The 57,671-nt window shown below is 54.9% G+C and carries 54 protein-coding genes and 1 pseudogene (2 of these 55 cut by a window edge); 26 read left to right on the top strand and 29 right to left on the bottom strand.

Going from position 1 to position 57,671, the window contains the following annotated elements; translation table 11 throughout:
- The 9 genes from thpR to panD form a co-directional block, all read left to right on the top strand.
- A protein-coding gene (gene thpR, locus ACK13D_RS18615) for an RNA 2',3'-cyclic phosphodiesterase (RefSeq protein WP_010671851.1) crosses the window boundary here: on the top strand, positions 1-25 show its 3' portion. 533 nt of this gene lie to the left of the window's left edge; only the last 25 of its 558 coding nucleotides appear in the window; its start codon lies beyond the left edge, outside the window; the stop codon is at positions 23-25.
- A complete protein-coding gene (gene sfsA, locus ACK13D_RS18620) occupies positions 3-707 on the top strand; it encodes a DNA/RNA nuclease SfsA (protein ID WP_022625441.1) in 705 nt (234 codons plus the stop codon). The genes thpR and sfsA overlap by 23 nt, the downstream gene beginning before the upstream one ends.
- A gap of 247 nt (positions 708-954) precedes the next feature.
- Entirely contained in the window at positions 955-1,410 is a 456-nt protein-coding gene (dksA, locus tag ACK13D_RS18625; protein ID WP_010254035.1) for an RNA polymerase-binding protein DksA, read from the top strand.
- Positions 1,411-1,483: 73 nt separating this feature from the next.
- The gene (gene gluQRS / locus ACK13D_RS18630) at positions 1,484-2,362 is read left to right on the top strand and encodes a tRNA glutamyl-Q(34) synthetase GluQRS (RefSeq protein ID WP_179256897.1); all 879 of its coding nucleotides are present in this window, start codon (positions 1,484-1,486) and stop codon (positions 2,360-2,362) included.
- Between the two features lie 86 nt (positions 2,363-2,448).
- The gene (gene pcnB, locus ACK13D_RS18635; RefSeq protein ID WP_203583884.1) at positions 2,449-3,867 is read left to right on the top strand and encodes a polynucleotide adenylyltransferase PcnB; all 1,419 of its coding nucleotides are present in this window, start codon (positions 2,449-2,451) and stop codon (positions 3,865-3,867) included.
- Positions 3,864-4,349: a 2-amino-4-hydroxy-6-hydroxymethyldihydropteridine diphosphokinase gene (folK, locus tag ACK13D_RS18640; RefSeq protein ID WP_158131992.1), complete on the top strand. Its 486-nt coding sequence runs from the start codon at positions 3,864-3,866 to the stop codon at positions 4,347-4,349. The genes pcnB and folK overlap by 4 nt, the downstream gene beginning before the upstream one ends.
- A gap of 83 nt (positions 4,350-4,432) precedes the next feature.
- Entirely contained in the window at positions 4,433-5,227 is a 795-nt protein-coding gene (gene panB, locus ACK13D_RS18645; protein WP_010254026.1) for a 3-methyl-2-oxobutanoate hydroxymethyltransferase, read from the top strand.
- A 15-nt stretch (positions 5,228-5,242) separates the two neighbouring features.
- A complete protein-coding gene (gene panC, locus ACK13D_RS18650) occupies positions 5,243-6,097 on the top strand; it encodes a pantoate--beta-alanine ligase (protein ID WP_045140767.1) in 855 nt (284 codons plus the stop codon).
- A 47-nt stretch (positions 6,098-6,144) separates the two neighbouring features.
- Complete coding sequence (gene panD, locus ACK13D_RS18655) at positions 6,145-6,525, top strand: aspartate 1-decarboxylase (RefSeq protein ID WP_010254022.1); 381 nt, start codon at positions 6,145-6,147, stop codon at positions 6,523-6,525.
- A 65-nt stretch (positions 6,526-6,590) separates the two neighbouring features.
- Here panD and ACK13D_RS18660 read toward each other — a convergent pair whose 3' ends face one another.
- From ACK13D_RS18660 to ACK13D_RS18670, 3 genes are all read right to left on the bottom strand, one after another.
- Positions 6,591-7,604: an acyltransferase family protein gene (locus tag ACK13D_RS18660; RefSeq protein ID WP_010671846.1), complete on the bottom strand. Its 1,014-nt coding sequence runs from the start codon at positions 7,602-7,604 to the stop codon at positions 6,591-6,593.
- Positions 7,605-8,029: 425 nt separating this feature from the next.
- Positions 8,030-8,800 carry an ABC transporter permease gene (locus tag ACK13D_RS18665; protein ID WP_010254018.1) on the bottom strand — a complete coding sequence of 257 codons (771 nt, stop codon included), beginning with the start codon at positions 8,798-8,800 and terminating at the stop codon, positions 8,030-8,032.
- A complete protein-coding gene (locus tag ACK13D_RS18670) occupies positions 8,797-9,726 on the bottom strand; it encodes an ABC transporter ATP-binding protein (RefSeq protein WP_010254017.1) in 930 nt (309 codons plus the stop codon). Before ACK13D_RS18670 ends, ACK13D_RS18665 begins: the two co-directional genes overlap by 4 nt.
- A gap of 108 nt (positions 9,727-9,834) precedes the next feature.
- On the opposite strand from ACK13D_RS18670, the gene can reads away from it, so the two are divergent.
- The gene (can, locus tag ACK13D_RS18675; RefSeq protein WP_029519477.1) at positions 9,835-10,491 is read left to right on the top strand and encodes a carbonate dehydratase; all 657 of its coding nucleotides are present in this window, start codon (positions 9,835-9,837) and stop codon (positions 10,489-10,491) included.
- A gap of 80 nt (positions 10,492-10,571) precedes the next feature.
- On the opposite strand, the gene hpt is transcribed toward can, so the two are convergent.
- A complete protein-coding gene (hpt, locus tag ACK13D_RS18680; RefSeq protein WP_346551288.1) occupies positions 10,572-11,108 on the bottom strand; it encodes a hypoxanthine phosphoribosyltransferase in 537 nt (178 codons plus the stop codon).
- 235 nt (positions 11,109-11,343) lie between these two features.
- Between hpt and ACK13D_RS18685 the strand changes: the two genes are divergently transcribed.
- Positions 11,344-12,627, top strand: a complete 1,284-nt coding sequence (locus tag ACK13D_RS18685) for a cystathionine gamma-synthase family protein (RefSeq protein ID WP_022625436.1) — start codon at positions 11,344-11,346, stop codon at positions 12,625-12,627.
- On the opposite strand, the gene cueO is transcribed toward ACK13D_RS18685, so the two are convergent.
- The gene (gene cueO / locus ACK13D_RS18690; RefSeq protein WP_346551290.1) at positions 12,628-14,214 is read right to left on the bottom strand and encodes a multicopper oxidase CueO; all 1,587 of its coding nucleotides are present in this window, start codon (positions 14,212-14,214) and stop codon (positions 12,628-12,630) included.
- A 181-nt stretch (positions 14,215-14,395) separates the two neighbouring features.
- On the opposite strand from cueO, the gene ACK13D_RS18695 reads away from it, so the two are divergent.
- The 4 genes from ACK13D_RS18695 to ACK13D_RS18710 all read left to right on the top strand — a co-directional run bounded on the left by ACK13D_RS18695 (position 14,396) and on the right by ACK13D_RS18710 (position 18,017).
- Positions 14,396-14,743: a YacC family pilotin-like protein gene (locus ACK13D_RS18695; RefSeq protein ID WP_003854673.1), complete on the top strand. Its 348-nt coding sequence runs from the start codon at positions 14,396-14,398 to the stop codon at positions 14,741-14,743.
- 102 nt (positions 14,744-14,845) lie between these two features.
- Positions 14,846-15,709: a polyamine aminopropyltransferase gene (gene speE / locus ACK13D_RS18700; protein ID WP_010253980.1), complete on the top strand. Its 864-nt coding sequence runs from the start codon at positions 14,846-14,848 to the stop codon at positions 15,707-15,709.
- Between the two features lie 28 nt (positions 15,710-15,737).
- A complete protein-coding gene (speD, locus tag ACK13D_RS18705; RefSeq protein WP_010253978.1) occupies positions 15,738-16,547 on the top strand; it encodes an adenosylmethionine decarboxylase in 810 nt (269 codons plus the stop codon).
- Positions 16,548-16,724: 177 nt separating this feature from the next.
- Positions 16,725-18,017, top strand: a complete 1,293-nt coding sequence (locus ACK13D_RS18710) for a glycoside hydrolase family 28 protein (protein WP_397322661.1) — start codon at positions 16,725-16,727, stop codon at positions 18,015-18,017.
- 355 nt (positions 18,018-18,372) lie between these two features.
- On the opposite strand, the gene yacL is transcribed toward ACK13D_RS18710, so the two are convergent.
- The 3 genes from yacL to ACK13D_RS18725 form a co-directional block, all read right to left on the bottom strand.
- A complete protein-coding gene (yacL, locus tag ACK13D_RS18715; protein ID WP_010253973.1) occupies positions 18,373-18,750 on the bottom strand; it encodes a protein YacL in 378 nt (125 codons plus the stop codon).
- A gap of 190 nt (positions 18,751-18,940) precedes the next feature.
- Positions 18,941-21,538 (bottom strand): bifunctional aconitate hydratase 2/2-methylisocitrate dehydratase, encoded by a 2,598-nt coding sequence (gene acnB, locus ACK13D_RS18720; RefSeq protein WP_031593569.1) that lies wholly within the window; start codon positions 21,536-21,538, stop codon positions 18,941-18,943.
- A gap of 553 nt (positions 21,539-22,091) precedes the next feature.
- Positions 22,092-22,601, bottom strand: a complete 510-nt coding sequence (locus ACK13D_RS18725; protein WP_010253965.1) for a phenolic acid decarboxylase — start codon at positions 22,599-22,601, stop codon at positions 22,092-22,094.
- A 105-nt stretch (positions 22,602-22,706) separates the two neighbouring features.
- Between ACK13D_RS18725 and ACK13D_RS18730 the strand changes: the two genes are divergently transcribed.
- The gene (locus tag ACK13D_RS18730; protein WP_050679554.1) at positions 22,707-23,606 is read left to right on the top strand and encodes a LysR family transcriptional regulator; all 900 of its coding nucleotides are present in this window, start codon (positions 22,707-22,709) and stop codon (positions 23,604-23,606) included.
- Between the two features lie 436 nt (positions 23,607-24,042).
- On the opposite strand, the gene ACK13D_RS18735 is transcribed toward ACK13D_RS18730, so the two are convergent.
- From ACK13D_RS18735 to pdhR, 8 genes and pseudogenes are all read right to left on the bottom strand, one after another.
- Positions 24,043-24,972 (bottom strand): Rpn family recombination-promoting nuclease/putative transposase, encoded by a 930-nt coding sequence (locus tag ACK13D_RS18735; protein WP_033770970.1) that lies wholly within the window; start codon positions 24,970-24,972, stop codon positions 24,043-24,045.
- A 236-nt stretch (positions 24,973-25,208) separates the two neighbouring features.
- Positions 25,209-25,298: pseudogene (locus ACK13D_RS18740) on the bottom strand (CRISPR-associated protein Cas1); the annotation flags it as partial.
- Positions 25,299-25,379: 81 nt separating this feature from the next.
- The gene (locus tag ACK13D_RS18745; RefSeq protein WP_033756573.1) at positions 25,380-25,805 is read right to left on the bottom strand and encodes a type II toxin-antitoxin system HicB family antitoxin; all 426 of its coding nucleotides are present in this window, start codon (positions 25,803-25,805) and stop codon (positions 25,380-25,382) included.
- Positions 25,806-25,831: 26 nt separating this feature from the next.
- On the bottom strand, positions 25,832-26,011 hold the full coding sequence (locus ACK13D_RS18750) for a type II toxin-antitoxin system HicA family toxin (RefSeq protein WP_010253953.1): 180 nt from the start codon (positions 26,009-26,011) through the stop codon (positions 25,832-25,834).
- Between the two features lie 182 nt (positions 26,012-26,193).
- A complete protein-coding gene (lpdA, locus tag ACK13D_RS18755) occupies positions 26,194-27,618 on the bottom strand; it encodes a dihydrolipoyl dehydrogenase (protein WP_418796980.1) in 1,425 nt (474 codons plus the stop codon).
- A gap of 160 nt (positions 27,619-27,778) precedes the next feature.
- On the bottom strand, positions 27,779-29,680 hold the full coding sequence (aceF, locus tag ACK13D_RS18760) for a pyruvate dehydrogenase complex dihydrolipoyllysine-residue acetyltransferase (protein ID WP_418796981.1): 1,902 nt from the start codon (positions 29,678-29,680) through the stop codon (positions 27,779-27,781).
- A 14-nt stretch (positions 29,681-29,694) separates the two neighbouring features.
- Positions 29,695-32,361, bottom strand: coding sequence for a pyruvate dehydrogenase (acetyl-transferring), homodimeric type (aceE, locus tag ACK13D_RS18765; protein WP_010253944.1), 2,667 nt, complete (start codon positions 32,359-32,361; stop codon positions 29,695-29,697).
- A 101-nt stretch (positions 32,362-32,462) separates the two neighbouring features.
- On the bottom strand, positions 32,463-33,227 hold the full coding sequence (pdhR, locus tag ACK13D_RS18770) for a pyruvate dehydrogenase complex transcriptional repressor PdhR (RefSeq protein WP_010253942.1): 765 nt from the start codon (positions 33,225-33,227) through the stop codon (positions 32,463-32,465).
- 515 nt (positions 33,228-33,742) lie between these two features.
- On the opposite strand from pdhR, the gene aroP reads away from it, so the two are divergent.
- From aroP to ACK13D_RS18785, 3 genes are all read left to right on the top strand, one after another.
- Positions 33,743-35,098, top strand: a complete 1,356-nt coding sequence (gene aroP, locus ACK13D_RS18775) for an aromatic amino acid transporter AroP (protein ID WP_010253939.1) — start codon at positions 33,743-33,745, stop codon at positions 35,096-35,098.
- A 198-nt stretch (positions 35,099-35,296) separates the two neighbouring features.
- A complete protein-coding gene (locus ACK13D_RS18780) occupies positions 35,297-36,709 on the top strand; it encodes a glycoside-pentoside-hexuronide (GPH):cation symporter (protein WP_022625418.1) in 1,413 nt (470 codons plus the stop codon).
- Positions 36,706-37,665 (top strand): glycoside hydrolase family 43 protein, encoded by a 960-nt coding sequence (locus tag ACK13D_RS18785; protein WP_033767925.1) that lies wholly within the window; start codon positions 36,706-36,708, stop codon positions 37,663-37,665. Before ACK13D_RS18780 ends, ACK13D_RS18785 begins: the two co-directional genes overlap by 4 nt.
- Here ACK13D_RS18785 and ampE read toward each other — a convergent pair.
- Together ampE and ampD are read right to left on the bottom strand one after the other, a co-directional pair.
- Entirely contained in the window at positions 37,647-38,501 is an 855-nt protein-coding gene (ampE, locus tag ACK13D_RS18790; protein WP_187501521.1) for a beta-lactamase regulator AmpE, read from the bottom strand. The two genes, ACK13D_RS18785 and ampE, sit on opposite strands and share 19 nt — an antisense overlap.
- A 16-nt stretch (positions 38,502-38,517) precedes the next feature.
- Positions 38,518-39,069, bottom strand: a complete 552-nt coding sequence (gene ampD / locus ACK13D_RS18795) for a 1,6-anhydro-N-acetylmuramyl-L-alanine amidase AmpD (protein WP_033770964.1) — start codon at positions 39,067-39,069, stop codon at positions 38,518-38,520.
- Positions 39,070-39,266: 197 nt separating this feature from the next.
- On the opposite strand from ampD, the gene nadC reads away from it, so the two are divergent.
- From nadC to hofC, 4 genes are all read left to right on the top strand, one after another.
- Positions 39,267-40,163, top strand: coding sequence for a carboxylating nicotinate-nucleotide diphosphorylase (gene nadC / locus ACK13D_RS18800; RefSeq protein ID WP_010253926.1), 897 nt, complete (start codon positions 39,267-39,269; stop codon positions 40,161-40,163).
- Positions 40,164-40,337: 174 nt separating this feature from the next.
- Positions 40,338-40,793 (top strand): prepilin peptidase-dependent pilin, encoded by a 456-nt coding sequence (ppdD, locus tag ACK13D_RS18805; RefSeq protein ID WP_010253922.1) that lies wholly within the window; start codon positions 40,338-40,340, stop codon positions 40,791-40,793.
- Positions 40,780-42,165 (top strand): type II secretion system protein GspE, encoded by a 1,386-nt coding sequence (gene gspE, locus ACK13D_RS18810; RefSeq protein ID WP_010253919.1) that lies wholly within the window; start codon positions 40,780-40,782, stop codon positions 42,163-42,165. Before ppdD ends, gspE begins: the two co-directional genes overlap by 14 nt.
- A complete protein-coding gene (hofC, locus tag ACK13D_RS18815) occupies positions 42,158-43,357 on the top strand; it encodes a protein transport protein HofC (RefSeq protein WP_039386512.1) in 1,200 nt (399 codons plus the stop codon). The genes gspE and hofC overlap by 8 nt, the downstream gene beginning before the upstream one ends.
- Positions 43,358-43,382: 25 nt before the next feature.
- Here the strand turns inward: hofC and ACK13D_RS18820 are convergent, their stop codons facing one another.
- Entirely contained in the window at positions 43,383-44,423 is a 1,041-nt protein-coding gene (locus ACK13D_RS18820; protein WP_010671832.1) for a GMP reductase, read from the bottom strand.
- A gap of 234 nt (positions 44,424-44,657) precedes the next feature.
- Between ACK13D_RS18820 and coaE the strand changes: the two genes are divergently transcribed.
- From coaE to yacG, 3 genes are read left to right on the top strand one after another with little or no spacing between them, the layout of a single operon-like run.
- Entirely contained in the window at positions 44,658-45,266 is a 609-nt protein-coding gene (gene coaE, locus ACK13D_RS18825) for a dephospho-CoA kinase (RefSeq protein ID WP_187494539.1), read from the top strand.
- 4 nt (positions 45,267-45,270) lie between these two features.
- Positions 45,271-46,014 (top strand): cell division protein ZapD, encoded by a 744-nt coding sequence (gene zapD, locus ACK13D_RS18830; RefSeq protein WP_010253906.1) that lies wholly within the window; start codon positions 45,271-45,273, stop codon positions 46,012-46,014.
- Between the two features lie 8 nt (positions 46,015-46,022).
- Positions 46,023-46,220, top strand: a complete 198-nt coding sequence (gene yacG, locus ACK13D_RS18835) for a DNA gyrase inhibitor YacG (RefSeq protein WP_010253903.1) — start codon at positions 46,023-46,025, stop codon at positions 46,218-46,220.
- Between the two features lie 35 nt (positions 46,221-46,255).
- On the opposite strand, the gene mutT is transcribed toward yacG, so the two are convergent.
- The 10 genes from mutT to murG form a co-directional block, all read right to left on the bottom strand.
- On the bottom strand, positions 46,256-46,651 hold the full coding sequence (gene mutT / locus ACK13D_RS18840; protein ID WP_010253900.1) for an 8-oxo-dGTP diphosphatase MutT: 396 nt from the start codon (positions 46,649-46,651) through the stop codon (positions 46,256-46,258).
- 154 nt (positions 46,652-46,805) lie between these two features.
- The gene (secA, locus tag ACK13D_RS18845) at positions 46,806-49,514 is read right to left on the bottom strand and encodes a preprotein translocase subunit SecA (RefSeq protein ID WP_010671827.1); all 2,709 of its coding nucleotides are present in this window, start codon (positions 49,512-49,514) and stop codon (positions 46,806-46,808) included.
- A gap of 74 nt (positions 49,515-49,588) precedes the next feature.
- Entirely contained in the window at positions 49,589-50,095 is a 507-nt protein-coding gene (secM, locus tag ACK13D_RS18850) for a secA translation cis-regulator SecM (RefSeq protein WP_418796982.1), read from the bottom strand.
- Positions 50,096-50,395: 300 nt separating this feature from the next.
- Positions 50,396-51,313, bottom strand: a complete 918-nt coding sequence (lpxC, locus tag ACK13D_RS18855; protein ID WP_010253894.1) for a UDP-3-O-acyl-N-acetylglucosamine deacetylase — start codon at positions 51,311-51,313, stop codon at positions 50,396-50,398.
- Positions 51,314-51,414: 101 nt separating this feature from the next.
- On the bottom strand, positions 51,415-52,569 hold the full coding sequence (gene ftsZ / locus ACK13D_RS18860) for a cell division protein FtsZ (protein ID WP_010253892.1): 1,155 nt from the start codon (positions 52,567-52,569) through the stop codon (positions 51,415-51,417).
- A 71-nt stretch (positions 52,570-52,640) separates the two neighbouring features.
- The gene (gene ftsA, locus ACK13D_RS18865) at positions 52,641-53,897 is read right to left on the bottom strand and encodes a cell division protein FtsA (RefSeq protein WP_010253890.1); all 1,257 of its coding nucleotides are present in this window, start codon (positions 53,895-53,897) and stop codon (positions 52,641-52,643) included.
- On the bottom strand, positions 53,894-54,733 hold the full coding sequence (gene ftsQ, locus ACK13D_RS18870; RefSeq protein WP_010253887.1) for a cell division protein FtsQ: 840 nt from the start codon (positions 54,731-54,733) through the stop codon (positions 53,894-53,896). Before ftsQ ends, ftsA begins: the two co-directional genes overlap by 4 nt.
- Position 54,734: 1 nt before the next feature.
- A complete protein-coding gene (locus ACK13D_RS18875) occupies positions 54,735-55,655 on the bottom strand; it encodes a D-alanine--D-alanine ligase (RefSeq protein ID WP_418796983.1) in 921 nt (306 codons plus the stop codon).
- Complete coding sequence (murC, locus tag ACK13D_RS18880) at positions 55,645-57,123, bottom strand: UDP-N-acetylmuramate--L-alanine ligase (RefSeq protein WP_010253883.1); 1,479 nt, start codon at positions 57,121-57,123, stop codon at positions 55,645-55,647. The genes ACK13D_RS18875 and murC overlap by 11 nt, the downstream gene beginning before the upstream one ends.
- Positions 57,124-57,193: 70 nt before the next feature.
- A protein-coding gene (gene murG / locus ACK13D_RS18885; RefSeq protein WP_192072986.1) for an undecaprenyldiphospho-muramoylpentapeptide beta-N-acetylglucosaminyltransferase crosses the window boundary here: on the bottom strand, positions 57,194-57,671 show its 3' end. Its footprint extends 581 nt past the window's final position; 478 of the gene's 1,059 nt are visible here — the last part of the coding sequence; the start codon falls outside the window, past its right edge; the stop codon is at positions 57,194-57,196.

Genomic DNA, 57,671 nt, shown 5'->3' on the forward strand with positions numbered 1-57,671 from the left:
ACATGCACTTCTCTCCGCCCCTTAAACCCGCCCGTCTGATCGTCCGTTACAAACGTTTTTTGGCCGATGTGGTGACGCCAGAGGGCGACGTTCTGACAATTCACTGCGCCAATACCGGCGCCATGACCGGCTGCGCCACGCCGGGCGATCGGGTCTGGTACTCGACGTCCGACAGCCTGACGCGCAAATACCCCCACAGCTGGGAACTGACCGAAACACAACAGGGCCACTGGATCTGCGTGAATACGCTGCGCGCCAACCAGCTGGTGGCTGAGGCGCTGGAGCAGGATCGGCTGCCGGCGCTGGCCGGTTATACGCATCGTCAGGCGGAAGTGAGATATGGCACTGAAAAAAGCAGAATTGATTTCCTGCTCAAAGCAGAGGCCCGGCGCAACTGCTATATTGAGGTGAAATCCGTAACCCTTCTACATGAAGGAAAAGGGTATTTTCCGGATGCGGTGACGATTCGAGGACAGAAACACCTGCGTGAACTGGCGACAGTTGCGGCAGAGGGTCATCGGGCCGTTTTGTTGTTTGCCGTTTTGCACTCGGGGATTGAGGACGTTTCTCCGGCACGTCACATTGATGTGGCGTATGCAGAACAACTGGCTCAGGCGCAGCAGGAGGGCGTAGAGGTTTTAGCGTATCAGGCAGACTTATCGGCGGAGGGAATGTTTCTTAAATCGCCGATCAACGTAACCTTGTAATATCTTTTGCAATTTTATGTGTTAAGAATGTTCTGAGCTAAGGGCCAATTACGCTGTTCCTCACAGGCTTGTCAAGGTGTGTTCATGAAGAATTGCCAACCCTGACTGCTTCTGTTATTTATAGCGGCCTGTTTTTTTCCCCAATGGGGGATCGATGTACCCCGCAGACGTCAAATGCAGGCTGGCAGCAAGGCCCCTGCGAGACGAAATTCGAAGGGTATAGTGCGTGTTATCCAGGAGAAGCAACATGCAAGAAGGTCAAAACCGTAAAACATCGTCCCTGAGTATTCTCTCTATTGCTGGCGTCGAACCTTATCAGGTGAAGCCTGGCGAAGAGTATATGAATGATGCGCAGCTGACCCATTTTCGCAAGATTCTGGAAGCCTGGCGTAATCAATTACGGGACGAAGTCGATCGTACCGTTTCTCATATGCAGGATGAAGCCGCTAACTTCCCGGACCCGGTTGACCGTGCCGCGCAGGAAGAGGAGTTCAGCCTGGAGCTGCGTAACCGCGATCGCGAACGTAAACTGATCAAAAAGATCGAGAAGACGCTGAAGAAAGTTGAAGATGACGACTTCGGCTATTGCGATTCCTGTGGCGTTGAGATTGGTATCCGCCGTCTCGAAGCCCGTCCTACTGCCGATCTCTGCATCGACTGTAAGACGTTAGCAGAAATTCGTGAGAAACAAATGGCCGGCTGATGCCGCGTCCAGCCTGTTACCACGCAGTGGAACAACTGCTGTTTTGTCCGCTGCGTGGTCACTTCTGAAACCTATGTCATCCTCCTGTATCGGTCGCTTCGCCCCTTCTCCCTCTGGTGAACTCCACTTCGGATCGCTGATTGCTGCCCTGGGCAGTTACCTGAGCGCGCGTGCGCAAAACGGCGTCTGGCGGGTGAGAATTGAAGATATCGATCCGCCACGGGAAGTACCGGGTGCCGCCAGCCGTATCCTGCATCAGCTGGAGCACTACGGTTTAGAGTGGGATGGCGAGGTTCTGTGGCAGTCACAACGTCATGAGGCCTACCGTGACGCGCTGGCCTGGCTGCAGCAGCATCGTCAGAGCTATTACTGCACCTGCCCCCGGCGTCGCATTCAGCAGATTGGCGGTTTCTATGATGGTTACTGCCGTGAACGGCAACGCGGACCGGAGAATGCCGCGCTGCGTTTACGCCAGCATGCGCCGGTCTTTGCGTTTGACGATCGTCTGCGTGGCCGTGTGGAGGCGGACAGGCGTCTGGCACAGGAAGATTTTATTATTCACCGCCGTGATGGTCTGTTTGCCTATAACCTGGCGGTCGTTGTCGATGATCATTTTCAGGGCATTACCGAAGTGGTTCGCGGCGCAGATTTGATTGAGCCGACGGTGCGACAGATTGCGCTCTGCCAGCAATTTGGCTGGCCGGTGCCTGAATGGCTGCATCTGCCGCTGGCGCTTAACCACGATGGCCATAAGTTGTCGAAGCAGAATCATGCACCTGCGCTGCCGGATGGCGATGCCAGACCCCTGTTGGTGGCGGCGTTACGCTTCCTCGGACAGCCGGTTTCAGGCGGCTGGCAGGACTTAACGCAGGACAAACTGCTGTCTGATGCGGTGTCGCAGTGGAATATCGCTTTGATGCCGCAAGAGAACGCCCTGAAACCGGATGCATAGACAACAGCATTCTCAAACGGTTCTCAACAGGCTATGATTAGCCGCTGATTTTACCTACACCCTAATTGCCACTGTCGAGGTGTCCCATTTTTACCCGAGTAGCTAATTTTTGCCGGAAAGTCCTGAAGCGTGATGAAGAGGAAGCCCCAGCAGAGGTTGAACCAGAGCGTCTGATGACCATCATTCCTCGTGAAAGCCATACCATCTCACGTAAAGACATCAGCGAAAATGCCCTCAAAGTGCTCTATCGCCTGAACAAAGCCGGTTATGAAGCCTATCTGGTAGGCGGTGGCGTGCGCGATTTGCTACTGGGGCAAAAACCCAAAGATTTCGACGTGACCACCAATGCCACGCCTGAGCAGATGCGTAAGCTGTTCCGCAACTGTCGCCTGGTTGGCCGTCGTTTCCGTCTGGCGCACGTGATGTTTGGCCCGGAAGTGATCGAAGTCGCCACCTTCCGTGGACACCATCAGGCGGAAGAGCCGGAAGAGGATCGCAACAGCTCGCAGCGTGCCCAGAGCGGCATGCTGCTGCGCGACAACATCTTCGGCTCAATCGAAGATGATGCCCAGCGACGCGATCTCACCATCAACAGCCTCTACTACAGCGTGGCTGATTTCAGCGTGCGTGACTATGTCGGCGGCATCAGCGATCTCGAACAGGGCATCATTCGCCTGATTGGCGATCCGGAAACCCGCTACCGCGAAGATCCGGTCCGCATGCTGCGCGTCGCACGCTTTGCCGCCAAACTCAATATGAGCATTGCGCCGGAAACCGCCGAGCCGATTCCACGTCTGGCCTCGCTGTTGCGTGATATTCCGCCTGCTCGCCTGTTTGAAGAGTCGCTGAAGATGTTGCAGGCTGGCTACGGCTACAGCACATATCTCAAGCTGTGTGAATATCAGCTGTTCCAGCCCCTGTTCCCGACGCTGGCGCGCAACTTCACCGAAAACAGCGACAGTCACATGGAGCGGATGCTGGCGCAGGTGCTGAAAAACACCGATAACCGCATTCACAACGACATGCGCGTTAACCCGGCGTTCCTGTTTGCCGCGATGTTCTGGTATCCGCAGCTTGAAACGGCAGAACGCATTGCGCAGGAGAGTGGCCTGACCTACTTCGAAGCTTTTGCGATGGCGATGAACGATACGCTGGACGAAGCCTGCCGTGCGCTGGCGATTCCGAAACGTATTACGTCGCTAATCCGCGATATCTGGCTGCTGCAGTTACGCATGTCCCGCCGTCACGGTAAACGCGCCTGGAAACTGATGGAGCATCCGAAATTCCGCGCCGCTTACGATCTGCTGGCGCTGCGGGCGGAAGTGGAAAATAACCCGGAACTGCTGCGCCTGAGCCAGTGGTGGGGTGAATTCCAGGTGGCTGCGCCGCCGCATCAGAAAAACATGCTCAATAACCTGGGTGACGATCCGGTGCCGCGTAATAAATCGCGTCGTCCGCGCCGCCGTCCTTCCGCACCACGTCGTGACAACCAGAACGTCTCATGACACGGGTTTACCTCGCGTTAGGCAGTAATCTGGCCGATCCGCTGCATCAGGTTGATGCAGCGCTGACCGCACTGGATGCGTTGCCGCAGACGCAACGCATCGCTACCTCGCCATTCTACCGAACGCCGCCTTATGGCCCGCCCGATCAGCCCGATTTTCTCAATGCCGCCGTGGCGCTGGAGACCGATCTCAGTGCCGAAGCGCTGCTTGACCATACCCAGCGGATCGAGCGGGAGCATGGCCGGGTGCGCAAGGCAGAACGCTGGGGTCCGCGCACGCTGGATATCGATCTGATGCTGTTTGGCGAGGCGCACATCAACACGGAGCGGCTGATTGTGCCGCACTATGATCTGCTGAATCGTGCGTTTATGCTGGTGCCCCTGCTGGCGATTGCGCCAGACGCCCGCCTGCCCGACGGCCGCGCACTCAGCACAATCCTGGCTAACCTCGACAGCAGCAGCATCGTGCTGTGGCACGGCTGAGCAGACAAACGCACATCTCTGATTCCGCTCTTTCACGCTATCCAGTAAACTGCGCCCATCAGAATTCCTGAGTTGAGAGCGCCATGAAACCCACCACGATTTCACATCTGCGTCAGGCGAAAGCCAGCGGTAAAAAATTCGCGACCCTGACCGCCTACGATTTCAGTTTCGCCCGCTTGTTTGCCGATGAAGGCATTCAGGTGCTGCTGGTTGGTGATTCTTTAGGGATGACGGTGCAGGGGCATGATTCCACCCTGCCGGTCACGGTCAGCGACATCGCCTATCACACCGCCGCCGTGCGCCGTGGCGCACCACAGGCACTGCTGCTCGCCGACCTGCCGTTTATGAGTTATGCCACGCCACAGCAGACCTTTGACAACGCCGCGCAGCTGATGCGTGCGGGTGCTAACATGGTGAAGCTGGAAGGCGGCAGCTGGCTGGCTGAGACCGTGCAGATGCTGACCGAGCGGGCCGTTCCGGTATGTGGTCATCTGGGCCTGACACCGCAGTCGGTCAATATCTTTGGCGGCTATAAAGTACAGGGCCGGGATGAAGCCGGTGCAGAGCAGTTGCTGGCCGATGCGCTGGCGCTGGAAGCCGCAGGTGCACAGCTGATGGTGCTGGAGTGTGTGCCGGTGTCGGTAGCGCAGCGGATTACCGACGCGCTCACCATCCCGGTGATCGGTATCGGTGCCGGCAATGTCACCGATGGTCAGATTCTGGTGATGCATGACGCGCTGGGCGTGACCGGCGGCCACATTCCCAAATTTGCCAAAAATTTCCTGGCGGAGACCGGCGATGTTCGCGCGGCGATTCGCCACTATATCGCCGAAGTCGAGGCCGGAACCTATCCGGCGGCAGAGCACAGTTTCCAGTAATCCAGGAGAGTCACCGTGTTGATCATTGAAACGCTGCTGATGCTGCGCCAGGAAGTCCGACGCTGGCGCCAGCAGGGTAAACGCATTGCGCTGGTGCCGACCATGGGCAACCTGCATGAAGGTCACCTGACGCTGGTGGATGAAGCACGGGCGCGCGGCGACATCGTGATTGTCTCGATCTTTGTCAATCCGATGCAGTTCGATCGCGCCGATGATTTAGCGCGCTACCCGCGCACGCTGCAGGAAGATTGTGAAAAGCTGAATCGCCACCAGGTTGACGTGGTCTTCGCCCCCTCACCTGCTGAAGTCTATCCGCAGGGCGCGCAGAATCAGACCTTTGTTGAGGTGCCGGTGCTCTCTTCCCTGCTGGAAGGGGCCACACGTCCAGGTCATTTTCGCGGTGTGGCCACTATCGTCAGCAAACTGTTTAATCTGGTACAGCCCGATATTGCCTGTTTCGGTGAAAAGGATTTTCAGCAGCTGGCTATCATTCGTAAGATGGTGGCCGATATGGGCTTCGACATTGAGATTGTTGGTGTGCCTACGGTGCGCGCTAAAGATGGCCTGGCGCTGAGTTCGCGCAACGGCTACCTGACGGCAGATGAGCGTAAGCTGGCACCGGTCCTGAGCCAGGTGATGCATCAGATGGCGACGCAGCTGGAGAATGGCGAGCGTCATATTGACGAGATCATTGAGGCAGCCAGTGAGGCACTGCTGGCGCAGGGATTACGCCCTGATGGCCTGGCGATCTGTGATGCGGAAACGCTGCAACCGCTGACGGTGGACAGCCAGCGCGCGGTGGTGCTGATGGCCGCCTGGCTGGGCAAGGCCCGCCTGATTGATAATCAAACCGTTGACCTGACGCAGTAATCAATCCCGCTGCAGGTTATTTTATTTCTCTGACAAGGTTTCTGGCTATGATTCGCACAGTTCTGCAAGGCAAATTGCACCGCGTGAAGGTGACGCAGGCGGACCTCAATTATGAAGGTTCCTGCGCTATCGATCAGGATTTCCTGGATGCTTCCGGCATTCTGCAATATGAAGCGATCGATATTTATAACGTCACCAACGGTCAGCGCTTTTCCACCTACGCTATCGCGGCTGAGCGTGGCTCGAAAATCATCTCGGTCAACGGTGCGGCCGCCCGCTGTGCCTGCGAAGGCGATATTTTAATTATCTGCTCCTATGTGCAGGTAGACGATGCCGAAGCGCGTCAGTGGCAGCCTAAGGTCGCCTATTTTGAAGGTGACAACCAGATGAAGCGTCTGGCGAAAGCGCTGCCGGTGCAGATTGCCTGATTACAACCTGATTAAAAAAGGGCCGCCGGTAAAACGGGCGGCCCTTTTTATTTCTGCTGCAGTAATTAAACCGGTTTGGTTGTCATCGGCTTCGATGACTTTTTCATCGTAAAGAGGAAATTAAACCAGCCGCGTTTTCTCATCAGACATAATGTCCACGGTAACGCCAGCGCCACCAGGAACGCCGAAATAAACTTCAGGTCATTTACCCAGGCTGACGGGCTTTCAAACTTCACAATCTTACTGAAGAACTGAATCGCCAGATAATGCGACAGATAGAAGACGATAGAATTGACGCCTATGTAGTAGACCAGTTCAGACTTCAGTTTCAGCGCAATCCAGACAAAGAACGGAACCGATAATAGTGCCAGCGGTGACAATAACGCCTGGGAATGACGCTCCAGTACAAAGATATTCAGGCAGGAGAGCAGCACAAAACTAATTACCGAGATAAACAGCGTCGGGCCATGCTGCACTTTCTCTGCGATATCCACCTGCTTCCTCACGACGTAATCGCCGAGATAGAAGAATACAAACAGATAAAGCGATTTATTGATGTGGGTATTGTCGAAGCTGGCAAACACCCCATCCGCCTCAATCGCTGGCAGCGCCCAGCTCAGCGTCATACAGATGGCAAACACCAGCAGGAACGGCAAGTGACGGGCAAAGATAATCACAATAAAGAAGATAAAAAGCGAATGCAGGAACCAGGTCATATCACCGCCACCGGTCAGGTGGGAAAGAATAATATTCATCGGTGATTGCGGCGTATTAGCCATCGAGCTGAACAGGATTTTCAACCCGCCGTAGACTGCAACCCAGACCACAAATGGATAGAGAATACTGCGCACCTTGTTATTAAAAAAAGGACCCAGGCCTTTTCTTAACCCGGCATCGACAAATAAACCTGAAACAAAGAACATCAGCCCCAGCCTTACCGGTGCCAGCATCTCATTTAACAGGCCGCTGAAGGCGGTAAAATGTCCGGCGTTATTATGTACGGCAATAGTGCTGTGCAAAAAAATGATTGCGAGAATACTCAATCCCCGCAGATTATCGATCCACGTTATACGATTCATCTTTTCCTGCCTTTGATTAAAAACTGGCCCTGATTCGGTTGCCATTTTTCTTATTAAGAAGACTCTTAGCCTACTCATTCGTCCCTGAGCAGAGGAATAACCTTATTCCGGCGCTATTCTGATAATTCATAATCAAATAAACAACAGCCAGACTTTAAGGCTATTCTTAAAAAATATTTAATAGTTAAGAATCATTCAGATAGCGAAAGATGTCAGAGTATTATCAGATAATACTTAGGGTTATTTTTTGTGAGTAAGGGTGTAAGCGAGGCGTCAGGCGGCTTCAGAGGCAAAATATAACGAATGAGGCGGGTTTTAAGGTGATTTTTAAGGCCAGGCAGAACCGTAGTCAGCGTGATTTGCTCTCCACCCAAAAAAAAGCCACGCCCTTATCGCAGCGTGGCCCTTACCATTCAGCTTAACAGTCAGGTGCGTAATCCGCGTCCGCGCTGTATCAGCGCATAGACCAGCCAGTAGAACACCAGAATAAAGGCCACCAGCACCGAGAGGGTAAACACCAGCGGCACATCATTAATGCCGAGGAAGCCATAACGGAATCCGCTAATCATATAAACGATTGGATTGAGTTTAGAGACAGCCTGCCAGATCGGCGGCAGCAAACTCAGTGAATAGAATACGCCGCCCAGATAAGTCAGTGGCGTCAGCACAAAGGTCGGGATCAGGCTGATATCGTCAAAGGTGCGCGCAAAAACAGCGTTCAGCAGACCTGCCAGTGAAAACAGAATCGCGGTCAGCAGCAGCGTGACCGCCACCATCGTCCAGGAATGCACGTGGAACGGCACAAAGAACAGCGAGATGGCCGTCACCAGAATACCCACGCAGACACCACGCGCCACGCCGCCGCCAACATAGCCGGCAATAATGATGTGGGTCGGCACCGGCGCGACCAGCAGCTCTTCAATATTGCGCTGGAACTTGGCGCTGAAGAACGACGACGCCACGTTGGCATAGGCGTTAGTGATGACCGCCATCATGATCAATCCCGGCACGATGAACTGCATATAGCTGAAGCCGTGCATTTCACCGATGCGCGACCCGATCAGGTTGCCAAAAATGATGAAATAGAGCGTCATGGTGATGACCGGCGGTACCAGCGTCTGGATCCAGATGCGGGCGAAACGGTTAACCTCTTTGGCCCAGATGCTCTTCAGCGCCACCCAGTAGAGATGTGTCATGCTTTTGCTCCTGTTTTTCCCTGCGTCGTCAGTCCCACAAACAGCTCTTCAAGACGGTTGGCTTTATTGCGCATACTCAGCACCTGCACACCCTGCGCGCTAAGCTGGCTGAAGACGCTGTTGAGCCCCTGCTCACGCAGCACTTCCACTTCGAGCGTTGAGGTATCGGTCAGCCGGTACTGGAACCCTTCCAGCGTGGGCAGCGGACTGCGGGGTGCCAGATCCAGGATAAAGGTTTCTGATTTGAGCTTGGAGAGCAGCCCTTTCATTGAGGTGTTCTCCACCAGCTCACCGCTCTGGATGATGCCGATGTTGCGGCACAGCATCTCCGCCTCTTCCAGATAGTGGGTAGTGAGAATAATGGTCGTGCCTTTGGCATTGAGATCTTTCAGGAACACCCACATTGAGCGTCGCAGTTCGATATCCACGCCAGCGGTGGGTTCATCCAGAATCAGCAGCTTAGGCTCATGCATCAGCGCACGGGCGATCATCAGGCGACGCTTCATCCCGCCGGAAAGCATGCGTGCACGTTCAGCGCGTTTTCCCCACAGATCGAGCTGCTTCAGATACTTTTCTGCCCGCTCATTGGCTTCACGACGCTCAACGCCGTAGTAACCCGCCTGATTAACAACGATTTGCATCACCGTCTCAAACGGGTTGAAGTTAAACTCCTGCGGCACCAGGCCGAGCTGGCGCTTGGCATTCACCACATCTTTTTCGAGATCGTAGCCAAACACCCGCACGCTGCCCTCGGATTTGTTAACCAGCGAACTGATAATTCCGATGGTGGTCGATTTACCGGCACCGTTTGGCCCCAGCAGCGCATAAAAGTCACCCGCTTCAACGTTAAGATCGATGCCCTTCAGCGCCTGCACGCCGCCGGGATAGGTCTTGGTCAGCCGGGAAAGTTCCAGTGCATAAGTCATTCTGCATCCATACCCTGTTTTGATGGCATTGCAATGCCGTTTAAATTTATCAGGCCCTGTCATATAGTACGCGCGCGCACTCTGCGCAGTAACCGGTCGCTCTACACCATGACAGACATCAACACCCTGATCAGAAACAACCGCGAATGGTCAAAATTACTGGTTGAAGAAGATCCCAGCTTTTTTGAGCGGCTCGCCCAGGCACAAAAACCGCGCTTCCTGTGGATTGGCTGTTCTGACAGCCGGGTTCCTGCCGAACGTCTGACCGGGCTCGAACCCGGCGAACTCTTCGTTCACCGCAACGTGGCCAATCTGGTAATCCACACCGACCTGAACTGTCTGTCCGTGGTGCAGTACGCTATCGAAGTGCTGGAAGTGGAACACGTTATCGTCTGCGGCCATTACGGCTGCGGCGGCGTGCAGGCGGCGATGGATAACCCGGAACTGGGATTAATCGACAACTGGCTGCTGCACATCCGCGACCTCTGGTACAAGCATAGCGTGTTGCTGGGGGAACTCCCGCCGGATAAGCGCCTGGACAAACTGTGCGAAATCAACGTTATTGAACAAGTCTATAACCTGGGGCACTCCACCGTACTGCAATCTGCCTGGAAACGCGGAAAGGATGTCTCCCTGCACGGCTGGGTATACGGCATTCAGGACGGCTGTCTGCGTAACCTTGATGTGACGGCAAACAGCCGGGAGATCCTCGAACAGCGCTACCGCCACGGCATTGCTAATCTGCGGAAGAACGGCGAGGCCTGAGCCGATCGCAGCGTAAAGCGCGGCATAGCCTACACCAGGCAACCGGTGCAGGCCTTGGAAGAATGTGCGGTAGAGCGGTATCAGGATTCCAGCGGCACCACTTTGCCAATATAAGGCAGATGGCGATAGTGCTGAGCATAGTCGATACCAAAGCCCACCACGAACTCGTCCGGAATCGCAAAGCCGACATATTCGACGTTCACTTCGACTTCACGGCGCTCTGGCTTATCCAGCAGGGTACAGATCGCCAGAGATTTTGGCTGACGCAGTTGCAGAATCTCACGCACTTTGCTCAGGGTGTTGCCGGAGTCGATGATATCTTCGACGATCAGCACATCCTTGCCACGGATGTCTTCATCCAGATCTTTCAGGATTTTCACATCACGCGTGCTGGACATCCCGCTGCCGTAACTGGAAGCCGTCATAAAGTCGACTTCATGCGGCACATCGATGGCGCGACAGAGATCAGCCATGAACATAAAGGAGCCGCGCAGCAGCCCCACCAGCACCATATCGCTGCCGCTGTCGCGGTAGTGGTCGTTAATCTCTTTGCCCAGTTCAGCGATGCGCGTGGCGATTGCCTCTTCAGGGATCATCACTTCAACAGTGTGTTTCATTGCGTTCAGCCCGGTTACGTCAGAAAAGCCCCGGAGTCTATCACAGACGCAGCAGCGACGGCTGCGCGGCCCCATAAGCAAACGATTACGTCGCGAAAATTATTACCCGCCGCCTGCGGCTCGCTGAAATGCGCATTACCTTAGAACATTCTGGCATTTACCAGCATGATTCGCTGCATGGTAGCCTTTATCCAACAGATCGTTACCCTACTCGCGCCGCTGGCCGGAGATCACAATGACTTCATCTTCAAGCAAAAAAACGCATATCGGCGACAGGCCGCTGCACCCTGAAACCCAGATGCTGAACTATGGCTATGATCCCCGCCTCTCTGAGGGTGCGGTGAAGCCGCCGGTGTTTCTGACATCAACCTTTGTCTTTGACAGCGCCGAAGAGGGACGGGATTTCTTTGATTACGTCTCTGGCCGACGTGAGCCGCCGGAAGGCAAATCGGGTGGGCTGGTCTATTCCCGCTTTAACCACCCTAACAGCGAAATTGTAGAAGATCGGCTGGCGGTCTATGAGCAGGCGGAGAGCTGTTCGCTCTTCTCTTCCGGTATGGCCGCCATCTCCACTGCCCTGCTGACGTTTGCCCGTCCGGGCGAGGTGATCCTGCATTCCCAGCCGCTGTATGGCGGCACCGAAACCCTGCTTAGCAAGACGCTGCACAATCTGGACATCAAAGCGGTGGGTTTCAGCGACGGCAATGATGAAGTCAAAGTGCGTGAAGCCGCTCAGCAGGCGATGGCCCAGGGCCGGGTAGCGGTGATCCTGATTGAAACGCCAGCGAATCCCACCAACAGCCTGGTTAATATCCGTCTGATGGCGCGTATCGCTGATGAGATTGATCAGCAGCAGGGTTCACGACCGATTATCGCCTGTGACAACACGCTGCTCGGCCCGCTGTTCCAGCAGCCGCTGACGCTGGGCGCTGACCTGTCGCTCTACTCGCTGACCAAGTATGTTGGCGGTCACTCTGACCTGATTGCAGGCGCGGCGATGGGCAGTAAAGCGCTGATGGCGAAAGTGCGCGCCCTGCGCAGCGCTATCGGCACGCAGCTGGATCCACACTCAAGCTGGATGCTCAGCCGCTCGCTGGAAACGCTGTCGCTACGCATGGAGAAAGCCTGGCAGAATGCGGAAGCGGTCGCGGCGTTTCTGCGCGATCACCCTAAAGTGGCGAAGCTGCACTGGCTGCCCTATCTGGATGCGGAGAGCGCCGAAGGGAAAACTTATCGCGAGCAGTGCAGCGGTGCCGGTTCGACCTTCTCATTTGATATCGTCGGCGATCAGCCCGCTGCGTTCCGTTTTCTTAATGCGCTGTCGCTGTTTAAGCAGGCGGTAAGCCTGGGCGGGACCGAGTCGCTGGCCAGCCATCCTGGCAGCACCACCCACTCCGGCGTGCCGCAGGCGGTGCGTCAGCGTATTGGGATCACTGACGCCACGGTGCGGCTGTCGATTGGCATCGAAAACGCCGGCGACCTGATTGAAGATGTGAAGCTGGCGCTGGATCAGGCGTAATCAACTGACGGTAAAGCCCAGCATCATGCCGGTGTCTTCATGCTCCAGCAGATGGCAGTGGGCCATGTAAGCGTGTTCTGCGGCGGCGACATAGTTGAAGCGTACCAGCACTTCACTGCGCCAGCCGTCGACATTCACCATATCTTTCCAGCCCTGCCGGTGTGGGGCTGGCGGTTTGCCGTTTTCTGAAAGAATACGGAACTGGGTGCCGTGAATGTGGAACGGGTGCAGCATCGCGTCGCCTTCACCTGAAATCGTCCACTTCTCGTAATCACCCAGCTTCACCGCAAACGACGGCTTCGTCATATCAAAGGCCTGGCCATTAATCTTATTGCCGTTGCGGAAATCGTAACCGGCGGGCGGCTTATTGCCGTGCATGCTGTGATCCATATTTTCCATTGGTGGCATCGGCTCGGCAGCCGTTTTTTCCGGCATCGTGTGATGACCGCCCTTGCCCATCGCTTTCTCGCCGTAGCGCTGCATCAGCGCCTGCATGCCCTGCTGGTCCAGCTGCGGGTCCATCATCAGCTGCAGCCAGCGTGTCGTCAGGCCGTCTGTTGAGGGTAGCGCTGGCAGCGTCGCCAGCTGATCCGGCAGCGTGGCGCTGGCCATCACCCGCAGCGGCAGGATCTGCACCAGCGGCAGCGGCTGGTCAAACGGCGGCAGCGTCATGCCCATCTGCTCTGTCGGCAGCGTCACCAGATCGAAGCTCTTACCATCAGAAGTATCGATCATCACCTCAAAACGCTCGCCCGACAGGATCGGCAGCGAGTCGAGCTTTACCGGCTCGGCCAGCAGGCCACCATCGCTGGCGATCACGTAGAGAGGACGTTTATCACTGGCGGCAACATGCAGCGAACGGGCATTGCAGCCGTTGAGCAGGCGCAGACGCAGCCAGCCGCGCGGCACCGCATGCTGCGGATAGTGCACGCCGTTGGTCAGCATCATATCGCCAAACCAGCCCACCGCGGCGCGCATCACGTCGAGCTGATAATCAATGCGGCTGCCATCTTTGGTCAGTTGCTTATCCTGAAAAATCAGCGGCACATCATCCACACCCCACTGCGAGGGCAAACGCAGCGTTCCGCTCTCTTTATCTTCCAGCAGGATCAGTCCCGCCAGCCCCTGAGCCACCTGATGCCCGGTCTTGCCATGCAGATGCGGGTGATACCAGCAGGTTGCAGCGGGCTGATCGGGCGTAAAAGAGACCTGACGCGAGCCGCCAGGCGCAATCACCGCCTGCGGGCCGCCATCCACTGCGCCGGGGATTTCCAGCCCGTGCCAGTGCAGGGTGGTCGCTTCGCTGAGCCGGTTATGGATGTTCACCGTCACCGGTTTACCACTCTGCATCTTCAGCACCGGCCCCAGCAGGCTGCCGTTATAGCCCCAGGTCGGCACCGCTTTGCCGTTCCACTGGGTGGTACCCTGCATCGCGGTGAGGCTGTAGCTGCCCCTGGCATCGGGTTCCAGCAGAGACGGAATCGGCAGCAGCGGACGGGTGGCTGCCATCAGCGAACGGCTCCAGAGCGGCAATGCTCCGGCTGCACTCAGTGCGGCAGTGAGTTTCAGGAAATGGCGACGTTGCATGGTGATCATCCTTGTGGCATCAGAGCGCACAGCCTAAACCCTGACCTTATGGGAAGGTCAAGTCCTGACCGTGCGAATCTGACGAAAAAAGGCGGTGCAGCAGCCCACAGCGGCAAATTAATCGAAAACCTGAGAGCAACTGTGCTAACGTCATTAGCAATATCCATTGAAGAGAACGACTATGAAGCAAAGTATCAGGATCCTGCTGCTGACGGGACTCCTTGGCTTCTCCTCCACCAGTTTTGCCCTGAGCGAATCCGAAGCGGAAGATCTGGCCGATCTGACGGCGGTTTTCGTCTATCTGAAAAATGATTGTGGCTATCAGGATTTACCGGACGCGCAGATTCGCAAAGCGCTGGTCTTTTTTGCTCAGCAGAACCGCTGGGATTTAAGCAACTACAGCAACTACAACATGAAAGCGCTGGGTGAAGATAGCTATCGCGATCTCAGCGGCATCGCCATCACCAACGATAAAAAGTGCAAGTCACTGGCCCGCGATTCGCTGAGCCTGCTGGCCTACGTCAGGTAACGATTCTTCCCTCTGCAGCCGGACATTGACCGTGCAACCACGGTCAGTGTTAGCTATCATATGCCGCCCATCTTCATGGCGATGTCATCAGAGGAGAGCACCATGGCCCACAATGAAACGTGGTATGAAACCCTTCATGCCGGTTTTGGCCAGTATTTCACGGTTGATAAAGAGCTGTACCGTGAGAAGACTGCGCATCAGGATTTAATCATTTTCGAAAATGCCGCGATGGGCCGCGTAATGGCGCTGGACGGCGTCGTTCAGACCACCGAACGCGACGAATTTATCTACCATGAAATGATGACCCACGTTCCGCTGCTGGCGCACGGCGCGGCGAAGAGCGTTCTGATTATCGGCGGCGGTGACGGCGCAATGCTGCGTGAAGTGTCACGTCATCCCGGGATCGAAAAGATTACCATGGTGGAGATCGATGCAGGCGTGGTGACCTTTTGTCGCCAGTATCTGCCGAACCACAGCGCGGGTGCCTATGACGATCCGCGCTTTACGCTGGTGATTGATGACGGGGTGAACTTCGTTAATCAGACGCAGGAAAAGTTTGATGTCATTATCTCCGACTGCACCGATCCGATTGGTCCGGGCGAGAGTCTGTTTACCTCGGAATTTTATGCCGGGTGCAAAGCGGCCCTTAATGAAAATGGCATCTTTGTGGCGCAGAATGGCGTCTGCTTCCTGCAGCAGGATGAGGCCGTTAACAGCCATCGCAAGCTGGGACATTACTTTGCGGACGTCAGTTTCTATCAGGCGGCGATTCCGACCTACTACGGCGGCATTATGACCTTTGCCTGGGCGAGTGATAATCCGGCGCTGCGCCAGCTCGACACCGCGACCTTAAAGGCGCGTTTCGAGGCCGCTGGCCTGACCTGCCGTTATTACACGCCAGCAATCCATACCGGCAGCTTTGCCCTGCCGCAATATCTGTTGAATGCGTTATCTGCCGCGTGCTGATAGTGCATTTCTAAGGGGGTGAACGAAATTGCAAAAGCTAAAACTACATGGCTTCAACAACCTGACGAAAAGCCTGAGTTTTTGTATTTACGATATTTGCTATGCGAATACTGAAGCTGAACGCGATGGTTACATCGCCTACATTGACGAACAATATAACGCTAACCGTCTGACGGAAATCCTGACTGAGACCTGCTCCATTATCGGGGCTAACGTGCTCAACATTGCGCGCCAGGATTATGAACCGCAGGGGGCCAGCGTCACGATTCTGGTCAGCGAAGAGCCGATCGATCCGAAAGATATCGATAACTCAGAGCACCCCGGTCCGCTGCCCAACTCGGTGGTGGCTCATCTCGATAAAAGTCATATCTGCGTGCACACCTATCCGGAGAGCCATCCGGCAGGCGGCCTGTGCACCTTCCGTGCGGACATTGAAGTCTCAACCTGTGGCGTCATTTCGCCACTGAAAGCGCTGAACTATCTGATCCACCAGCTGGAGTCAGATATTGTCACCGTCGATTACCGGGTGCGCGGTTTTACCCGTGACGTGAAAGGGATGAAGCACTTCATCGATCACGAGATCAATTCGATTCAGAACTTCATGTCTGAAGATATGAAAGCGATGTATGACATGGTGGATGTGAATGTCTATCAGGAAAACATCTTCCATACCAAGATGTTGCTGAAAGAGTTCGACCTTAAACACTACCTGTTTAACACCCGCCCGGAAGATCTCACTCCGCAGGAGCACAAGCGCATTACCGATCTGCTCTGGAAAGAGATGCGCGAGATCTACTACGGCAGAAATATCCCCTCAGTGGGCCTGAAGACCCTCTGATTATCAGGCGCGCAGCGTTATAGATCATAACCTGCGCGTCTCCTTCCCTCTTGTTACTTCTGCTTTTTCATCACGGCAACCGCCGGAATTCCCTGATCGCCAGCAATAATTTTCCTGTCCGGGCGTGCTACTTTCAGCGCTGAACGCTTATTTCTTAATCCACGACAGGCAAAAAAAATGGCAAGAATTAACATCATTGATTTCGATGCCGTCCCGGACGCCACTTCACTTTCCACTCAGGCGATACAGCACGCGATCGACAGCGCAGCAGAAGGCGACACGTTGCTGATCCCGGCAGGCCGCTTTCTGACTGGTGCGCTGTTTTTGAAAAGTGAGATGACGCTGGAGCTGGCAAAAGATGCCGTATTACTCGGCAGCCAGCGGCTGGAGGATTACCCGGAAATCGCTACCCGCGTGGCGGGGATTGATATGGTCTGGCCCACAGCAATGCTTAACATCAATCAGTGTCGCAATGTCACCGTCTGCGGCAGCGGCACTCTCGATGGCCAGGGCGCGGTCTGGTGGCATAAGTTCTGGGGCGACGATGAAAACAGCGGAATGCTGGCGGACTATACCCGCCGCGGGCTGCGCTGGGTGGTGGATTACGACTGCAGGCGCCCGCGTAATCTGGTGGTTTATCAGAGCGAATGCGTGACGCTACAGGACTTTACCTCAAAGGATTCCGGCTTCTGGAACCTGCACGTCTGTTACTCGAAACAGGTGAATTTGCAGAGACTCAATGTGATGAACGCCACCGGCCCCAGCACTGACGGTATTGATATCGACTCCAGTCAGTTAGTTCGCGTTGAGGGCTGTACGGTCTCCTGTAATGACGACAATATCTGCGTAAAATCGGGGCGCGGCGCAGAAGCGCAACAGCTGGCCAGAACCGCGCGCGATATTATTATTCGCGACTGCACATTGCTGAAAGGCTCGGGCATCACCCTGGGCAGCGAAACCTCTGGCGGTATCGAAAATGTCATCATCGAACATAACCGCTTCTCCGGCACCGGCGTCGGCTTCCGCATCAAGTCAGCCCGCAATCGCGGCGGCTGGATTAAAAACATCATTGTTCGCCATCTGATAATGGAAGATGTCGGCTATCCGTTTATGCTGCAGCTGAACTGGTTCCCGCAATACAGCTACAGCGAGCAGCCTGCCGACACAGAACAGCCATCGTACTGGCGTAAGCTGGCCGCGGGCGTCACGGGCGATGCCGGGCTGACGAGAGTAGAGAATATCCGCATCAGCCATATCAGCAGCAGCCTGACTCAGCCCACGACCTTTTCCCGCGCCTTCTTTATTGAAGGCACGCCGGAAAATCCGATTGAGCAGCTGAGTTTCAGCGATATCACGCTGCAGGCGCAGGAGTTTGGCAAAATAGCGGGCGTAAATAATCTGAGGTTTGAACGGGTTACGGTGGACGCACCCGCGATTACGCGTGAAGAAAATGATACCTACGCGCGTTAACGGCGCGTTTTAACGGCGAGAGATAAAAATAAACGCGCGGTGCTGCTCTCGTCCTGCTGATCAGGTCAGAGCAACACGGCGCGTTCTGTTCAGGCGGAGGTCAGCGCCAGCGTAATCCCGCGCTGCTGGGGAAGCTGGTTCTGAACGCCCGCACACGCTTATGGCAACTGCATGTGGCCGCTGTAAATTATTTTACGCCCCGGTGGGGCTGGCGACAGTATTGGGCTTCTGGGCAGCCGAACGGCTATGGGACGCATTCAGTATGTAGCCACCACATCGGCGATGATCGGCATGATGCGCAGCCGGGCTGCTGAGTTCGCCCGGCCTTATAACCGTAAAGGATTGCCTTACTGTCTTACCGTACGGGTTTGCCGTACTGGTTCATAAACTGGCGATAAGCAGCGATCACCAGCTGAAAATCTTCAATGCCGCAGAATGAGAGGCTCTCTTCGTCATAGTAGTTCATCCCCTCTTCCATACCGTCATCTTCCAGAGCCAGCAGGTTGGCGCGGATCATCACCTCCTCTTCATCCAGCAGAATGGTGTACTCGCTGCCGATCCGCTGCCACTGACGTACGCTGCCTTTGACATCTTCAATGGCGGCTTCAACTTCATCCAGCAATCCCGGATCGTTTTTGACCTCTTCGTTGAACCAGTGGCCGACCGCTTCATGATCCATCGACATGCGAACCTTAATCTGTCCGGTCACATCGCGTAAAAATTCATATTCCATCGCCCGTTCCTCTCAACGTCGTCGTCTCACCTGGTAAGTGTCCGTGCTGCTCTCGCGGCAAAGTGTGACACGTCGCGCATTATTACAGGCTGTCTGCCGAAAGCCAGCTTTTGATCGTCTCTCTACCCCATGCTGAGACGAAAAAAAGGGGCGAATCATCGCCCCTTATTCATGCCTGCAAGGTGAAGAATCAGACCGCGGTCTGGAAAATCACACCATCAGCTTTGTCGGTGTACTGCGTCAGCTGGTCGAAGTTGAGATAGCGATACGTGTCGCTGGCCGTTTTATCGACCTGCGCCATGAATTGCTGATACTCATCCGGCGTTGGCAGTTTGCCAAGCAGAGACGCGACCGCAGCCAGCTCCGCTGACGCCAGGTAGACGTTAGCGCCGTTACCCAGACGGTTCGGGAAGTTACGGGTCGAAGTCGAAACCACCGTCGAACCATCTGCAACACGTGCCTGGTTACCCATGCAGAGTGAACAGCCCGGGATCTCGATACGCGCACCGCTTTTGCCGAATACGCTGTAGTAGCCTTCTTCGGTCAGCTGTGCCGCATCCATCTTGGTTGGCGGTGCCACCCACAGACGGGTTGGCAGCTGGCCTTTGTGGCTATCCAGCAGTTTACCCGCAGCACGGAAGTGACCAATGTTGGTCATGCATGAGCCGATAAACACTTCGTCGATCTTCTCACCCTGAACGTCAGAGAGCAGACGTGCATCGTCCGGATCGTTTGGCGCACAGAGGATTGGCTCTTTGATTTCAGCCAGATCGATTTCGATCACGGCGGCATATTCAGCATCGGCATCCGGCTCAAGCAACTGAGGATCGGCCAGCCATTTCTCCATACCTTCAATGCGACGCTCCAGCGTACGACGATCGCCGTAGCCTTCTGCGATCATCCACTTCAGCAGCACGATGTTGGAGCTGAGGTATTCGATAATCGGCGCTTTATCCAGCTTGATGGTACAGCCCGCAGCGGAACGTTCTGCTGACGCATCGGACAGCTCAAACGCCTGCTCGACTTTCAGATCCGGCAGACCTTCAATCTCCAGGATGCGACCAGAGAAGATGTTTTTCTTACCTTTCTTCTCAACGGTCAGCAGACCCTGTTTGATGGCATACAGCGGAATGGCGTGAACCAGATCGCGCAGGGTAATGCCTGGCTCCATCTTACCTTTGAAGCGCACCAGAACCGATTCCGGCATGTCGAGCGGCATTACGCCAGTCGCGGCGGCAAACGCCACCAGGCCTGAACCCGCCGGGAAAGAGATGCCGATAGGGAAACGGGTGTGCGAGTCACCACCGGTACCGACGGTATCCGGCAGCAGCATACGGTTCAGCCAGCTGTGGATAATGCCGTCACCCGGACGCAGTGACACACCACCGCGGTTCATAATGAAGTCTGGCAGCGTATGGTGCGTGCTCACATCCACCGGCTTCGGATACGCGGCGGTGTGACAGAACGACTGCATCACCAGATCGGTCGAAAAGCCCAGGCAAGCCAGATCTTTCAGCTCGTCACGGGTCATCGGGCCGGTGGTATCCTGCGAGCCAACCGAGGTCATCTTAGGTTCGCAATAGGCACCCGGACGAACGCCGGTCACGCCACAGGCGCGGCCAACCATTTTCTGCGCTAGTGAGAAACCACGGGTGCTCTCCGCGACATCTTTCGCCTGACGGAATACGGTGCTGTGCGGCAGACCCAGCGACTCGCGCGCTTTGGTGGTCAGGCCGCGACCGATGATCAGCGGAATACGGCCACCGGCGCGCACTTCGTCAATCACTACTTCGGTTTTGAGCTCGAAGCTGGCCAGCAGCTCATTGGTTTCGTGGTTGCGGACTTCGCCTTTGAATGGATAGATGTCGATCACATCGCCCATGTTCAGGTTATTTACGTCCACTTCAATGGGCAGTGCGCCCGCATCTTCCATGGTGTTGAAGAAGATGGGTGCAATTTTGCTGCCCAGCACCACGCCGCCGCCTTTTTTATTTGGCACGTTCGGGATGTCGTCGCCCATAAACCACAGCACCGAGTTGGTGGCGGATTTACGTGAAGAACCGGTTCCGACAACATCACCGACATACGCCAGCGGGAAACCTTTGGTCTTCAGAGCTTCGATCTGTTTGATCGGGCCGATATTGCCCGCGTCATCAGGCTCAATGCCTTCACGGGCATTTTTCAGCATCGCCAGGGCGTGCAGAGGAATGTCTGGACGTGACCAGGCATCCTGGGCCGGAGAGAGATCGTCGGTGTTGGTTTCGCCAGTGACTTTAAACACGGTAACCGTGATCTTCTCTGCCAGTTCAGGCCGTGACAGATACCATTCCGCATCTGCCCAGGATTGCATCACCTGCTTCGCGTATTCATTACCCGCTTTCGCTTTCTCTTCGACATCATAGAAGTTGTCGAACATCAGCAGCGTGTGTGAAAGGGCTTTCGCGGCAATCGGAGCCAGTTTGCTATCGTCCAGCGCCTCAATCAGCGGATGAATATTGTAACCGCCCTGCATGGTGCCAAGCAGTTCAACCGCTTTTTCAGAAGATATCAGAGGAGAGGTTGCTTCGCCTTTGGCGACAGCCGCCAGGAAACCGGCTTTGACATACGCCGCTTCATCGACGCCAGGTGGGACGCGGTTGACCAATAAATCGATCAAAAATTCTTCTTCACCCGCAGGTGGATTTTTTAGCAGTTCAACCAGCGCGGCCATTTGGGAAGCCTCTAAAGGCTTAGGTACAATTCCCTGGGCAGCACGCTCGGCAACGTGCTTACGGTATTCTTCTAGCACGACGTTATCCTCGCTCTCATTATGTAGGGCTTTCCGACCACCTTGCTCACTTATGGAGAACAATCTTCCCTTTCTCGTCCAGGTTGAGGTGCCCGGTTTCGCGGAGGGCAGAATAGCAGTATTTCGTCTGTTTGTTAATCTGTTTACAAAAATACAACATAATCCACTACGGCCATTCTGCCCGCTTAACTCCCTGCATCAGCCAGCTGAGTCGGCTGAATGGGTCTCTCTGCAGCGTACCGCATTCCACACAAATGGCTGCAGGTTTATGTCAGTTTTGCCGTGGCTTTAGCGAAGTGATTCAGGGAAATAGATAACTGGCAGGAATAGAAGCCGGCGTGTTTATGGGGTACAGCGGAGTTGAGCTCAGGAGGATAACAACACCAGGCCGGAAATCAGCCTGATGCAACTGACACCGAATCTGTCCTGCTGATTACTACTGATAAAACCCTGGTCGGTAAATCTCTTTTCCATCCTCGCAAGTTACACGTCAGAAGCTACAAGACAGAAACTGCTATTCAGAAGAGGTCGTCATGACCTCTTCTGTGCATGCTTAATTTTTCAGATTTTCCGGAAAATTGGCGGGCAACTGGTCAGGCGGACAGTCGATCACGCTTTCGTTATTTTCACCCACATCACGGATTACGGTCAGCGTTGCGAACTCATCAATCACTTCGGTTGGATAAGCCGGACCCGCTTCGCGGAATTTTGCCATCTCTTCCAGATGATCATTCTGGAAGCAGACGGTTTTCTCCGGATTATTCATTACCCAGCGCGGGAAGAAGATGGTGCCGTGGAAAATTTTATCAGCCAGATTAACGGCCAGGCTGACATCGGTTCCGGTTGGTTCAGTCCAGGAAACTTTATAGACATCCTGCGCCAGACGAACGACATAGACATGCTGATTTTTAACCCAGCGATTACCGACCATACCGCTGTGAATGCGATAGTCGATGGTGCTGGCATTTTTAATGTAGAGCTCGTAATTCCAGCCGTTGTCATAGGTGTAAACCAGATGTTTGCCGACGATGCCAGACAGGTCATGTTTATCGAAAGTGCTCATGGTTAATTCCTCATTTGTTTTCCTTGAGGAGATTATTGCGCGTTACAAAACAGATGAATAACGCTATTTTTAGCACTAAATAATTTAATTTTTAGATGAGTGAGCATGTACAAGACAACACTCGAACAGTGGTATCTGCTCGACGCAGTAGTGAATGAGGGGAGTTTTGCGCTGGCAGCGGAGAAGAACAATCGCAGCCAGTCCTCACTGAGTTATCAGCTGAGCCTGTTACAGCAGCGGCTGGGTTTGACCCTGCTTCAGCAGGAGGGCCGCCGCGCTGTCCTGAGTGCAGAGGGACATCAGTTGCTCGCGCAGGTGCGTCCGCTGCTGGAGGGATTCGGCGCGCTTGAGGCGCAGGCCAGTGCACTGCAACGCGGCGAGCGTTCGCGCATCGATCTGATGGTCGATGCGACTCTACCCAAACCCTTGCTATTCGATGTGCTTCAGACCTTTCAGCAACGCTATCCGCATGTCCGCATCTGGTTTAGCGAAATCGTCCGAAGCGAAACGCCTGACAGACTGGCGGAAAATCAGGCTGATCTCTGGCTGGTGGCACAATATGGCGACACGCCGTTAGCAGGCGAAAGCCTGATGAGTGTCGATTTCGTCGCCGTCGCCCATCGCGACCACCCGCTGCACCGCGAACCCGCCCCGCTTAATGCTGCTACGCTGGCACGCTGGCCCTGCATTACCATTCTGGATCGTCAGCAACAGCAGCAGTCGGAGGTCAATGGCGATCAGGCGGAGAACTGGTCATTCACGACGCTGTCGGCAGCCATTGAAGCGGTCCAGCATCAGTTAGGTTATGGCTGGCTGCCGGAACAGAATATCACCGCGCAGTTAGAAAGCGGTGAGCTCCGTCCCCTGCCGCTGTTACAGGGCCGCCGACGCAGTAGTTCGCTGGTGATGTATATCAATGAAGAAAGACTGCCCGGCAACAGCGCCATTACTGCCCTGGCACAGATGTTTATTGAACGAGTGGCTGCATGGGAGATGCGTGGTTAGATGAAGGTTAGCTTGCTGCCTAATCTTCTGAGAATTCGACTGCCCCTGTGCCACAGTGCCACAGTCCAGCATCCCATATTCTGTTTGACCGGGTTTACTGGAAACAGTGAAAGGGATAAGCCAGACCTTAGCCGGCCCCTGAATTTTAGCATCCAGGAAGGTTATGCCCTGCTGATCTGCAGCCCTCTTCGCTACCTCCCAGGAACTCCACCTATCCTGATGTTTAAGCCAGGAGCCCCGGTAATTTTGTCATAACAGTCGAATTGCTTTGTGATGAGTTTCGGGAATGGCAGAAAAGCACGCTCGAACTTATAGTCAGTCAACCCGGGAGACTGCTTCAGCGCACTGTCTGATGAGCAGCGCCTGCGTTCCATTAAATTTGCTAAGCCCTGTAGTGCAGGGCTTAACGTTGCCGAGCCGTTTTCTGACATCAAAATCAGTGACGAATCTGTGAAAGTTCATCTTCTGAGAGACCGGTCATTTTCATGACGGTGTTACGGTCGATGCCGTTCTGCAGCATAGTGCGGGCAACCTCGAGTTTGCCTTCATTTCGGCCTTTCTCGATTCCACGCTGTTCACCAAGCTGAATACCTTTCTCGATGCCCTTCTGCTCCAGCTGCTGTGCGATGGTCATAAGTGCGTCTCCGTGTTGCGGCACTCGCTGTGCCAGTTCGCGCACGAAGGCTTCGGAGTCAGCCGACTCGCCTGCCTGCAGTAAATAGTGTATCAGCGCTGTTACCTGGGGTGAAGAAAGATAATCAGCCATCAGTAACGTGGCCAGCCGATCGGTGAGAGTCGCGATGTCACGCTGATGAATGTGCTTCTGTAACAGCGTCAGCGCCGCCATGCTGCGGTGCCCCATGATTTCCTCATCCGGGATCACCGTGACATCCACCAGTGGAAAGGCGCTGCCATAGAGGTTTTCCGCCAGCGAAGGGTCTTCAAATTCGTCGAGCCAGCGTGTTGAATACGGATAAGGGCTGCGTTTGCCGGTATAGAACAGTACCGGTATAACCAGCGGCAGCTGCTTATGGCCCGCTTCAAGGTGGCGGTGCATAGCCGCCACAGCGTATCGCATCAGCCTGAATGCCATATGCCTGTCCGGCGTAGACTGATGCTCAACCAGGACGTGTATGTACCCATCCCCGTTACTGGTCTTCAGGCTGTAGAGGATATCGCTGAAATACTGGCGAAGATCGTCTTCAACGAACGAACCGGATTCAAGTTTCAGGGTGCTGAGGTCGCATATAGCGCGCAGTTCGGCGGGCAGATGCAGTTCCATGAAGTCGCGGGCAATGTCCGGCTGTGAGAGAAACTGGCGGAAAGTGGCATCGTGAGGTGTGGGAGTGCTGTTCTTTTTTTTCATCGGGCCTGACTCTGATATTCACATTCGTAGGGGATCACAGGCCAGATGTCTGGCCACCTCCATCATCAATGCGGTTTATCCCCGCTTGAGCGGGGAACACTCTTAATGTATGTAGCTGTAAAATATGATGATTTTACCTTCATAAAAAAATCACCACTAAATTCACGTATTTAAAGATCAGTAACTCACTGATTTATAAGAGTCAGGAAGAGAATCAGCAGCAGTCCATCCAGATTCACCGGAATATGCATTCTTACGCCGGTTTTATCAATCTGGATAAAAGCATCATCAAAGACATCAACCTGACCATACGGGAGAAAGATCATAGCAATGGCTTAAGGGGTAAAAACTCATAAACGGTGCCTTTTGATTCCTCTGCCACCAATAAATTTAGCTATCGCTCAGACTTACTTTTGAGGCCTGTTAATTGGAGCAGTAATACGCTCAAGCGCTACCTGAGCCAGAAAGCCCGAGCGACTTTTGTATTCCGGGTGTGAAGCCACACAACGATCAATCCGATCAATTAACGACCTGGGTAAAGTGACATTGATTTTTTCAGAGCCGCCCAGCAAACGAATGACATCTACATCAACCAATGCCCAGATATAACCCTGATATTCAGGATTCGTGGCCAGAGTCTCAATGGTGGACACGGCAGGGATCTCATGACCGAGTTCTACACATAATTCGATATGCCCTGTGATAGCCTCTTTGGCGTTTTTAATGGCTTCATCAAGAGTATCCCCGGCAGAGAAACACCCTGGTAAATCGGGAACGATTACGCCGTATGCGTGTTCGTGATCACCCGCTTCAATCGCGATTGGATAAAACATATTCATACCTCTACGGGCAAGCGGGATTAAATTCTCGCTTGTTTCCTGATGCTCTTTACCGTACCGATCGGTAAGTCTTTTTTAGGATGGGGTACTGTAACCAGCCCCGGTTTTGTCGGATGTGTGAAATGGTGATGGCTACCGTTTATCCCTGTCAGAACCCAGCCATCAGCCTTCATTTCGGAAATTAACGTGCTGCTATCCATCCCTGTGTCCTGTCGCGTCCCGATGAAAGCACGATAACTCTAATAACTCTCACAGGCAACGTTTTCAGGGTTATTGGGGTTACCTTTAGTCTTAACCTAAATCGATTCTTGCCATACAGCACCAGAGTCCAGGCGAAAAAAAAGCCCCCAAAACGGGAGCTTTTTTCTTTAGTAGCAGAAACTTATTTCTTCTTCGCTTTCGCGTTAGGCAGATCGGTGATGCTGCCTTCGAAGATTTCTGCCGCCAGACCGACTGACTCATGCAGGGTCGGGTGAGCGTGGATGGTCAGCGCAATATCTTCCGCATCACAACCCATCTCAATCGCCAGACCGATTTCGCCTAACAGCTCGCCGCCGTTAGTACCGACAATCGCGCCACCAATAATCCGGTGCGTCTCTTTGTCGAAAATCAGTTTGGTCATACCGTCTGCACAATCAGAAGCGATAGCACGGCCTGAGGCTGCCCACGGGAAGGTGGAGGTCTCGTAGCTGATGCCCTTCTCTTTCGCTTCTTTCTCGGTCAGACCGACCCAGGCAACTTCTGGCTCAGTATAGGCAATTGAAGGGATCACTTTCGGATCGAAGTAGTGCTTCAGACCGGAGATCACTTCTGCCGCCACGTGGCCTTCGTGCACGCCTTTGTGCGCCAGCATTGGCTGACCGACGATGTCGCCGATAGCATAGATGTGTGGCACGTTGGTGCGCATCTGCTTGTCGACGCGAATGAAGCCGCGATCGTCCACTTCCACGCCCGCTTTACCGGCATCCAGACCTTTACCGTTCGGCACACGACCGATCGCCACCAGCACCGCGTCATAACGCTGCGCTTCGCCTGGTGCTTTTTTACCTTCCATTGAAACGTAAATGCCATCGTCTTTTGCTTCAACGGCGGTCACTTTGGTTTCCAGCATCAGGTTAAATTTCTTGCTGATTTTCTTGGTAAAGACTTTCGCCACGTCTTTATCCGCAGCCGGGATAACCTGGTCGAACATCTCAACCACATCAATCTCTGAACCCAGCGCATGATAAACCGTCGCCATTTCCAGACCGATGATGCCGCCGCCCATGACCAGCAAGCGCTTCGGCACTTCTTTCAGTTCCAGCGCATCGGTAGAGTCCCAGACGCGTGGATCTTCATGTGGAATGAATGGCAGTTCGATTGGACGTGAACCCGCAGCGATAATGGCATTATCGAAGTTGATGGTGGTCGCGCCGCCTTCTCCTTCAACCACCAGGGTGTTAGCACCGGTGAATTTGCCGAGGCCGTTAACCACGGTGACTTTACGACCTTTTGCCATTCCTGACAGGCCGCCAGTCAACTGGTTGATAACCTTCTCTTTCCAGCTGCGAATCTTGTTGATATCAGTAGATGGCTGGCCAAACACAATGCCGTGCTCTTCAAGGGCTTTCGCCTCTTCAATCACTTTAGCAACGTGCAGCAGCGCTTTAGATGGGATACAACCGACGTTCAGACAAACACCACCCAGGGTGCTGTAACGCTCTACCAGTACGGTTTCCAGACCTAAATCCGCACAACGGAAGGCTGCAGAGTAACCTGCAGGACCTGCCCCAAGTACTACGACCTGGGTTTTAATCTCTGTACTCATCATGACCTCTTAATTGATATCCGGCGGGTCAGACTTTCTTATAATGCCCTTGTTCCACCGGGACTTTCACCGCAAGAGTTTACAGAATTGTTAACAAACTGCCAACCGCGGCGCGACGAATCGTTACAGGAAGGCCGGCTTTCGCCGGCCTTCTTTACATTTACATAACTAAACGACGAATGTCAGACAACATATTGCCGATGATGGTGATGAATCGCGCACCATCAGCACCGTCGATTACGCGGTGGTCGAAGGAGAGAGAAATCGGCATCATCAGACGCGGAGTAAACTCTTTACCGTTCCACACCGGCTCCATCGCCGATTTAGAGACACCCAGGATAGCCACTTCCGGCGCGTTCACGATCGGCGCGAAGTGCGTGGTGCCCAGGCCGCCCAGGCTGGAGATGGTGAAACATCCGCCCTGCATGTCGCCCGCTGTCAGCTTACCGTCACGCGCTTTCTTCGAAATCGCCATCAGTTCACGCGACAGCTCGGTGATGCCTTTCTTGTTCACGTCTTTGAAGACCGGAACCACCAGGCCATTTGGTGTATCAACCGCCACACCGATGTTGATATATTTTTTCAGCGTCAGTTTCTGCGCATCTTCAGACAACGAGCTGTTGAAGCGTGGCATCTGCTCAAGCGCCGCCGCGACCGCTTTCATGATAAACACCACCGGGGTGTACTTCACATCCAGCTTACGCTTCTCTGCTTCAGCATTCTGCTGCTTACGGAAGGCTTCCAGATCGGTGATATCGGTTTTGTCGAAATGCGTAACGTGCGGGATCATCACCCAGTTACGGCTCAGGTTCGCGCCAGAAATTTTCTGGATACGCCCCAGTTCGACTTCTTCGATTTCGCCAAATTTACTGAAATCAACTTTCGGCCATGGCAGCATGCCTGGCAGACCGCCGCCGCTGGCTGCAGCTGGTGCCGCTTCAGCGCGTTTCACGGCCTCTTTCACGTAAGTCTGCACGTCTTCTTTCAGAATGCGACCTTTACGGCCGGTGCCTTTGACTTTCGCCAGGTTAACACCGAACTCGCGCGCCAGGCGACGGATCACCGGGGTAGCGTGAACGTAAGCGTCGTTCTCTGCGAACTCACCTTTGCTTTCCGCTTTAGCTGGAGCGAGTGCCGCGGCTTTAGCTTCAGATTTGGCAGCAGGGGCCGGTGCGGCTTCCTGTTTCGCGGCCGCAGGGGCAGCCGGAGCAGCACCTTCGACCTCGAACACCATGATCAGTGAGCCGGTGCTGACTTTATCGCCGGTCGCCACTTTCAGCTCTTTGACGGTACCTGCAAACGGCGCAGGCACTTCCATAGAGGCTTTGTCGCCTTCAACCACAATCAGTGACTGCTCAGCTTCAACTTTGTCGCCAACTTTGACCAGGATCTCGGTAACTTCAACTTCATCACCGCCGATATCCGGGACGTTAACGTCTTTTGCGCCTGCAGCCGCGGCAGGTGCCGATGCCGCTTCTTCTTTCACTTCTGGCTTCGCGTCAGAGGCCGGTGCTGCGCCTTCTGCTTCAAAGACCATGATGGCTGAACCGGTGCTGACCTTGTCGCCGGTGGAAATAGTGATCTCTTTGACCACACCCGCGAACGGAGCCGGGACTTCCATCGACGCTTTATCGCCTTCCACCACAATCAGTGACTGCTCGGCTTCGACTTTGTCGCCAACCTTAACCAGGATCTCAGTGACTTCAACTTCGTCACCGCCGATATCCGGCACAGCCACTTCTTTGCTGGCAGTGGCCGCAGCAGCGGCTGGCGCTGGCGCCACGTCCGCTTTTTTCTCTTCGGCGGCGGCAGGTGCTGCTTCCGCAGCGCCTTCAGCATCAAACACCATGATCAGTGAGCCGGTCTCAACTTTGTCACCGGTAGAGATTTTGATCTCTTTCACTACGCCAGCCTGCGGCGACGGCACTTCCATTGAGGCTTTGTCGCCTTCCACGGTGATCAGCGACTGCTCGGCTTCCACCTTGTCGCCAACTTTCACCAGAATCTCGGTGACTTCAACTTCGTCAGACCCGATATCCGGTACCTTAATTTCGATAGCCATTACTCTATTACCTCTTAAGCCAGACGCGGGTTAACTTTATCGGCATCGATATTGAATCGGGTGATCGCGTCGGCCACCACTTTCTTCTCGATCTCGCCGCGTTTAGCCAGCTCACCCAGCGCGGCAACCACCACATAAGATGCATCAACTTCAAAGTGATGACGCAGGTTCTCACGGCTGTCAGAGCGACCAAAGCCATCGGTACCCAGTACGCGATAATCGCTGGCCGGGACATAGCTACGAACCTGCTCAGCGAACAGTTTCATGTAGTCGGTTGAGGCGACAGCAGGTGCGTCGTTCATCACCTGAGCGATGTAAGGTACGCGCGCTTCTTCTGTCGGATGCAGCATGTTCCAGCGCTCACAATCCTGGCCATCACGTGCCAGTTCAGTGAACGAGGTGACGCTGTAGACATCAGAGCCGATACCGTAATCTTTCGCCAGGATCTGCGCAGCTTCACGCACATGACGCAGGATAGAACCTGAGCCCAGCAGCTGCACTTTGCCTTTGCTGCCGTCTACCGTTTCCAGTTTGTAGATACCCTTACGGATACCCTCTTCTGCACCAGCGGGCATTGCTGGCATATGGTAGTTTTCGTTCAGCGTGGTGATGTAGTAGTAAACGTTCTCCTGCGCTTCGCCATACATACGCACCAGACCGTCATGCATGATGACAGCGACTTCATAGGCGTAAGAAGGATCGTAGGAAATACAGTTCGGGATAGTCAGCGACTGAATGTGGCTGTGACCATCTTCATGCTGCAGACCTTCGCCGTTCAGGGTAGTACGACCTGAGGTGCCGCCGACCAGGAAGCCGCGCGCCTGTTGGTCGCCCGCCAGCCACATCAGATCGCCGATACGCTGGAAGCCGAACATCGAGTAATAGATGTAGAACGGGATCATCGGCAGGTTGTTGGTGCTGTAAGAGGTCGCCGCAGCCAGCCAGGATGAACCTGCGCCCAGCTCGTTGATCCCTTCCTGCAGAATCTGGCCTTTCTCGTCTTCTTTGTAGTAAGCAACCTGCTCGCGGTCCTGCGGGGTGTACTGCTGACCGTTCGGGCTGTAGATACCAATCTGACGGAACAGACCTTCCATACCAAAGGTACGCGCTTCATCAGCGAGGATCGGAACCAGGCGATCTTTGATCGACTTGTTCTTCAGCATCACGTTCAGGGCACGCACAAAGGCGATGGTGGTTGAGATCTCTTTGTTCTGCTCATCCAGCAGCGCACTGAACTCTTCGAGTGCTGGCATTTCCAGCTTTTCAGTGAACTTCGGCTGACGTGTTGGCAGGTAGCCGCCTAACTTCTCACGCTGACCGTGCAGATACGTGTGCTCTTCAGAGCCCTTTTCAAAGGTCACGTACGGCAGGGATTCAATTTTGTCATCTGCAACTGGCACGTTGAAGCGATCACGGATATAGCGCACGCCATCCATGTTCATCTTCTTCACCTGGTGGGCAATGTTTTTGCCTTCCGCGGTGTCGCCCATACCATAACCTTTGATGGTATGCGCCAGGATCAGTACTGGCTTGCCTTTGGTGTCCTGCGCTTTTTTCAGTGCCGCGTAGATTTTCTTCGGATCGTGGCCGCCACGGTTCAATGCCCAGATTTCATCATCGGACAGATCTTTAACCAGCGCGGCGGTTTCCGGATATTTACCAAAGAAGTGCTCACGCACATAGGCACCATCACGGGATTTGAAGGTCTGGTAATCGCCGTCGACGGTTTCGTTCATCAGCTGAATCAGCTTGCCGCTGGTATCTTTGCGCAGCAGCTCATCCCAGCGACCGCCCCAGATGACCTTGATCACTTCCCAGCCAGCGCCGGCAAAGATGCCTTCCAGCTCGTTGATGATCTTGCCATTACCGGTCACCGGGCCATCCAGACGCTGCAGGTTGCAGTTGATGATGAAGACCAGGTTATCCAGTTTTTCACGGGTCGCGATGGTGATCGCGCCTTTGGATTCTGGCTCATCCATCTCACCGTCACCCAGGAAGGCGTAAACGGTCTGAGCAGAAGTATCTTTCAGTCCACGGTGTTCCAGATACTTCAGGAACTTCGCCTGGTAGATAGCCGACAGCGGACCCAGACCCATTGATACGGTCGGGAACTGCCAGAATTCCGGCATTAATTTCGGGTGCGGATAAGAAGAGAGGCCTTTACCGTCAACTTCCTGACGGAAGTTATTCATCTGGTCTTCGGTCAGACGACCTTCAAGGAACGCACGGGCATAGATGCCGGGAGAGATGTGACCCTGGAAATAGACCAGATCGCCGCCATCCTTCTCACTGCGCGCGCGGAAGAAGTGGTTGAAGCACACTTCATAAATCGTCGCAGAAGACTGGAAGGAGGACATGTGGCCGCCGAGTTCCAGATCTTTCTTCGATGCGCGCAGCACCGACATGATGGCGTTCCAGCGAATTGCGGAACGGATACGACGTTCAAGAGAGGTATTGCCCGGATAATCGGGTTCATCTTCAACGGCAATAGAGTTGATGTAGTTGCTGATTGCAGAAGATCCTGCAGCCACGTTTACGCCGCCTTTGCGGGCTGCACCCAGTACCTGATCAATCAGATACTGTGCACGTTCAACACCTTCTTCACGGATGACCGATTCGATCGCCTGTAGCCAGTCACGAGTTTCAATCGGATCCACGTCATTGTGTAAACGTTCTGACATGGGTGTGTTCCTTATCTGTGTCTAATACGTTGAATAATCGGGAGCCTGTTAAAGCAGATGCAGGCAGGCTCGTCTGATGTCAGTACGATCTTTGTCGCACGTTATTCCTTACGTTGCTGTAAACGACGCAGGGAGCGTTCTCGACGGCTCTGCTCCCGACTTCTGTCCAGCAAGATTTCCTCTATGAACGCCAGGTGACGGTGTGAAGCCTCGCGCGCTTTTTCTGGCTCACGAGCCACAATCGCCTCAAAGATTCTGGCGCGGTGACCGCTCACTTTTGCCAGCATTTCCCGGCGCGAGTAGAGCAATTCGAAATTCTGGCGAACGTTTTGTTCCAGCATAGGGCCCATTGAGCGTAGCAAATGTAAAAGCACAACATTATGGGCCGCTTCTGTGACAGCGATCTGATACTGCATCACTGCGTCCGCTTCGGCGTCTAAATCGCCGCTGTCCTGCGCCTGCTGGATATTCACATGGCAGTCGCGAATGCGCAGCAGGTCTTCCTCTGTGCCGCGCAGTGCCGCGTAATAGGCGGCGATGCCTTCTAAGGCATGGCGCGTTTCCAGCAGATCAAACTGTGATTCCGGATGGTCGGCGAGAAGCTCAACGAGTGGATCGCTTAAGCTTTGCCAGAGATTCTCCTGCACGAACGTTCCGCCACCCTGCCGGCGCAGCAATAATCCTTTGGCTTCTAAGCGCTGGATCGCTTCGCGGAGAGACGGACGTGAGACATCGAATTGTTTGGCGAGTTCGCGCTCAGGCAGCAGCTTCTCTCCCGGACGCAGGGTCCCTTCCATAATCAGCGATTCGAGCTGTTGCTCGATAGCGTCGGAGAGTTTAGGTTGGCGAATCTTACTGTAAGCCATCGTCCCTTCTTATTAAGCCAATCGTCCGGAGTAAATTGGTAATACCAATTGCAAAGAGGTGCCGGTAAAGTAACAAAGTATTCACCTTGTGTCTATATGGTGTCTGCGACATTCACCTGCCCCCAAAGCCTGTGCTGGCGCTAACTTGCGGTTAAAAAAATGAAAAATTCGCGTTACCGCAAATGTTAAATAATTTCACTTTTACCAAACCTTACACCCGCTTAGCGCGTTAGCGCAGCGGCAGACATAAGTGAAAGCTATTCGTCATTAACGGAATTTCATGGCAGAAGTTGCTGTGGGCAGACGTGACCAGGACGGCGTTTTTTCAGTCAACTCTCAGCACGAAAGGCGAAAGCAGGTGCAAAGCGATTCGCTTATCACTATTCTTGTCGCCAGGGTAGCAGATGGCACTATTCAGCACGCCAGATACCGTAAAATAATCAATACGTTATTGTAACTACTTCATTACAGCGTCCTGCGCTGCGAACGAAGAATAAAAACATCACGAGGTTTGTATGGAACAACAGCAAGGCGAAGCGCTGAAACGTGGTCTCAAGAACCGCCATATTCAGCTCATCGCGCTGGGTGGTGCAGTGGGAACCGGCCTGTTTCTGGGCAGTGCATCGGTCATTGAATCCGCCGGACCGGCCGTAATTCTGGGCTATGCAATTGCCGGTTTTATTGCCTTTTTAATCATGCGTCAGTTAGGTGAAATGGTCGTGGAAGAGCCGGTCGCCGGCAGCTTCAGCCACTTCGCGTATAAATACTGGGGCAACTTTGCAGGCTTCGCCTCGGGCTGGAACTACTGGGTGCTCTATGTGCTGGTCGCCATGGCGGAACTCACCGCCGTTGGCAAATATGTCCAGTTCTGGTGGCCAGACTTTCCGACCTGGGCTTCGGCTGCCATCTTCTTCGTGATGATTAACGCTATCAACCTGACCAACGTTAAAGTGTTTGGTGAGATGGAGTTCTGGTTCGCCATCGTTAAAGTGGTTGCGGTGATTGGCATGATCCTGTTCGGAGGCTGGTTGCTGTTCAGCGGTCACGCGGGTCCGCAGGCTACCGTGCGCAACCTGTGGGAACAGGGCGGATTTTTCCCGCATGGCATCGGCGGTCTGGTGATGGTCATGGCGATTATCATGTTCTCGTTTGGTGGCCTGGAGCTGGTGGGTATCACCGCCGCTGAAGCCGATAACCCGGAAGTGAGCATTCCAAAAGCGACCAACCAGGTGCTGTGGCGTATTCTGATTTTCTATATTGGTTCGCTGGCGGTGCTGCTGTCACTGATGCCGTGGACGCGTGTCACGTCAGAAGTCAGCCCGTTTGTCTTTATCTTCCACGAACTGGGCGATGCCATGGTGGCGAATGCGCTCAACGTGGTCATCCTGACAGCGGCGCTGTCGGTCTATAACAGCTGCGTTTACTGCAACAGCCGTATGCTGTTTGGTCTGGCACAGCAGGGTAATGCGCCAAAAGCGCTGCTGAAAGTCGATCGTCGCGGTGTGCCGGTGTTAACGATTCTGGTCTCTGCTGTCGCCACTGCGCTGTGTGTGCTGATCAACTATCTGATGCCGGGTGAAGCATTTGGTCTGCTGATGTCGCTGGTCGTCTCTGCGCTGGTGATCAACTGGGCGATGATCAGCCTGGCGCACCTTAAGTTCCGTCGTAAGAAAGATCAGCAGGGCGTAACCACCCGCTTTAAAGCGCTGCTCTATCCGGCGGGTAACTGGATTTGCCTGATTTTCCTGGCGGCGATTCTGGTACTGATGGCGACCACGCCGGGCATGGCGATCTCTGTCTGGCTGATTCCGGTCTGGCTGGTGATTCTGGGCGTGGGTTACTTTATCAAGAACCAGACACAGAAAGCCTGATGCTTTACCACGTGCTGCGACCTCCTGCGGGGTTGCAGCACGTCACCCGCGCCTCTCTGACCGTCTCAACTGTCCCGATCCAGTTCACACTTCTCTCCCCGCAACTGTTTTATCCATCTTCATAACGAATTACTCCCGTTCATCTCGCTGATTTCCTGCCAATAATTCCTGTTCACACTGGATGCGCAGGAGAAAACCATGAAAGGTACAGCCCTCCCGTTTCGGGAAAAACTGGGATATGGCATGGGCGATGCCGGATGCAACATGATTGGCGGTGCCATCATGCTGTTCCTGAACTACTTCTATACCGACGTTTTCGGCCTGGCCCCGGCGCTGGTGGGGACCCTGCTGCTCTCGGTCAGAGTGCTCGATGCGGTAACCGATCCTATTATGGGCGCGATTGCCGATCGCACCCAGAGTCGCTGGGGTCGTTTTCGTCCCTGGCTGCTGTGGGTTTCCGTACCTTATGTGGTGTTCAGCGTTTTGATGTTCACCACGCCAGACTGGACCTATCACAACAAGGTGATCTGGGCCTTCGTCACCTACTTCCTGATGTCGCTGACCTATACGGCGATTAACATTCCTTACTGCTCTCTGGGCGGCGTGATTACCAACGATCCCGGTGAGCGCGTCTCCTGCCAGTCTTATCGCTTTGTCATGGTCGGCATCGCTACGCTGATACTCTCCCTGTCCCTGCTGCCGATGGCAGAGTGGTTCGGTGGCGAAGACAAAGCGCGCGGCTATCAGATGGCGATGGCGGTACTGGCAACCATTGGCCTGGCGATGTTTCTGTTCTGCTTTGCCACGGTACGTGAACGTATCCGCCCTGCCGTGCCGAGCAATGATGACCTGAAAAAAGATCTGCGTGACGTCTGGAAGAATGACCAGTGGGTACGCATTCTGCTGCTGACCTTCTGTAACGTCTGTCCCGGCTTCATCCGTATGGCGGCCACCATGTATTACGTGACCTGGGTCATGGGCCAGTCAACGCACTTCGCCACGCTGTTTATCAGCCTGGGTGTGATTGGCATGATGGTCGGCAGCACGCTGGCGAAACTGCTCACCGATCGCTGGTGCAAACTCAAAGTCTTCTTCTGGACCAATATCGCGCTGGCACTCTTCTCCAGCGGTTTCTACTGGATCGATCCCCACGCCACCGTGATGGTCGTGGTCGCCTACTTTGTGCTGAATATCCTGCATCAGATCCCCTCTCCGCTGCACTGGTCACTGATGGCCGATGTGGATGACTACGGCGAATGGAAAACCGGCAAACGCATCACCGGCATCAGCTTCTCCGGCAACCTGTTCTTCCTCAAGGTGGGACTGGCGGTTGCCGGTGCGATGGTCGGCTTTCTGCTGTCGATCTATGGCTACAATGCGGGCGCTAAGCAGCAGTCCCCAGAGGCGATTAACGGCATCATGCTGCTGTTCACCATTATTCCGGGTGTCGGCTATCTGATTACCGCCGGTGTGGTACGACTGATGAAGGTCGACCGCAAAATGATGATTACCATCCAGCAGGATCTCGCGCTGCGCCGCGAAAACTTCCATGATTTACACACTGTCCGCCTGCGCGACGGTGCTGCCCCGCAAACAGGAGATGTAAAATGACCCCAGACTGGCCGAATCCTTTTATCGAGCAGCGCGCCGACCCCTTTATCCTGCGTCATGAACAGTACTATTACTTTGTGGCATCGGTGCCGGAGTATGACCGGCTGGAGATCCGTCGCGCCACGACGCTGGCTGGCCTGCGCAGCGCCGAGCCGGTGGTCGTCTGGCGCAAGCCCGAGAGCGGCCCCTTTAGCGAGTTAATCTGGGCACCTGAGCTGCACTACATTGACGGACAGTGGGTCATCTATTTCGCGGCAGCACCGACGCGTGAAATCAAAGAGGGACTGTTTCAGCACCGGATGTATGCGCTGGTGTGTGAGGCGGAAGATCCGCTGCAGGGCGATTGGCAGCCCTGTCGCCGGGTGTTCAGCCAGTTCGACAGCTTCTCACTGGATGCCACCCACTTCGTGCATCAGGGTAAAAACTGGTATCTCTGGGCGCAGAAAGATCCATTGATTCCCGGCAACTCTAACCTCTATCTGGCTGAGTTGCTTAATCCCTGGACGCTGAAAGGCACGCCGGTGATGCTGAGCCGGCCAGAATATGAGTGGGAGTGCGCAGGCTTTAGCGTTAATGAAGGACCGGCGGTTATCCGTCACGGGGATCGGCTGTTTGTGACCTACTCTGCCAGCGCCACCGATGAGAATTACTGTCTGGGAATACTGTCGATTGCTGCTGATGCCGACCCACTCGATGTTGCCGCCTGGCAGAAATCTGCACGGCCGGTATTTGTCTCCAGCTGGGACAACCATCAGTATGGACCGGGTCACAACAGTTTTACCCAGGATGAGGCGGGACGCGACGTGCTGGTGTACCACGCGCGTAACTACACTGAAATTGAAGGCGATCCGTTATGGGATCCGAACCGCCATACCCGACTGAAATATTTCAGCTGGCGGGAAGATGGCACGCCTGATTTCGGCGTGCCGCCTGCCGATTACACCAGCGTGCCGTAAATCGTCAGCAACGCGACAGCGACAACCAGTACCAGTGAGGTACGTTTCGCTAACGCCACGGCAACCCGTGGCGTTTCGACTTTATCGGTGTGCGGATCGCGTGACAGTGAGAACTGCGCCAGAGTCGTCAGCACCTGATACTGAGAACGATGCCGATCGGTCAGCGAAGCAAACCAGGCGGGCAGCGCTTTTTCGCCATGACCCAGCAGGGCGTAAGCCACACCCGCCAGCCGCACCGGGATCCAGTCGAGAAGATGCAGAATGGCATCCACGCCAGATTGTGAACGCGCCATCGGTGTTCCGTGCTTTGCCAGCCAGCCTTGCCAGGCCCGCAGAAAAGCGTAACCCACCAGCAGCACCGGCCCCCACGGACCGCCTACCACCAGCCAGAACATTGGCGCAAGGTAGAAACGGAAGTTTATCCAGATCAGGGCATTCTGCAGCTCACGCAGGAACTCGCGCTCGCTGCATTCCACCGGCACGCCATGAATCAGCGTCAGTTCAGCCGCCATCGCCTGATGCGCAGCGTCGTCATCATGACTGGCCGCTTTCAGGTAGCCGTGGTAGTGCTGTCGCACCGACCCGGCACCGATACAGAGCAGTCCGGCAACAATCCAGAAGAGCAGTTGCAGCACGCCAAACAGCAGCCCTTTCAGACTCCAGATCACCAGCGCGGTCAGCGCCATCGCCAGCACGGTCATCAGCAGGGTACGCATCATTGAGAAATGGTGGCGCTGGCGAAAGATCGGCTCCAGCCGGTGTTCGAGCTGCCAGTGCTCGCCCAGTTTAAACAGGCGCTCCCAGCCTAAAACCAACAACAAGGTAAACAACGTCATACTGACTCCGCAAAAATCAGGATTTTTGCTGCGTTAACAGCTGTTTGTAGTAGTCCCAGTCAAAAGCAGGTCCGGGGTCGGTTTTGCGTACCGGTGCGATGTCACTGTGCCCCGTGATACGTGCAGGCGTTAACGGATAGTGTTGCAGCAGTAATTGCGTCACCTGCTGCAAGGCCCGATATTGCGCCTCGCTATAAGGCTCACTGTCTGTCCCTTCCAGTTCGATGCCTATGGAGAAGTCGTTGCAGTTCTCACGTCCTTCGAACTGCGAAATGCCTGCATGCCAGGCGCGTTTATCAAAGGGGACATACTGCACGATCTCCCCGTCACGACGAATCAGGCAGTGTGCCGCCACTTTCAGCGCGGCGATATCCGCAAAATAGGGATGGGCATCGGGCGGTAAGGTGCCGGTGAACAGTTTATCGATCCATGGCCCGCCAAATTCACCGGGTGGCAGGCTGATATTGTGGATCACCAGCAGTGAAGGTGCCTCATTATCAGGGCGTTCGTTGCAATGCGGCGACGGCACATGACGCACGCAGGTCAGCCAGCCCTGTTTGATTTTCATAGCGGTTTTCCTTATTTCACCTGGCTGAGAATAGCATGAATAATAAAGGATTCTTGCTTCTTAGTGTGCCGGTCTGATGACATTCACGCACTGCGTGTTAAGGATACTAAACAAAATGCTATCAGTTGCTGGAACCGAATGGCGGTTCAGGCTATTGTGACCGCCTCTGTCATTTCCCTTTCTGGAGTAAAACGCCTATGTCATCCCGTGGTTATGATCCCGACAGCCGTCGTCAGGCGCTGATTAAACGCATTGAAAGTGACATTCCGGATAGTGTTGCGCTGGCGTTAAAAGAGGATCTCGGAGGCAAGATCGACGCTGACCGCGATATCACCGCGCAGCTGTTACCCGCCGATACCCAGGCCGATGCGCAGGTCATCACCCGCGAAGCCGGTGTTTTCTGTGGTAAACGCTGGGTTGAAGAGGTGTTCATTCAGCTCGGCTCAAACGCGACCCTGATCTGGCATGTCGAAGATGGTGATCAGATCGAGGCTGACCAGCTGCTGTTTGAAATCGAGGGGCCTGCCCGGCTGCTGCTGACCGCCGAGCGAACGGCGCTTAATTTTGTGCAGACGCTCTCAGGCGTTGCTACCGAAGTCAGCCGCTATGTCGCGCTGCTGGCGGGAAGCCAGACGCAACTGCTGGACACGCGTAAAACCCTGCCCGGACTGCGGACTGCGCTGAAATATGCCGTGTTGTGCGGCGGTGGCAGCAACCATCGGCTGGGCCTCTCTGACGCTTATCTCATCAAAGAGAACCATATTATTGCCAGCGGCTCGATTCGGCAGGCAGTGGAAAGAGCGCAATGGCTGCAGCCCGATGTGCCGGTTGAAGTTGAGGTGGAATCGCTGGAGGAGTTACGTCAGGCGCTGGAAGCGGAAGCCGATATCGTGATGCTGGATAACTTTAGCCTGGAAGCGATGCGTGCCGCCGTCGAACTTAATCAGGGTCGGGCGTTGCTGGAGGTCTCCGGTAACGTCACCGAAACTACCCTGCCACAGATCGCCCTGACCGGCGTGGACTATGTTTCGGTTGGCGCGCTGACCAAGCATGTGCGGGCGCTGGATCTCTCGATGCGCTTTAAACAAAAATAGCCTGCCTCGCCGTCACTCAACACGGTGATTTTGCGACCCTGCTTCCGGCGCAGTTTCGACTGCGCTGTAAGTCTGAAATCTGTTCACATCACGCTTTCCAGTTTGCCCATCTCTGCCTGTCTTTTACTGCCCCCGATTTTTAACCTGTCGCCTTCTTAATACGGAGACGATGTGATGAATTATCAACGTGGATTTACGCTGGTTGAACTGATGATTGTGGTGGGTATTGTGGCAATCTTAAGTGCCATCGGCCTGCCCGCTTATCAAAATTATCTGCAGCGTGCTGCCCTTACCGACATGCTGCAAACCATGGTGCCCTATAAAACCGCTGTTGAGCTTTGCGCCATGGAGCGCGGCGGCCCGACGCAGTGCCAGGCCGGAGAAGCGGGTATTCCTGCTGCCAGGGGATCGCGCTATGTCTCAGCACTGAGCGTGACCAACGGGGTCATTACGCTGACCGGCCAGGAGAGCCTGAATGGGCTGAGCGTTGAAATGCTGCCTCTCTGGGACAGCACCGAGGGCGGCATCAGCTGGCAACGCAGCTGCACCAGCAGCAACAATAGCCTGCGTGACAATTGCCTGCAGCAGTTCCGCTTTGCGGATAAAGGAGCCAGCGATGAGCAAGCCTGATGAGGCGATCGCGGCATTATGTCAGCGCTATCGCGCCCTGGTTTTGCACCATGATGCCAGCCAGCTGCGTGTTGCCGTCGCGGAGAGCGTGCCGCCAGGGCTGGCTGAAGCCCTCCATTTTGCCAGCCAGTGTCAGATTGAAATCGAGTGCTGGCCGCAGGCCCGGCTCGACCAGCTTCAGCACGCTGGCACACCGCTTGTAGCGCGCGAAGAGGCACCAGCAGAATCAGCGATCGAAGCGACACAGCTGATCCTGCGTCAGGCGCTGGAGCGTCGCGCCTCTGATGTCCATATCGAACCCGGCCGTGATGGCCTGCGGGTGCGTTTGCGTATCGATGGCGTATTGCACCCTCTATCTTCCCTGCCCGTCACCCAGCCTGCTGCTCTGCTGGCGCGACTGAAGATCCTCGGCGGACTGGATATCGCCGAACGCCGGTTACCGCAGGATGGTCAGTTCAGTCTGGAGATCGCCGGTAAACCCGCCTCTTTTCGCCTGGCGACCTTACCCATCTACGGTGGTGAGAAAGCGGTGGTCCGGCTGTTGCAGAGTGAAAGCGCGGCGCTGTCGCTGGATAAGCTCGGCTTACCCGCCGCGCAGTTGCGCCTGTTCTGCGCCGCGCTGGCGCAGCCGCAGGGGCTGATTCTGGTCACCGGGCCTACCGGTAGCGGCAAGACGTTTACGCTCTATAGCGGACTCAGTGCCCTGAATACGCCGGAAAAAAATCTGTGCAGCGTTGAAGATCCGATTGAGATCCCCCTGCCCGGCATTAACCAGACGCAGATCCATGCTAAAAACGGCCTCGATTTTAACCGCGTGTTGCGGGCGCTGCTGAGACAGGATCCGGACGTGATCATGGTAGGAGAGATCCGCGATGCTGAAACGGCGGAGATTGCGGTTAAAGCGGCACAGACCGGACATCTGGTGCTGTCGACACTGCACACCAACTCCACCGCCGAGACCCTGACCCGGCTACGACAGATGGGTATTCCCGGTTATCTTCTGGGGTCGGCGCTGAAACTGATTGTTGCTCAGCGCCTGGTTCGACGCCTCTGTCCCCACTGCCGTCAGCCCGCTCAGGCGGTGGCACACTATCCTGCGGAACTCTGGCCCGGTACCTTGCAAACCTGGCGAGCTCCCGGCTGCGACCACTGTTTTTCCGGCTATTTTGGCCGGCTGGCGCTGTTTGAACTGCTGCCGATCAATGCCAGGCTGCAAAATGCGATCGCCGCCGAAATGCCGCTGGAGAATTTGCTCAGCCTGGCGAAACAGCAGGGATTACGCACCCTGCTGGTTTCTGGCCTGGAAGCGGTAAGCCGGGGCGATACCTCGCTGGAAGAGATGCAACGGGTGATTGGGCTGGACGATGGCTGATGCGTCTTTATTTCGCTGGCAGGCGGTCGATAGCCAGGGCCAGTTAGTCAGTGGCCAGCTACTGGCTATCGACAGTGATAACCTGCTGCTGATGCTGGCGCAGCGCGATCTTCTGCCGGTGAGCTGGAAACGAGAAAAAGTGTGGCGTCAGAGGGAGTGGAAGTGGCAGCACAAAACCGATCTGATTCGTCAGCTGGCAACCCTGCTCAAAGCGGGACTGCCGCTGGCAGAGAGTCTGGCTTTGCTGGCTGAGGGCCATCCGCATGCAGGCTGGCGTGCTCTGATGCTCGCCCTGCATCATCGGGTACTCAGCGGTGCCCCTTTTTCGCAGGCTTTACGTGAATGGCCGCAGATTTTTCCGGCACTCTATCCGGCCCTGATGGAGGTGGGCGAACTGACCGGTCAGTTGGATACCTGTTGCAGTGAGCTGGCCCGGCAGCAGATCCGGCAACAGCAGTTATGGCATCAGGTGGCGAAGGCGCTGCGCTATCCTCTGTTCATTCTGCTGGTGGCGATTGCGGTCACCTGCGGCATGCTCCTGTTCGTTCTGCCAGAGTTCGTTGCCGTTTATGACTCCTTTGATGCCCCCCTGCCCGCCTTTACGGCAGCGGTAATGCAGTTATCTGCCGCGCTTCAGGAGTGGGGAGCTGTGTTAGCCATCGGCGTATCGCTGATGCTGGTGGCGTGGCATCAGTTACGACGACGCTCTGCGGGCTGGCAGCGCCGTGAGCAGGCGATTTTCCTGCGCATCCCGCTGCTTTCCGGGTTATGGCGTGGCACACAGCTGACGCAGATCTACACCATTCTGAATCTGACACAGCGCGCCGGGTTAACTTTGCTACAGGGACTGGCTGCCGTTGAAGTGACGCTCTCATCATTGCTATGGCGGGAAGCAATGGCCGGACTGCAGCAGCACATTGCTCAGGGGAATCCTCTGCATCAGGCGCTGATGCATCATCCGCTGTTCACACCATTATGCGGTCAGCTGGTTCGCGTCGGCGAAGAGGCGGGCGCGCTGGATTTAATGCTGGCTCGTCTGGCGGAATGGCATGAGGCAGAAACCCGTGAGCGCGCTGACACACTGGCTGCTTCTCTGGAACCGATGATGATGGTGGTGATTGGCGGCATTGTCGGCACGCTGGTGATTGCGATGTATCTGCCGGTGTTCGGGCTGGGTGATGCGATGCATTAAGGGGCGCAGGCTGCGCCCCGGATGACTATCGGTTGAAAACGCGGTTTTCCTGCTCATTAACCCGAATAAAGGTGGTGCGCTTGGTCAGCTCTTTCAGCCGCTCCGCCCCCACATAAGTGCAGGCGGAACGCAGTCCACCCAGGATATCACGCGCGGTGTCAGCAACCGGGCCACGTAATGGCAGCTTCACCGTTTTACCTTCTGCTGCGCGATATTGCGCGACACCGCCAACGTGACGCTTCATCGCCGATTCGGAACTCATGCCGTAAAACAGCATAAAGCTTTCGCCATTCTCTTCGACCACCTGCCCTTCACACTCATCATGTGCCGCCAGCATGCCACCCAGCATCACGAAGTCGGCACCGCCGCCAAACGCTTTCGCAATATCGCCAGGCACTGAACAGCCGCCATCACTGACAATCTGTCCGCTTAAGCCATGCGCCGCATCGGCACATTCAATGACAGCGGAAAGCTGCGGATAGCCCACGCCGGTTTTCACCCGGGTTGTACAGACCGAACCCGGGCCAATGCCGACTTTGACGATATCCGCGCCAGAGAGAATCAGCTCTTCCACCATTTCGCCCGTTACCACGTTACCGGCACAGATGGTTTTAGCCGGGAAGGTTTCACGGGCGCGCTGCAGAAAATCAACAAAATGCTGAGAGTAACCGTTGGCCACGTCGATGCAGATAAACTGCAGATCGTCTGACAGCGCCATAATCGCGACCAGTTTATTGAGATCGGCCTCCGAGGTGCCGGTTGAAACCATCACATGTTTCAATACCGTCGCGGGGACGCGCTGAATAAACGCGCGCCACTCATCTACGCTGTAATGCTTATGGACTGCTGTAAGGATATTGAAGCTGGCCAGCGCCTCAGCCATTGAAAATGTGCCGACGGTATCCATGTTGGCGGCGATAATCGGTACGCCGCTCCAGCTCAGGCCCGAATGTCTGAAGGTAAAGCTGCGTTCCAGCTCAACCTGTGAGCGACTTTGCAGCGTGGAGCGTTTGGGGCGGATTAAGACATCTTTAAAGCCCAGTTTTAAATCTTCTTCAATACGCATAAACAGTGTCCTGGTAAGTGGCAATGAATCGTCGTTCACGAAGTAAGCACAGCTCCAGTGACGTTATGATACGCGCCTCTCGCTGCGCGACAAGACTGCGAATTTCACTTTATTTACGCTACAATCCGTTAAATTTAATTGTGGTTTATCGGTGTGATCTGACGCGCATTTTTGCGTTTTTTATACAGATCATTACCCTGAAGCCCTGTCGAAAAGAGAAGTCAGGTGAGAAACATGCCCTATATCGTCGCGCTTACAGGGGGGATCGGCAGTGGCAAAAGTACGATTGCCCAGGCATTCGCAGCGTCTGGCGTGGAAATTATTGATGCTGACCTGATAGCACGTGAAGTTGTCGAACCCGGCACACCCGCTTTGCAGGCCATTCAGGCGCGCTATGGCACGTCGATAGTGACTGATGAGGGGAAGCTTGATCGTAGCCGGCTTCGCGACATTATTTTTCAGCAGCCGGAAGAAAAAAGCTGGTTAAACGCGCTGCTGCATCCACTGATTAATGTCCGGACGCGTCAATTGATCGCCGAAGCCACCACACCTTATGTGCTCTGGGTGGTGCCGCTACTGGTGGAAAATCAGTTACAGCACCAGGCTGATCGGGTACTGGTGGTGGATGTTGATGAGGCAACGCAGTTAGCGCGCACCCGGCAGCGTGATCATCTTTCCGTCGCGCAGGCGAAACGCATTCTTGCCGCACAGGCGACGCGCCAGCAGCGCCTCGCCTGTGCCGATGACATTATTGATAACAGTGGCGAGCCCGACGACGCCTTGCCGCAGGTTGCCGAACTCCATCAGCGCTATCTCAGGCTGGCGGCAACGAAACAGGATTAATACCATGAGCACACCCGTTCTGTTTGAACACCCACTGAATGAAAAAATGCGAACCTGGTTACGGGTTGAGTTTTTGATCAATCAGTTAGATGAAATTGTCCCACTGGATAAAACCGTTAATGCGCTGACCTTTTTTCGCCTGATTAGCGAGCTGCTCGACATTTTTGAGCGTGGCGATATGCGTACTGAATTGTTAAAAGAGCTGGAGCGTCAGCAGCAAAAGTTACGTGCATGGGCTGATGTGCCAGGTGTTGATATGACGCTGGTTAATTCCCTGCGCGATAAACTTAAAATCCAGTCGACGCAGTTGATGAATGCCCCACGTATGGGCCAGCAACTCCGCGAGGATCGTCTGATTGCCCTGGTGCGGCAGCGCCTGAGCATCCCTGGTGGATGCTGCAGCTTTGATTTGCCAGGCCTGCACATCTGGCTCCATCTGCCGCAGGAAGCACGCGATGCGCAGGTCGAAGCCTGGATGCTGACGCTGGAGCCACTGTATCATGCGCTGGCGATGGTACTGGATCTGATCCGCCAGTCCGGCGCGTTTCATGTGCAGACCAGCCTTAATGGTTTTTATCAGGATAATGCCGAAGGCGCCGATCTGCTGCGGCTGCAATTGTCGCTGGAGGATGCGCTCTATCCACAGGTGTCCGGACATAAAAGCCGCTACGCCATTCGTTTTATGCCGCTTGATAGTGAGCGTGGTGAAGTTCCGGCCCGCCTTAATTTTCAACTGGCCTGTTGTTAGAGGTAAAAATGCAGCAAGAAGTGATGACCGTTGCCTGTCCGCAGTGCGGCAAAGATGTGATCTGGGATGAACTCAGCCCGTGGCGCCCCTTTTGCAGTAAGCGCTGCCAGCTCATTGATTTAGGTGAGTGGGCCGCAGAAGAGAAACGCATTCCCAGCCGCGACGATATGAACGACAGTGACAACTGGAGTGAAGAAGATCGCTGACAGCCGAACCGGATGGGGCGCGCTGCCCCATCCGCTCAGAGTTCGCCGGCGATCAGACGCGCAATCAGCTGATGATTCGCGGGCGGAAACTCCTCCGCGACCAATGCATGCTGATCAACCCAACGCTGTGGCTGACCCTCTTTGCCCCACGGCTCTCCTTTCCACCCTTCAACCAGAAAGAAATGCAGCGTCACGCGCAGATCGTCATAACTGTGGTCTGCATGACCAATCGGGCGTGCCTCGGTGACCTCAATCCCGGTCTCTTCCTGAAGTTCCCTTATCAATCCCTGTTCGGCGCTTTCGCCCGCTTCAATCTTACCGCCAGGAAACTCCCACTTGTTCGCCATGTAAGAGGTCGCCGCGCGCTGGGCAAGGAAAATTTGTTTACTGGCATTGCGAATGATGCCAACTGCAACCTGCAGGTGCTTCATGAAGACTATCCGGTAGTAATGGGTGAATGAAGCCTGATTTTAGAGCATGCCGTAGCGGATGTTAACCGCTTTAGCTCAGCGGAGTCGCTGTTGCCTGGGTGGCAGAGAACATAAAAAAAGGAGCCAGCGGCTCCTTTTTTATTAGCATTCAGTCTCAGGCGATGCGGCCATGACACTGCTTGTACTTTTTACCGGAACCACATGGGCAGGGATCGTTGCGGCCGACTTTGCGTTCACCACTCTGCTCCGCCACAGGCTCTGCGGCTGCCAGCAGATCCTCTTCAACATGGCTCAGTTGCTGTTGCTGTGCCAGACGTTCAGCTTCTTCGCGACGTTGTTGCTCCATCGCTTCAACTTCTTCTGGCATGCGCACCTGCACTTTGCTCAGCGTACTGATCACTTCATATTTCAGTGATTCAAGCATCGCGGCAAACATGGCGAAGGATTCACGCTTGTACTCCTGCTTCGGATCTTTCTGCGCATAGCCGCGCAGATGGATGCCCTGACGCAGATAGTCCATCGCGGCCAGATGCTCTTTCCACAGCGAATCCAGCGTCTGAAGCATCACGCCTTTTTCGAAGTTGCGCATCATCTCTGCGCCAACGATCTCTTCTTTCTCAGCGTAGCTTTCCATAGCATGGGTCATGATGCGCTCACGCAGCACTTCTTCATGCAGGTCAGGCTCTTTATCCAGCCACTCTGCAATCGGCAGGTTCAGATCGAAGTCAGTGCGCAGACGCTCTTCCAGGCCTGGCACGTCCCACATCTCCTCCAGCGACTGCGGCGGAATGTAAGTATCGATGGTGACTTTGTAGACGTCGTGGCGAATGCTGTTGATGGTTTCGCTAACGTCAGACACATCCAGCAGCTCGTTACGCTGACTGTAGATGGCGCGACGCTGGTCATTAGCCACATCATCATATTCCAGCAGCTGCTTACGAATATCGAAGTTACGGCTTTCAACTTTGCGCTGGGCATTGGCAATCGCTTTGGTGACCCACGGATGCTCAATCGCTTCGCCTGGCTTCATGCCCAGTTTACGCATCATATTCGAGACGCGGTCTGAGGCAAAAATACGCATCAGCGCATCTTCCATCGACAGGTAGAAGCGAGAAGAACCGGCGTCACCCTGACGACCTGCACGACCACGCAGCTGGTTGTCGATACGACGCGATTCGTGACGCTCAGTACCAACGATGTGTAAACCACCTGACGCCAGAACCGCATCATGACGAATCTGCCATGCCGCTTTAATCTCTTCGATTTGCGCTTCAGTTGGCTCTTCCAGTTCGGCCACTTCAGCGTGCCAGCTGCCGCCCAGCATAATATCTGTACCACGTCCGGCCATGTTAGTGGCGATAGTGACCGCACCCGGCTGACCAGCCTGCGCCACGATATCCGCTTCGCGGGCGTGGAATTTGGCGTTCAGAACGTTATGTTTGATACCGGCACGGGTCAGTTCGTTAGAGACCACTTCTGATTTCTCAATCGAGATGGTTCCCACCAGCACCGGCTGACCATTTGCAGTACGCTCACGGATATCTTCGATAATGGCATCGATCTTCTCTTTCTCGGTCATGTAGACCAGGTCAGCCAGATCTTTACGCACCATCGGACGGTTAGTCGGCACGACAATGGTGTCGAGCTTATAAATGGAGCTGAATTCAAATGCTTCGGTATCAGCGGTACCGGTCATACCGGCCAGCTTCTCGTAAATACGGAAGTAGTTCTGGAAGGTGATAGAGGCCAGCGTCTGGTTCTCGTTCTGAATCTCAACGCCTTCTTTCGCTTCAATCGCCTGATGCAGACCATCAGACCAGCGACGACCCTGCATGGTACGGCCGGTGTGTTCATCAACAATCACCACTTCACCATCTTTCACGATGTAATCCACATCGCGGGTAAAGAGTGCGTGCGCACGCAGCGCCGCAGTGACGTGGTGCATCAGCATGATGTTGGTCGGAGAGTAGAGTGACTCGCCCGCTTCCATGATGCCCTCGCTGACCAGCAGCTCTTCCACTTTGACCAGACCGCGCTCAGACATGTGAGCCTGACGCGCTTTTTCATCGACCCAGAAGTCGCCTTCACCCTGATGGGTTTCGGTATCTTCTTTATCCTGGCGAACCAGATGAGGGATGATCTTGTTCACTTTGGTGTAAAGCTCAGAACTGTCTTCCGCCGGACCAGAGATGATCAGCGGCGTACGCGCTTCATCGATCAGGATGGAGTCGACCTCATCCACCAGCGCATAGTGCAGTTTACGCTGTACACGCTCTTCCGGGCTGAAAGCCATGTTGTCGCGCAGGTAGTCGAAGCCATATTCGTTGTTGGTGCCGTAGGTGATGTCTGCTGCGTAAGCTTCACGCTTTGCCACCGCCGGCAGGCCCGACATGTTGATACCAATGGTTAAACCCAGGAACTCAAACAGCGGACGGTTATTTTCCGCATCACGCTGTGCCAGATAGTCGTTGACGGTAACCACGTGAACGCCTTTGCCGGACAGCGCATTCAGGTAGGCTGGCAGCGTTGCGGTCAGCGTTTTACCTTCACCGGTTCGCATCTCAGCAATGCAGCGATCGTTCAGCACCATGCCGCCGATCAGCTGCACGTCGAAGTGACGCATCCCGAACACGCGTTTACTCGCTTCACGCACGGTTGCGAACGCTTCCGGGATCAGGCTTTCCAGCGATTCACCTTTTTTCAGGCGTTCGCGGAACAAATCAGTTTTCGCTTTCAGTTCATCATCAGAGAGCTTCTCAAAATCGGGCTCCATCTTATTGATGACGTCCACCACTTTACGCATACGACGCAGGGTACGATCGTTACTGCTACCAAAAACCTTGGTTAATATTTTGCTTAACATAGTAAATATATTCTCAATTCAGCCGGAGCATTCCGGACTGCGAAATCTTAACAGAGTGAATAAAACCAAAAATATTAGCAGAACAATCGGGCAGGTCCGGCACGAATGCCATGCACGCTGGCATGCCATTCTACCCATGAACGGGTAACGGCCGTGAAAAGAGGCGGCGTAGAGATCTGCTGCGGTGCAGTGTGCAGCGCAGAATGTGATGTCAGTAAACTATGCAGTGAGTCGATCAGCGCCAGCTTTTGTGCCGCCAGCGGTAATGCCTGTTGCTCCGCCTGCGCCTGGGGCGCCAGCGTGAAAGAGAGATGACGAATAACGGTGCGGATGGCGTGCTGATGCCAGTAATCCACGCTGAAGCTCGGGCGTCGGGACGCTTCCTGCAGCCGGATCAGGTGATCAAAGCGTGTGGCACTGCCAAGAAAGAGACTGATGGCCGGAGATTCAGACGACGCGTTGAGTTCGGAGCTTTGCGCACAGGCTGGCAGGCCAAAGCTGGCCGCTACCATCCCTAACAGGAGATGAGGCCAGAAGTAGCGTCTACCTAATTGTCGCCAGCGCAGAAGAATCCCGATCACAACCTTTCCATCGCGCATGCTCTGTTGCGCTCTTGTTTTCTGGTACCCGCCGCGAGCCGCAACGGATTTCGGCCTGTAAAAGCGCCACAGATAGTATCATTAATGTGGGGCATCTACACCTGGGATTAAAGTGATGGCGAGAGAAAACACGTGTGATTGTTCAGCAAATCAGCAGAACAGACAACGCTTTGCGAGCGAGGTCGCAGTCATCAGGCGTGTGATAAGAGGCAATAAAAAACGGCTGGCGCCGCTGACCGGAGAGGGTGTCAGCATAACCAGCCGTTTCACGTTCCGGGGTAATTAAGCCAGAACCAGATTCGGTGCTTTGAATGCCAGCGGCAGTTCAGCTTCGTCTTCGAAGGTTGCCCATTCCCAGGCTTCCTGCTTAGCCAGAACCGCTTGCAGCAGCTTGTTGTTCAGCGCGTGGCCCGATTTGAACGCAGTGAATGCGCCAATGATGTTGTGACCACACATAAACAAGTCGCCAATCGCGTCCAGCATTTTGTGACGGACAAACTCGTCCTCAAAACGCAGGCCTTCTTCATTCAGTACGCGGAAATCATCCAGACCTATCGCACAATCTAAGCTACCGCCCAGGCACAGGCCTTTAGACTGCAGATATTCGATTTCACGCATAAAGCCAAATGTACGCGCCCGGCTGATTTGACGAACAAAGGCGTCAGCAGAGAAGTTCATCGCATAACGCTGTGAGCTGGAATCGATAGCCGGGTGTTTGAAGTCGATGGTGAAATCAAGCGAGAAGCCGTTAAACGGTTTGATCTCGGCCCATTTGTCACCCTCTTCCACACGCACGGTCTGCTTAACACGCACAAATTTCTTCGCGCTGTTGAGCTGCTCGATGCCCGCATCCATCAGCAGATAGATAAACGGTGCTGCGCTGCCATCCATGATCGGGATTTCTGGCGCATCGACTTCAACAATAATGTTGTCGATACCCAGACCCGCCAGGGCGGCATTGAGGTGTTCAACCGTTGAAATACGCACGCCTTCATCATTCACCAGGCAGGTACTCAGCATGGTGTCGCGCACGTATTTTGCATCAGCCGGAAAATCTACCGGTGGATTCAAGTCGGTGCGACGATAGATGACCCCGGTATTAGCCGACGCAGGGCGTAATGTCAGGGTGACTTTTTTGCCGGTATGTAAACCGACACCAGTCGCCTGAACAATACGTTTTAATGTCCTTTGTTTGATCATCGTATTATCTCGCAATATCACCTGTCCGACCGCCAGTATACTTTACCAGCGGACAGAGACTTTAGCACAAAGAGCGGAGAATCCCAATTATAGGGTTAATCCTAATCGGCCTGCTTACGTAAAAAGGCTGGAATATCAAGATAATCGGGCTCTTTGTTCGACTGCGCAGCCTGGTCGTTAACGACTTTGGCAGCAGGTTTCTGCTCCTGCGGCAGCGGTGACATACCGTGCTGCTGATAGCGATGATCCATCACTGGCTGACTGGCTGGCTTGTTGGTCACCAGGGTGATTTCAGGACGCTTGTCCATGCCGATACCGGTTGCCACCACGGTGACGCGCAGTTCGTCATTCATTTCCGGATCCAATGAGGTACCGATCACGACGGTCGCGTTGTCAGAGGCGAAGGCGCGGATAGTGTTACCCACGGTCTCGAACTCATCCAGACGCAGGTCGAAGCCCGCCGTAATGTTGACCAGCACGCCACGCGCACCAGAAAGGTCGATATCTTCCAGCAGTGGGCTGGAGATCGCCATTTCAGCCGCTTCTTCCGCACGATCTTCACCGCACGCGACGCCTGAACCCATCATCGCATAGCCCATTTCGGACATGACGGTACGCACGTCAGCAAAGTCGACGTTCATCAGGCCAGGACGAGTGATCAGCTCAGCGATACCCTGAACGGCGCCTTTCAGCACGTCATTAGCTGCACCAAACGCATCCAGCAGAGAGATACCACGGCCCAGCACTTTCAGCAGCTTGTCGTTTGGAATGGTGATCAGTGAATCGACATGCTTAGAGAGTTCGGCGATGCCCTGCTCGGCAAACGCCATGCGCTTTTTGCCTTCGAAGTTGAACGGCTTGGTGACAACCGCCACCGTCAGGATACCCAGCTCCTTAGCCACTTCAGCCACGACAGGCGCTGCACCGGTACCGGTACCGCCGCCCATACCTGCTGCGATGAAGACCATGTCTGCCCCTTCCAGCGCAGAACGCAGTGCTTCGCGATCTTCTTCTGCAGAGTTACGGCCCACTTCCGGGTTCGCACCCGCACCCAGACCTTTGGTAATGTTATTACCGATCTGAATGGTCTGGCCGACAGCTGTTTTACGCAGCGCTTGCGCGTCGGTATTCACAGCAAAGAATTCCACACCTTCGATACGCTCGCGTACCATGTGCTCTACGGCGTTACCGCCGCCGCCACCGACGCCGATGACTTTAATCACCGCGTCGTTGGTTAATTCCATAGGTTCAAACATGATTTCTCTCCGTTATGTGCCTGTCGCCTGGAGATCACTAAAGAAAACAGCATGATCCCCTTTCACAAAAATTAAAACTCTTTTTTTAACCAACTGTTAATACGCTTGAACCAGTTACCTACTGAGACCCGTTTTTCGGTCTCTGCATCACCGTTCATGTGCGACTCTTTGCCGTAATGCAACAGTCCCACGGCAGTGGAGTAGTACGATTCCTGCGCATAGTCAGTCAGGCCGGTAATATTCAGCGGCTGTCCGATACGCACCTGCGTATGGAATACGCGTTGCGCACAGGCCGCCAGTCCTTCGATTTGCGCTGCACCACCGGTCAGGACAATGCCTGCGGCTAAGTGATGCTTCACGCCCTGCTGACGCAGTTGTTCCTGTAACTGCAGAATCTCGTCATTGACCAGATTCAAAAGTTCGGTGTAACGCGGCTCAATCACTTCAGCCAGCGTCTGACGTTGCAGGCTACGTGGTGGACGTCCGCCCACACTCGGCACCTCAACGTTCTCGTCTTTGCCGACAATCGAGCCCAGCGCGCAACCATGGCGCACTTTGATCGCCTCAGCATCCGTTGGTGGTGTGCCAAACGCATAGGCGATGTCGCTGGTAACGACGTTGCCTGCATACGGAATAACCTTAGTGTGCCGTAAAGCGCCGCCGGTATATACGGCTATGTCCATTGTACCGCCACCAATATCGACAACACACACGCCCAGCTCACGTTCGTCTTCAGTCAGAACGGCAAAACTGGAGGCGAGACCGGCAAAAATCAGCTGATCCACTTTCAGCCCGCAACGTTCAACGGCTTTAACGATGTTCTTCGCCATATCGTTGTGGCAGGTGATCAGATGCACTTTCGCCTGCATACGCACGCCGGAAAGCCCGACCGGATTTTTAATCCCTTCCTGATAGTCGATGGCGTATTCCTGAGGAATGACGTGCAGGATGCGATGCTCGTCACGTACTCTCACCGATTTGGCGGTATGTACGACGTTCTCTACATCATCCTGAGTCACTTCCTCTTCGGAAATCGGAACCATCCCGATTTCGTTCTGACAACTAATATGTTTGCCCGATAAAGCAAGGTAGACGGAGGAGATCTGGCAATCTGCCATCAGCTCAGCCTGATCGATGGCGCGCTGAACGCATTTCACCACCGACTCAAGATCGTTTACGCCACCTTTATCCATACCGCGGGAAGGGCAGCTGCCCACCCCAATAATGTTGACCATACCATCGGGCAGAACTTCCCCAACCAGGGCGGCAACCTTCGCAGTGCCGATTTCGAGTCCAACTACCAGTTTTCTGTCCGTTGCCTTGATCATTGTTGTTTAGCCTGTGCCTGGTTCTGTTGCTGATTACTGTCCTGTGGCTCCATCACGATCGGTGTCCAGCCAACAGAAGCGCCAGAGTCGTATCGTAAATCCACGTAGCTGATACGTTTGCTCTCGTTCTGACCTTGCTGTTGCAGCACCGGGTAGAGCTCAATAAAGCGATTCAGTCGTTTCATGGTGTCGCTGCGGCCCAGTTCGATACGAACATCGTCGCTGGTGACCAGCTGCCATGAACGCCGCGCCGTCATCGACGCCACCTTCAGAGTAAACTTCCGGGCTTTCAGCACATCATCCATGCTGTGATAGCCCGCCAGGACCTCTTTCTCACTCCCTTCCGGCCCGTACAACATCGGCATTGTCTCTTTGCCGACATGACTGGCGGGTACGCTGAAGGAGACACCCTCAGCATCCACCATGTGCAAATCGTTCCAGCGCGCCACCGGTGTGTACTCCACAAGGTGGATCTTCAGTTCGTCCGGCCACTGCTTACGTACGCTGACCTGCTTAATCCAGGGCAGCCGCTCAATCTGCTGCTGCAGGATGTCCACGTCCTGAGACATAAACGTACCAGGCGGACCCAGCGACAAAATCGCCTGACGAATATCATCGTGTGTGGTGTAATGCGTCTGTCCTGTCACCACCAGTTTTGACAATGGCAGCCGGGACGCATCGTTCATCCACTTCAGTACCACCAGCCCGCCAGCAACCATAATCCCGATGACGATCAGCAGAAAAATAATGCCGAACAGTCGGGCACCGTTACTGCGCCCGGTGCGAATACGCTCCTGCGGTTCACGGTTTCGAACTCTCATCGCCGCCTGTGACATATCAGTCGGCCAGCTCCAGAATATGGGCAACCAGCTGCGGGAAGCTCATGCCCGCCTGTTTCGCTGCCATTGGCACCAGACTGTGGCTGGTCATGCCCGGTGAGGTATTGGCTTCCAGTAACTGAAAGCGCCCTTCCCCGTCGGTCATCACATCAACCCGTCCCCAGCCGCGACATCCCAGCGCACGCCAGGCCGCCAGTACCAGCTGCTGTAATTCCGCTTCACGTTCAGCGCTTAAATCGGCCGGACAGACGTACTGAGTATCGTCAGAAATGTATTTAGCTTCATAGTCATAGAACTCGCTGGCGCTCTTTATTTCAATCGAAGGCAGAATACGATCGCCCACAATCGCGACGGTGTACTCCGCGCCGCTGAGAAACGCTTCGACCAGCACGTCATTGTCATGCTTAAACGCCATGTCCAGTGCCGCCGGCAGCGCGCTCAGATCGTTAACCCGACTGATGCCTACGCTGGAGCCTTCACAGGCTGGCTTCACAAATAGTGGCAGGCCAAGGGCCGCAATTGCCGCGTTGTTTTCTGCGTCCAGACCGGCATCAAACTGCTGACGCGTCAGCCAGACAAACTTTCCTGACGGTAAACCACGTCCCTGCCACAGCAGCTTGGTGCGCAGCTTATCCATGGTCACGGCCGATGCCATCACGCCGCTGCCGGTGTACGGCAGTTGCAGGAACTCCAGCACCGCCTGCAGCGTGCCATCTTCTCCGCCCCGGCCATGCAGCGCGATAAAGGCTTTGGTAAAGCCCTGCTCTTTCAGCGTCAGCACAGAGACATCACGGGTATCGATGCCATGCGCATCAATGCCCATTTCCCGTAATCCGGCGAGGACGGCCTGACCCGACTTCAGCGAAACCTCACGCTCTGCCGAGGTGCCACCCATTAATACTGCAACTTTATCCGCCATGACGATCCTCCGCTTTGCGTTCCGGCTGGAGCTTAGTGTCAGCCAGCTTGCGGGCAACCTTGCCGACGTTACCGGCTCCCTGCACCAGAATCAGGTCATTGCCTGACAGCAGCGGTGCCAGCATCTCTGGCAGCGCGTCATGTTCCGGCACCAGAATCGGATCCACCTTGCCGCGATTACGAATCGCACGGCACAGCGACCGGCTGTCAGCACCCGGAATAGCGGTTTCACCGGCAGAGTAAACATCCAGCATCAGCAACACATCCACATGCGACAGTACGTTGGCGAAATCATCAAACAGATCGCGGGTACGGCTGTAACGGTGCGGCTGAAACACCATCACCAGTTTTTTATCCGGCCAGCCTGCACGCGCGGCTTTAATTGTCGCGTCCACTTCGGTGGGATGATGACCGTAATCATCAACCAGCATCGCGGTGCCCGGCTGTCCGTTGACCGGCTCTGTCGGGAATTCACCCAGCAGATCAAAGCGACGGCCCGTGCCCTGGAAACTCTCCAGCGCAGCCAGGATAGCATTGTCTTCAATGCCCTCTTCACTGGCGACGGCGACGGCGGCTGCCGCATTCAGGGCGTTGTGGCGACCCGGCGCGTTCAGCGTAATCTGCAGCGGTGCTTTATCCTGACGGATCAAGGTGAAATGCCCCTGCGCGCCACTCTGTTCATAATTTTCAATGCGCAGGTCAGCATCATCACTGAAACCGTACGTGGTGATATGGCGTCCCACGCGTGGGATCAGGTCACGAATAACCGCATCATCCACACACATCACCGCACGACCGTAAAACGGCAGGTTGTGCAGGAAGTTAATAAACGTCTGCTTCAGGTTCTCAAAATCGCCCTGATAAGTGTCCATATGATCAGCTTCGATGTTGGTCACAATCGCCACCATCGGCTGCAGATGCAGGAACGACGCATCACTCTCATCCGCTTCAGCAATCAGATACCGGCTGTGACCCAGACGGGCATGGGTGCCTGCTGCTTTGACCAGTCCACCGTTAACAAAAGTCGGATCGAGACCCGCTTCCGCATAAATACTCGACACCATCGCCGTGGTGGTCGTTTTGCCATGGGTACCCGCAACGGCGATGCCGTGACGAAAACGCATCAGCTCAGCCAGCATCTCCGCGCGACGGATCACCGGGATACGCTGTTCACGTGCCGCCACCAGTTCGGGGTTATCCTGCGAAACGGCGCTGGAAACCACCACGACGCTGGCATCGGTCACGTTTTCGGGGCGATGGTTAAAATAAATGGTGGCACCCAGCGCAATCAGGTTCTGCGTCACCGGGTTAGGGGCCAGATCTGAACCGCTGATATGGTAGCCTTCATTTGCTAACACTTCGGCAATACCGCCCATGCCAGCACCGCCGATGCCGACAAAGTGGATGTGCCGGACGCGACGCATCTCGGGCACGATAGAACGCAGTTTTGCCAATTGTTGTGTATTCATCGCTCTCAGTTACCTGCTATTTCAGTTTGTACCCAGTCCGGGTACAGGTCAGACACGCTGACCGGAATGATTACTTTGCGGCGCGAGCCACTTCCTGAGCGACCCGTTCAGTCGCATCGGGGATCGCCACCTGACGGGCCTGCTCAGCCATCGTCAGCAGTGTTGCGCGATCCCAGTGGCGTAGCTGATCCGCTAAAGCCTCCGCAGTAAATTGCGGCTGCTCAAAAATTCTGGCGGCGCCCGCTTTCTCCAGCGGCAGCGCGTTCCAGTACTGCTGGCGATCTTTGTGCTGAAATGGCACGAAAATCGCCGGTAAGCCAGCGGCAGCGACTTCGCTCACGGTTAACGCGCCGGAGCGGCACACCACCACATCAGCCCAGGCGTAGGCGGCAGCCATGTCATCAATAAACTCGGTCACCTTGTGCTGCGTCTGCCCGACCTGCTGATAAGCTTTCTCTGTTTCGGGCAACGACCCTTTACCGGTCTGATGCCACAGGGTGATCTCATCACCCACCAGCGCGGCAACCTGCGGCAGCGTCTGGTTCAGT

The sequence above is a fragment of the Pantoea sp. K16 genome (assembly GCF_048452805.1).
GTDB lineage: Bacteria > Pseudomonadota > Gammaproteobacteria > Enterobacterales > Enterobacteriaceae > Pantoea > Pantoea agglomerans.

Bases quoted from the DNA above. Each gene is read 5' to 3' on its own strand.
- folK (WP_158131992.1), top strand. From the start codon at position 3,864: ATGACACGGGTTTACCTCGCGTTAGGCAGTAATCTGGCCGATCCGCTG.
- sfsA (WP_022625441.1), top strand. From the start codon at position 3: ATGCACTTCTCTCCGCCCCTTAAACCCGCCCGTCTGATCGTCCGTTAC.
- ACK13D_RS18660 (WP_010671846.1), bottom strand. From the start codon at position 7,604: ATGAATCGTATAACGTGGATCGATAATCTGCGGGGATTGAGTATTCTC.
- lpdA (WP_418796980.1), bottom strand. From the start codon at position 27,618: ATGAGTACAGAGATTAAAACCCAGGTCGTAGTACTTGGGGCAGGTCCT.
- coaE (WP_187494539.1), top strand. From the start codon at position 44,658: ATGCCCTATATCGTCGCGCTTACAGGGGGGATCGGCAGTGGCAAAAGT.
- ppdD (WP_010253922.1), top strand. From the start codon at position 40,338: ATGAATTATCAACGTGGATTTACGCTGGTTGAACTGATGATTGTGGTG.
- ftsQ (WP_010253887.1), bottom strand. From the start codon at position 54,733: ATGTCACAGGCGGCGATGAGAGTTCGAAACCGTGAACCGCAGGAGCGT.
- dksA (WP_010254035.1), top strand. From the start codon at position 955: ATGCAAGAAGGTCAAAACCGTAAAACATCGTCCCTGAGTATTCTCTCT.
- ACK13D_RS18820 (WP_010671832.1), bottom strand. From the start codon at position 44,423: ATGCGTATTGAAGAAGATTTAAAACTGGGCTTTAAAGATGTCTTAATC.
- yacL (WP_010253973.1), bottom strand. From the start codon at position 18,750: ATGGAATATGAATTTTTACGCGATGTGACCGGACAGATTAAGGTTCGC.
- speE (WP_010253980.1), top strand. From the start codon at position 14,846: ATGGCCCACAATGAAACGTGGTATGAAACCCTTCATGCCGGTTTTGGC.
- cueO (WP_346551290.1), bottom strand. From the start codon at position 14,214: ATGCAACGTCGCCATTTCCTGAAACTCACTGCCGCACTGAGTGCAGCC.
- hpt (WP_346551288.1), bottom strand. From the start codon at position 11,108: ATGAAACACACTGTTGAAGTGATGATCCCTGAAGAGGCAATCGCCACG.
- ftsZ (WP_010253892.1), bottom strand. From the start codon at position 52,569: ATGTTTGAACCTATGGAATTAACCAACGACGCGGTGATTAAAGTCATC.
- ampE (WP_187501521.1), bottom strand. From the start codon at position 38,501: ATGACGTTGTTTACCTTGTTGTTGGTTTTAGGCTGGGAGCGCCTGTTT.
- ACK13D_RS18785 (WP_033767925.1), top strand. From the start codon at position 36,706: ATGACCCCAGACTGGCCGAATCCTTTTATCGAGCAGCGCGCCGACCCC.
- ACK13D_RS18695 (WP_003854673.1), top strand. From the start codon at position 14,396: ATGAAGCAAAGTATCAGGATCCTGCTGCTGACGGGACTCCTTGGCTTC.
- gspE (WP_010253919.1), top strand. From the start codon at position 40,780: ATGAGCAAGCCTGATGAGGCGATCGCGGCATTATGTCAGCGCTATCGC.
- aceF (WP_418796981.1), bottom strand. From the start codon at position 29,680: ATGGCTATCGAAATTAAGGTACCGGATATCGGGTCTGACGAAGTTGAA.
- ACK13D_RS18735 (WP_033770970.1), bottom strand. From the start codon at position 24,972: ATGAAAAAAAAGAACAGCACTCCCACACCTCACGATGCCACTTTCCGC.
- ACK13D_RS18665 (WP_010254018.1), bottom strand. From the start codon at position 8,800: ATGACACATCTCTACTGGGTGGCGCTGAAGAGCATCTGGGCCAAAGAG.
- lpxC (WP_010253894.1), bottom strand. From the start codon at position 51,313: ATGATCAAACAAAGGACATTAAAACGTATTGTTCAGGCGACTGGTGTC.
- ACK13D_RS18750 (WP_010253953.1), bottom strand. From the start codon at position 26,011: ATGGATAGCAGCACGTTAATTTCCGAAATGAAGGCTGATGGCTGGGTT.
- aceE (WP_010253944.1), bottom strand. From the start codon at position 32,361: ATGTCAGAACGTTTACACAATGACGTGGATCCGATTGAAACTCGTGAC.
- pdhR (WP_010253942.1), bottom strand. From the start codon at position 33,227: ATGGCTTACAGTAAGATTCGCCAACCTAAACTCTCCGACGCTATCGAG.
- ACK13D_RS18730 (WP_050679554.1), top strand. From the start codon at position 22,707: ATGTACAAGACAACACTCGAACAGTGGTATCTGCTCGACGCAGTAGTG.
- ACK13D_RS18780 (WP_022625418.1), top strand. From the start codon at position 35,297: ATGAAAGGTACAGCCCTCCCGTTTCGGGAAAAACTGGGATATGGCATG.
- zapD (WP_010253906.1), top strand. From the start codon at position 45,271: ATGAGCACACCCGTTCTGTTTGAACACCCACTGAATGAAAAAATGCGA.
- can (WP_029519477.1), top strand. From the start codon at position 9,835: ATGACAGACATCAACACCCTGATCAGAAACAACCGCGAATGGTCAAAA.
- ACK13D_RS18875 (WP_418796983.1), bottom strand. From the start codon at position 55,655: ATGGCGGATAAAGTTGCAGTATTAATGGGTGGCACCTCGGCAGAGCGT.
- ACK13D_RS18670 (WP_010254017.1), bottom strand. From the start codon at position 9,726: ATGACTTATGCACTGGAACTTTCCCGGCTGACCAAGACCTATCCCGGC.
- murC (WP_010253883.1), bottom strand. From the start codon at position 57,123: ATGAATACACAACAATTGGCAAAACTGCGTTCTATCGTGCCCGAGATG.
- ampD (WP_033770964.1), bottom strand. From the start codon at position 39,069: ATGAAAATCAAACAGGGCTGGCTGACCTGCGTGCGTCATGTGCCGTCG.
- ftsA (WP_010253890.1), bottom strand. From the start codon at position 53,897: ATGATCAAGGCAACGGACAGAAAACTGGTAGTTGGACTCGAAATCGGC.
- panB (WP_010254026.1), top strand. From the start codon at position 4,433: ATGAAACCCACCACGATTTCACATCTGCGTCAGGCGAAAGCCAGCGGT.
- nadC (WP_010253926.1), top strand. From the start codon at position 39,267: ATGTCATCCCGTGGTTATGATCCCGACAGCCGTCGTCAGGCGCTGATT.
- aroP (WP_010253939.1), top strand. From the start codon at position 33,743: ATGGAACAACAGCAAGGCGAAGCGCTGAAACGTGGTCTCAAGAACCGC.
- ACK13D_RS18710 (WP_397322661.1), top strand. From the start codon at position 16,725: ATGGCAAGAATTAACATCATTGATTTCGATGCCGTCCCGGACGCCACT.
- yacG (WP_010253903.1), top strand. From the start codon at position 46,023: ATGCAGCAAGAAGTGATGACCGTTGCCTGTCCGCAGTGCGGCAAAGAT.
- hofC (WP_039386512.1), top strand. From the start codon at position 42,158: ATGGCTGATGCGTCTTTATTTCGCTGGCAGGCGGTCGATAGCCAGGGC.
- secA (WP_010671827.1), bottom strand. From the start codon at position 49,514: ATGTTAAGCAAAATATTAACCAAGGTTTTTGGTAGCAGTAACGATCGT.
- ACK13D_RS18685 (WP_022625436.1), top strand. From the start codon at position 11,344: ATGACTTCATCTTCAAGCAAAAAAACGCATATCGGCGACAGGCCGCTG.
- panD (WP_010254022.1), top strand. From the start codon at position 6,145: ATGATTCGCACAGTTCTGCAAGGCAAATTGCACCGCGTGAAGGTGACG.
- mutT (WP_010253900.1), bottom strand. From the start codon at position 46,651: ATGAAGCACCTGCAGGTTGCAGTTGGCATCATTCGCAATGCCAGTAAA.
- gluQRS (WP_179256897.1), top strand. From the start codon at position 1,484: ATGTCATCCTCCTGTATCGGTCGCTTCGCCCCTTCTCCCTCTGGTGAA.
- ACK13D_RS18725 (WP_010253965.1), bottom strand. From the start codon at position 22,601: ATGAGCACTTTCGATAAACATGACCTGTCTGGCATCGTCGGCAAACAT.
- ACK13D_RS18745 (WP_033756573.1), bottom strand. From the start codon at position 25,805: ATGTTTTATCCAATCGCGATTGAAGCGGGTGATCACGAACACGCATAC.